The 57359-nt window shown below is 50.9% G+C and carries 50 protein-coding genes and 1 pseudogene; 29 read left to right on the top strand and 22 right to left on the bottom strand.

All coding sequences use genetic code 11. The annotated features are described in order from the left end of the window. Nucleotides 1-85: 85 nt before the first annotated feature. Both AC1S52_RS01590 and AC1S52_RS01585 read right to left on the bottom strand, forming a co-directional pair. Nucleotides 86-649: a hypothetical protein gene (locus tag AC1S52_RS01590; RefSeq protein WP_482027290.1), complete on the bottom strand. Its 564-nt coding sequence runs from the start codon at nucleotides 647-649 to the stop codon at nucleotides 86-88. Between the two features lie 146 nt (nucleotides 650-795). Further along, the gene (locus AC1S52_RS01585; RefSeq protein WP_482027289.1) at nucleotides 796-1023 is read right to left on the bottom strand and encodes a DNA-directed RNA polymerase subunit omega; all 228 of its coding nucleotides are present in this window, start codon (nucleotides 1021-1023) and stop codon (nucleotides 796-798) included. A 178-nt stretch (nucleotides 1024-1201) separates the two neighbouring features. On the opposite strand from AC1S52_RS01585, the gene AC1S52_RS01580 reads away from it, so the two are divergent. Both AC1S52_RS01580 and rdgB read left to right on the top strand, forming a co-directional pair. Continuing rightward, nucleotides 1202-1900 carry a GDSL-type esterase/lipase family protein gene (locus tag AC1S52_RS01580; RefSeq protein ID WP_482027288.1) on the top strand — a complete coding sequence of 233 codons (699 nt, stop codon included), beginning with the start codon at nucleotides 1202-1204 and terminating at the stop codon, nucleotides 1898-1900. A 9-nt stretch (nucleotides 1901-1909) separates the two neighbouring features. After that, nucleotides 1910-2491, top strand: coding sequence for an RdgB/HAM1 family non-canonical purine NTP pyrophosphatase (gene rdgB, locus AC1S52_RS01575; protein ID WP_482027286.1), 582 nt, complete (start codon nucleotides 1910-1912; stop codon nucleotides 2489-2491). 81 nt (nucleotides 2492-2572) lie between these two features. On the opposite strand, the gene AC1S52_RS01570 is transcribed toward rdgB, so the two are convergent. Then, entirely contained in the window at nucleotides 2573-2890 is a 318-nt protein-coding gene (locus tag AC1S52_RS01570) for a DUF3067 family protein (RefSeq protein ID WP_482027285.1), read from the bottom strand. 483 nt (nucleotides 2891-3373) lie between these two features. Between AC1S52_RS01570 and petC the strand changes: the two genes are divergently transcribed. Next, entirely contained in the window at nucleotides 3374-3913 is a 540-nt protein-coding gene (gene petC / locus AC1S52_RS01565) for a cytochrome b6-f complex iron-sulfur subunit (RefSeq protein WP_482027284.1), read from the top strand. Nucleotides 3914-4047: 134 nt separating this feature from the next. Further along, on the top strand, nucleotides 4048-5028 hold the full coding sequence (gene petA, locus AC1S52_RS01560) for a cytochrome f (protein ID WP_482027283.1): 981 nt from the start codon (nucleotides 4048-4050) through the stop codon (nucleotides 5026-5028). A gap of 170 nt (nucleotides 5029-5198) precedes the next feature. On the opposite strand, the gene AC1S52_RS01555 is transcribed toward petA, so the two are convergent. Beyond that, nucleotides 5199-6371, bottom strand: a complete 1173-nt coding sequence (locus tag AC1S52_RS01555) for a GNAT family N-acetyltransferase (RefSeq protein ID WP_482027282.1) — start codon at nucleotides 6369-6371, stop codon at nucleotides 5199-5201. A gap of 353 nt (nucleotides 6372-6724) precedes the next feature. Between AC1S52_RS01555 and AC1S52_RS01550 the strand changes: the two genes are divergently transcribed. After that, nucleotides 6725-9484 carry a hypothetical protein gene (locus tag AC1S52_RS01550; RefSeq protein WP_482027281.1) on the top strand — a complete coding sequence of 920 codons (2760 nt, stop codon included), beginning with the start codon at nucleotides 6725-6727 and terminating at the stop codon, nucleotides 9482-9484. Nucleotides 9485-9790: 306 nt separating this feature from the next. On the opposite strand, the gene AC1S52_RS01545 is transcribed toward AC1S52_RS01550, so the two are convergent. The 3 genes from AC1S52_RS01545 to hetZ form a co-directional block, all read right to left on the bottom strand. After that, nucleotides 9791-12058: a transglutaminase TgpA family protein gene (locus AC1S52_RS01545; protein WP_482027280.1), complete on the bottom strand. Its 2268-nt coding sequence runs from the start codon at nucleotides 12056-12058 to the stop codon at nucleotides 9791-9793. A gap of 74 nt (nucleotides 12059-12132) precedes the next feature. After that, on the bottom strand, nucleotides 12133-13218 hold the full coding sequence (locus tag AC1S52_RS01540) for a hypothetical protein (protein ID WP_482027279.1): 1086 nt from the start codon (nucleotides 13216-13218) through the stop codon (nucleotides 12133-12135). A gap of 53 nt (nucleotides 13219-13271) precedes the next feature. Next, nucleotides 13272-14411: a heterocyst differentiation protein HetZ gene (gene hetZ, locus AC1S52_RS01535; RefSeq protein WP_482027278.1), complete on the bottom strand. Its 1140-nt coding sequence runs from the start codon at nucleotides 14409-14411 to the stop codon at nucleotides 13272-13274. Between the two features lie 225 nt (nucleotides 14412-14636). Between hetZ and AC1S52_RS01530 the strand changes: the two genes are divergently transcribed. From AC1S52_RS01530 to AC1S52_RS01495, 8 genes are all read left to right on the top strand, one after another. Then, nucleotides 14637-15122, top strand: a complete 486-nt coding sequence (locus tag AC1S52_RS01530; protein ID WP_482027277.1) for a hypothetical protein — start codon at nucleotides 14637-14639, stop codon at nucleotides 15120-15122. Between the two features lie 264 nt (nucleotides 15123-15386). Then, on the top strand, nucleotides 15387-15740 hold the full coding sequence (locus tag AC1S52_RS01525; protein WP_482027276.1) for a slr0373 family blue light stress response protein: 354 nt from the start codon (nucleotides 15387-15389) through the stop codon (nucleotides 15738-15740). Between the two features lie 178 nt (nucleotides 15741-15918). After that, nucleotides 15919-17424: a stress-responsive protein Ycf46 gene (gene ycf46 / locus AC1S52_RS01520; RefSeq protein ID WP_482027275.1), complete on the top strand. Its 1506-nt coding sequence runs from the start codon at nucleotides 15919-15921 to the stop codon at nucleotides 17422-17424. Nucleotides 17425-17557: 133 nt separating this feature from the next. Continuing rightward, nucleotides 17558-17911, top strand: coding sequence for a DUF1257 domain-containing protein (locus AC1S52_RS01515; RefSeq protein WP_482027274.1), 354 nt, complete (start codon nucleotides 17558-17560; stop codon nucleotides 17909-17911). A gap of 117 nt (nucleotides 17912-18028) precedes the next feature. Beyond that, complete coding sequence (locus tag AC1S52_RS01510; protein WP_482027273.1) at nucleotides 18029-18904, top strand: 3'(2'),5'-bisphosphate nucleotidase CysQ family protein; 876 nt, start codon at nucleotides 18029-18031, stop codon at nucleotides 18902-18904. A gap of 153 nt (nucleotides 18905-19057) precedes the next feature. Further along, nucleotides 19058-19768, top strand: coding sequence for a Crp/Fnr family transcriptional regulator (locus tag AC1S52_RS01505; protein WP_482027272.1), 711 nt, complete (start codon nucleotides 19058-19060; stop codon nucleotides 19766-19768). 22 nt (nucleotides 19769-19790) lie between these two features. Then, the gene (locus AC1S52_RS01500) at nucleotides 19791-21680 is read left to right on the top strand and encodes a M61 family metallopeptidase (RefSeq protein WP_482027271.1); all 1890 of its coding nucleotides are present in this window, start codon (nucleotides 19791-19793) and stop codon (nucleotides 21678-21680) included. 156 nt (nucleotides 21681-21836) lie between these two features. Next, nucleotides 21837-22433, top strand: coding sequence for a DUF4126 domain-containing protein (locus AC1S52_RS01495; RefSeq protein ID WP_482027270.1), 597 nt, complete (start codon nucleotides 21837-21839; stop codon nucleotides 22431-22433). A 3-nt stretch (nucleotides 22434-22436) separates the two neighbouring features. Here the strand turns inward: AC1S52_RS01495 and AC1S52_RS01490 are convergent, their stop codons facing one another. After that, a complete protein-coding gene (locus tag AC1S52_RS01490; protein WP_482027269.1) occupies nucleotides 22437-22808 on the bottom strand; it encodes a DUF4359 domain-containing protein in 372 nt (123 codons plus the stop codon). 198 nt (nucleotides 22809-23006) lie between these two features. Here AC1S52_RS01490 and bchM point away from each other — a divergent pair, with 198 nt between their 5' ends. The 3 genes from bchM to AC1S52_RS01475 all read left to right on the top strand — a co-directional run bounded on the left by bchM (nucleotide 23007) and on the right by AC1S52_RS01475 (nucleotide 25423). Further along, complete coding sequence (gene bchM / locus AC1S52_RS01485) at nucleotides 23007-23690, top strand: magnesium protoporphyrin IX methyltransferase (RefSeq protein ID WP_482027268.1); 684 nt, start codon at nucleotides 23007-23009, stop codon at nucleotides 23688-23690. Nucleotides 23691-24020: 330 nt separating this feature from the next. Next, nucleotides 24021-24725, top strand: a complete 705-nt coding sequence (locus AC1S52_RS01480; RefSeq protein WP_482027267.1) for a bL12 family ribosomal protein — start codon at nucleotides 24021-24023, stop codon at nucleotides 24723-24725. Nucleotides 24726-24760: 35 nt separating this feature from the next. Then, nucleotides 24761-25423: a ribosomal protein L7/L12 gene (locus AC1S52_RS01475; protein WP_482027266.1), complete on the top strand. Its 663-nt coding sequence runs from the start codon at nucleotides 24761-24763 to the stop codon at nucleotides 25421-25423. 26 nt (nucleotides 25424-25449) lie between these two features. Here the strand turns inward: AC1S52_RS01475 and AC1S52_RS01470 are convergent, their stop codons facing one another. Further along, nucleotides 25450-26691, bottom strand: a complete 1242-nt coding sequence (locus tag AC1S52_RS01470; RefSeq protein ID WP_482027265.1) for an RpoD/SigA family RNA polymerase sigma factor — start codon at nucleotides 26689-26691, stop codon at nucleotides 25450-25452. A gap of 722 nt (nucleotides 26692-27413) precedes the next feature. On the opposite strand from AC1S52_RS01470, the gene priA reads away from it, so the two are divergent. Beyond that, on the top strand, nucleotides 27414-30059 hold the full coding sequence (gene priA, locus AC1S52_RS01465; RefSeq protein WP_482027264.1) for a primosomal protein N': 2646 nt from the start codon (nucleotides 27414-27416) through the stop codon (nucleotides 30057-30059). Between the two features lie 43 nt (nucleotides 30060-30102). Here the strand turns inward: priA and AC1S52_RS01460 are convergent, their stop codons facing one another. From AC1S52_RS01460 to queA, 4 genes are all read right to left on the bottom strand, one after another. Beyond that, nucleotides 30103-30474, bottom strand: a complete 372-nt coding sequence (locus AC1S52_RS01460) for a Uma2 family endonuclease (RefSeq protein WP_482027263.1) — start codon at nucleotides 30472-30474, stop codon at nucleotides 30103-30105. Then, complete coding sequence (locus tag AC1S52_RS01455; protein ID WP_482027262.1) at nucleotides 30428-30679, bottom strand: Uma2 family endonuclease; 252 nt, start codon at nucleotides 30677-30679, stop codon at nucleotides 30428-30430. Before AC1S52_RS01455 ends, AC1S52_RS01460 begins: the two co-directional genes overlap by 47 nt. Before the next feature lie 246 nt (nucleotides 30680-30925). Then, nucleotides 30926-31648, bottom strand: coding sequence for a LexA family protein (locus tag AC1S52_RS01450; protein ID WP_482027261.1), 723 nt, complete (start codon nucleotides 31646-31648; stop codon nucleotides 30926-30928). Nucleotides 31649-32588: 940 nt separating this feature from the next. Beyond that, nucleotides 32589-33671 (bottom strand): tRNA preQ1(34) S-adenosylmethionine ribosyltransferase-isomerase QueA, encoded by a 1083-nt coding sequence (queA, locus tag AC1S52_RS01445; protein ID WP_482027260.1) that lies wholly within the window; start codon nucleotides 33669-33671, stop codon nucleotides 32589-32591. 168 nt (nucleotides 33672-33839) lie between these two features. Here queA and AC1S52_RS01440 point away from each other — a divergent pair, with 168 nt between their 5' ends. Further along, nucleotides 33840-34229, top strand: coding sequence for a hypothetical protein (locus tag AC1S52_RS01440; protein ID WP_482027259.1), 390 nt, complete (start codon nucleotides 33840-33842; stop codon nucleotides 34227-34229). Nucleotides 34230-34457: 228 nt separating this feature from the next. On the opposite strand, the gene AC1S52_RS01435 is transcribed toward AC1S52_RS01440, so the two are convergent. Then, on the bottom strand, nucleotides 34458-34943 hold the full coding sequence (locus AC1S52_RS01435; RefSeq protein ID WP_482027258.1) for a YraN family protein: 486 nt from the start codon (nucleotides 34941-34943) through the stop codon (nucleotides 34458-34460). 345 nt (nucleotides 34944-35288) lie between these two features. Between AC1S52_RS01435 and AC1S52_RS01430 the strand changes: the two genes are divergently transcribed. From AC1S52_RS01430 to AC1S52_RS01420, 3 genes are all read left to right on the top strand, one after another. After that, nucleotides 35289-35837 (top strand): pentapeptide repeat-containing protein, encoded by a 549-nt coding sequence (locus AC1S52_RS01430; RefSeq protein WP_482027257.1) that lies wholly within the window; start codon nucleotides 35289-35291, stop codon nucleotides 35835-35837. A 27-nt stretch (nucleotides 35838-35864) separates the two neighbouring features. After that, a complete protein-coding gene (locus tag AC1S52_RS01425; RefSeq protein WP_482027256.1) occupies nucleotides 35865-36449 on the top strand; it encodes a shikimate kinase in 585 nt (194 codons plus the stop codon). Between the two features lie 175 nt (nucleotides 36450-36624). Beyond that, nucleotides 36625-37515 (top strand): HEAT repeat domain-containing protein, encoded by an 891-nt coding sequence (locus AC1S52_RS01420; protein WP_482027255.1) that lies wholly within the window; start codon nucleotides 36625-36627, stop codon nucleotides 37513-37515. Between the two features lie 9 nt (nucleotides 37516-37524). Here the strand turns inward: AC1S52_RS01420 and tftA are convergent, their stop codons facing one another. Next, nucleotides 37525-38982: a hormogonium tapered terminus morphoprotein TftA gene (tftA, locus tag AC1S52_RS01415; protein ID WP_482027254.1), complete on the bottom strand. Its 1458-nt coding sequence runs from the start codon at nucleotides 38980-38982 to the stop codon at nucleotides 37525-37527. 418 nt (nucleotides 38983-39400) lie between these two features. Here tftA and dnaG point away from each other — a divergent pair, with 418 nt between their 5' ends. Together dnaG and AC1S52_RS01405 are read left to right on the top strand one after the other, a co-directional pair. Beyond that, nucleotides 39401-41497, top strand: coding sequence for a DNA primase (gene dnaG / locus AC1S52_RS01410; RefSeq protein ID WP_482027253.1), 2097 nt, complete (start codon nucleotides 39401-39403; stop codon nucleotides 41495-41497). After that, nucleotides 41494-41937, top strand: coding sequence for an Rrf2 family transcriptional regulator (locus AC1S52_RS01405; protein ID WP_482027252.1), 444 nt, complete (start codon nucleotides 41494-41496; stop codon nucleotides 41935-41937). The genes dnaG and AC1S52_RS01405 overlap by 4 nt, the downstream gene beginning before the upstream one ends. A 10-nt stretch (nucleotides 41938-41947) precedes the next feature. Here the strand turns inward: AC1S52_RS01405 and AC1S52_RS01400 are convergent, their stop codons facing one another. Together AC1S52_RS01400 and AC1S52_RS01395 are read right to left on the bottom strand one after the other, a co-directional pair. Next, on the bottom strand, nucleotides 41948-42976 hold the full coding sequence (locus tag AC1S52_RS01400; protein ID WP_482027251.1) for a cysteine hydrolase family protein: 1029 nt from the start codon (nucleotides 42974-42976) through the stop codon (nucleotides 41948-41950). 200 nt (nucleotides 42977-43176) lie between these two features. Beyond that, nucleotides 43177-46824 (bottom strand): PAS domain-containing protein, encoded by a 3648-nt coding sequence (locus AC1S52_RS01395; protein ID WP_482027250.1) that lies wholly within the window; start codon nucleotides 46822-46824, stop codon nucleotides 43177-43179. A 174-nt stretch (nucleotides 46825-46998) separates the two neighbouring features. Here AC1S52_RS01395 and AC1S52_RS01390 point away from each other — a divergent pair, with 174 nt between their 5' ends. Further along, nucleotides 46999-47319: a SemiSWEET family sugar transporter gene (locus AC1S52_RS01390; RefSeq protein WP_482027249.1), complete on the top strand. Its 321-nt coding sequence runs from the start codon at nucleotides 46999-47001 to the stop codon at nucleotides 47317-47319. Nucleotides 47320-47635: 316 nt separating this feature from the next. Beyond that, nucleotides 47636-48460: a type I methionyl aminopeptidase gene (gene map / locus AC1S52_RS01385; protein WP_482027248.1), complete on the top strand. Its 825-nt coding sequence runs from the start codon at nucleotides 47636-47638 to the stop codon at nucleotides 48458-48460. A gap of 268 nt (nucleotides 48461-48728) precedes the next feature. Here the strand turns inward: map and AC1S52_RS01380 are convergent, their stop codons facing one another. Together AC1S52_RS01380 and AC1S52_RS01375 are read right to left on the bottom strand one after the other, a co-directional pair. Next, nucleotides 48729-48857, bottom strand: a complete 129-nt coding sequence (locus tag AC1S52_RS01380) for a hypothetical protein (protein ID WP_482027247.1) — start codon at nucleotides 48855-48857, stop codon at nucleotides 48729-48731. 130 nt (nucleotides 48858-48987) lie between these two features. Beyond that, nucleotides 48988-49662, bottom strand: a complete 675-nt coding sequence (locus AC1S52_RS01375) for a sugar transferase (protein ID WP_482027246.1) — start codon at nucleotides 49660-49662, stop codon at nucleotides 48988-48990. 502 nt (nucleotides 49663-50164) lie between these two features. Here AC1S52_RS01375 and AC1S52_RS01370 point away from each other — a divergent pair. Next, entirely contained in the window at nucleotides 50165-50467 is a 303-nt protein-coding gene (locus tag AC1S52_RS01370) for a hypothetical protein (protein WP_482027245.1), read from the top strand. Between the two features lie 76 nt (nucleotides 50468-50543). Here the strand turns inward: AC1S52_RS01370 and lysS are convergent, their stop codons facing one another. Further along, the gene (gene lysS / locus AC1S52_RS01365; RefSeq protein WP_482027244.1) at nucleotides 50544-52112 is read right to left on the bottom strand and encodes a lysine--tRNA ligase; all 1569 of its coding nucleotides are present in this window, start codon (nucleotides 52110-52112) and stop codon (nucleotides 50544-50546) included. A gap of 246 nt (nucleotides 52113-52358) precedes the next feature. On the opposite strand from lysS, the gene AC1S52_RS01360 reads away from it, so the two are divergent. From AC1S52_RS01360 to AC1S52_RS01350, 3 genes are all read left to right on the top strand, one after another. After that, nucleotides 52359-53795 (top strand): bifunctional orotidine-5'-phosphate decarboxylase/orotate phosphoribosyltransferase, encoded by a 1437-nt coding sequence (locus tag AC1S52_RS01360; RefSeq protein ID WP_482027243.1) that lies wholly within the window; start codon nucleotides 52359-52361, stop codon nucleotides 53793-53795. 66 nt (nucleotides 53796-53861) lie between these two features. Beyond that, nucleotides 53862-54791 (top strand): SGNH/GDSL hydrolase family protein, encoded by a 930-nt coding sequence (locus AC1S52_RS01355; RefSeq protein ID WP_482027242.1) that lies wholly within the window; start codon nucleotides 53862-53864, stop codon nucleotides 54789-54791. A 296-nt stretch (nucleotides 54792-55087) separates the two neighbouring features. Further along, entirely contained in the window at nucleotides 55088-55624 is a 537-nt protein-coding gene (locus tag AC1S52_RS01350; RefSeq protein WP_482027303.1) for a DUF922 domain-containing Zn-dependent protease, read from the top strand. Nucleotides 55625-55848: 224 nt separating this feature from the next. Here the strand turns inward: AC1S52_RS01350 and psbC are convergent, their stop codons facing one another. Continuing rightward, nucleotides 55849-57234, bottom strand: a complete 1386-nt coding sequence (gene psbC, locus AC1S52_RS01345; protein WP_482027241.1) for a photosystem II reaction center protein CP43 — start codon at nucleotides 57232-57234, stop codon at nucleotides 55849-55851. After that, a pseudogene (locus tag AC1S52_RS01340) lies at nucleotides 57218-57359 on the bottom strand (photosystem II D2 protein (photosystem q(a) protein)); the annotation flags it as partial. The gene psbC and the pseudogene AC1S52_RS01340, both read right to left, overlap by 17 nt.

Raw genomic sequence — 57359 nt, 5'->3', positions numbered from 1 at the left:
GTCAGCCAACCAGTTTTACGAATGACCAATGACCGATGACCAATGACCGATGACCAGTGACCGATTACCACTAACCACCGACCATTTACCGATCCTGACCTTGCCCAGGAATCCGGGGTGCGCTTTGAGCTTGAGGGGTAAAGGCATCCACCAGAGCTTGAATCAGGGCATTGCGCTGTTGCTGGTTCAGACTCCTAATTGCGGCAACATCCCCTTCCATTGGATTCGTGCGCAGGGTGTCTTTGCTGGGATAGTCGGATTCATTGATGACCCCGTTCACACCGAGATAATCAGCCAGCGTAAACCTCCAGTCCAACCGATAAAAGGGTGGACGCCCTTTGACATAAATGTGATAGCGAATTAAGCGACCTACCAGCGTATTATCTGAGGCAACCTGTTTGGTTTCTTTGCTGACGTACTGATTTTCTAGGGGCAAGGAGGGCAGCTTTTCATAAACCACCTGCCAGGCTCCGTCGGGACGAATGCGCTGGGCTTGGGCAGGTTGGTTTCCCACAAAACTGGAAGGTGTAATCGCCCCGATCGCCACAAACAAACCCGCCATTGCTGCAACAGCAGGAAAAGAAGACAGGTTAATTTTTCTACGCCTCACTAACACAGCGATCGCTCCCCAATCAATTGATTCCTGCAACTAAAAGCCTGAAGTAATCCTTTAGAGTAGTGGTCTGAGCAGAAACGTTTGAGCAAAAGTTTAGCTAGGTAGGTGGAATTTCATAGGCTAGAAATCCCACCGGGTGAAGATTTAGCTTTCACCCCACCCGGTTAAAGCTCCAAGAATTACTCGCCAATAATTTCTGGCTGGGTCAATTCATCTGACATTTCAATGATTGCCCGCATCACAGGTTTCATGGTCGGGTCATCCACACTCTCAAAGTCTTCAAACCGACGCCGCTTTGCCCGGTTTGCAACCTGAACTGTGATTCTGTAACGGTTAGAGGCTGCTGAGATAAGTTCATCAGCCCGACGCATCAGTTGAGTGCTATCGAATGCAAGGCGTTTGTGCATATAAACCAGATTGATTAGGACAGTAGCCTCCAGTTTACCAAGAGTTCAAGTTTCCCGACTAATCCGGGCTAATACTGATTCCTTCATCATCCCTTAATGAAAATTTGCAATGGCTTTGGCTGGAGTGTTAAAGTCCTGAATGAATTTGATCGACGTAAAGCTATCTATAGTAGTTTTCATGCAAGCAGTCGCTGACCCTTCTTATTCTTATCTGAAGCCAGTTCCTCAGCCTTTAAAGGTTGTGGCGCTGGGAGATAGCTTAATTTACGGATTTGGTGACCCAATCGGGGGGGGATGGGTAGAACGGTTGCGGCGAAACTGGATGCACCCAGATAGCCCCGATCATGCGCTCTATAACCTGGGCATCCGGGGAGATGGGGTCAAACAGGTTTCTAGCCGTCTTGAGCATGAATATCGTCTGCGGGGAGAACTGCGCAACCGGGTTCCCGACCTTGTTATTCTTTCGGTTGGGGTAAATGACTCAGCTCGATTGTCTCGGCGCGATGGACGTAACTTCACCGATTTCGATGTGTTTTGTGGAGAAATGCTGGGTTTATTGGATCGGGCAAGACGGCTTTGCCCTGTTTTGTTTGTGGGCATGGTGCCCGTTGACGAGTCCAAAATGCCTTTTCTAGACTGCCTTTACTATAATCACGCTGATCAGCACCGCTATAAGGAGGCAACCCGACTAGCCTGTAAGGAGCTTCACATTCCCTACTTAGACATCTTTGACCATTGGCTAGAGCGGGGGGAAGATTGGCATAAGGCACAGATCAGCCCGGATGGCTTGCATCCCAATGTGTCTGGCTATCAGGTATTACTAGAAGATGTGGTTCAGTGGCGACCGTTTAGGGAATTCATGGGAAAGATTGGCTAGAAGTAAGCTATGGCAGTATTGGTAGTTGCGACAGGGAATCCAGGCAAGCTGAAGGAAATGGAGGCATACCTGGTGCGCTTAGGCTGGGAATTGACTTTAAAGCCTGAGTCGTTGGAAGTTGAAGAAACGGGGGATACCTTTGCTGAAAATGCTTGTTTGAAAGCTTCTCAGATTGCAGAGGCAACAGGCGAGTGGGCAATCGCCGACGACTCTGGCTTAGAAGTGGATGCCCTGGATGGTTCCCCTGGAGTGTTTTCTGCTCGCTATGGCAAGACAGATAGTGAGCGAATTGAGCGGTTACTGAATGCGTTGGGGAATGACTTAAACCGGGAAGCCCGTTTTGTTTGTGTGATTGCGATCGCCCGACCAGACGGTGAGATAGCCCTGCAAGCTGAAGGAATTTGCCCTGGCAGAATTCTCCATACTCCACGAGGCACAGGTGGGTTTGGTTATGATCCCATTTTTTATGTCCCAGAACAGAATCAGACTTTTGCTGAAATGCCAGCAACGGTGAAACATCGGATTAGCCACCGAGGCAGAGCCTTTCAAGCCCTGCTTCCCCAGATCCAGTCTTTATCACGGCAAATGTAGGGTGAGGGATAAAGGGGGGAGGGGAACTCTTAATTCTCAACTCTTAACTCTTAACTCCTACCCCATCACTTACCCCTGACCTCAAAAATCTTCCAAAATCCATTCAGAGGCACGATCGCCCAACTCCAGGGGAATTCTAACGGCTTTCCCCAAACGTGGACGCTCCTGGGTTCTTTCAATAAAGGTCTGCACCCGTTGAGTGCTGCCCCAGGCTTGCAGATAGTTAGCGATCGCATCCAGATGTGCCAGATACTCTTCCTCGGTCAGTGGAAAGGACACCTGTTCCAGATACCTCCACATGATCAGAACCAGGATCTTCCCCTGGGTGCGTCTCAGTTGAATATCGTAGGAGTACCCCCACTTGTCTAGCAAAATCTGGCGCAGATCCTCTCCAGTCATTGTGTGATTTTGTCCCCTAAATGGCTACTGCCCTACGGTTCGTTCAGAATGATACAGTTGTTTACAAATCACATTTAATCCTACTGGTGGCAACCATATAGAGCTTAATGCCCAAATTACCGCAGGTCAGAAGATGTCAGACCTCTTAACATTTTGTATAGAACTGTGGTTCCCTTCCTTCGATATGATGCAAGCGTCAAGAAATGTAATAATCTTAATGTTGCCTCAAAATCACTCTCAGTAGCTTCTTGAGGTAGTTCTTTTACCATGCTCATTCACTTACAGCCTTTTCACCTGGCTAGCCACACTCGGCACTCGGTACCTAATACCTTTTACCCAGAGCTGTAGTTGACCCATTTAAAAATTACTGTAGGTGATGCAGGTAGCCGTTTGCTGAGTCAACGAATTTGAACTCAGGTTAGCAGATGAAATGATCTGCGATTCTCTGCCGAAATCCTTCTCTCGTTAAAGTTAAGCGTAATCATGGCACAAATTTCTGGATCCTCAGATGTACCCGATATGGGTCGTCGCCAATTCTTGAACCTGCTGATGGTTAGCGCAGGGGCAACCACTGTGCTAGGGGCACTTTACCCCGTTGTTAAGTATTTTATTCCTCCCTCTAGCGGTGGTGGCAGTGGTGGAGCGACCGCTAAGGACGCGCTCGGTAATGATGTGCTGGTCACCGACTTTCTGGCGAGTCATGCTCCTGGCGATCACGTCCTTGCCCAGGGTCTGAAGGGTGATCCAACCTATATTGTGATTAAAGAAGATAAGTCGATCGCAGACTTTGGCATTAATGCAGTCTGTACTCATCTGGGATGTGTCGTGCCCTGGAACGCGAACGAGAACAAATTTATCTGTCCCTGCCACGGGTCGCAGTATGACAATAACGGTAAGGTTGTGCGCGGTCCTGCTCCCCTGTCGCTGGCATTGACCCATGCCACGGTTGAAGATAATAAGATTGCCTTTACCCCCTGGACTGAGACCGATTTTCGGACCGGGGAAGACCCCTGGTGGGCATAAACCAGGGTTAGAGGTCAGTGGTCAGTAGTCAGTTGTGAGTAATGATTGAGCGCAACGCACGACAGACTAAAAACTACTGGCTGAGATAGCAGGTATTGCGTGTTGTAACTGTTCTTTTTCGACTGACACTACAGATGAAAACCGTTCCTTTAGAGAAATTGATAGTCGGTACTGGCGTGCTGAAACAGGCTGCTTTAGTGATTGCTGCGATCGCTGTTCTCCTCACAGGCAGCTTAATTCAACCCCAAGCAGCCGTAGCTTACCCAATTTTTGCTCAACAGGCTTACAGTAACCCCCGCGAGGCAACTGGACGTATTGTTTGTGCAAACTGTCACCTGGCAGCGAAGCCGACGCAAGTTGAAGTACCGCAGTCGGTTCTGCCTGATACCGTGTTTGAGGCAGTTGTAAAAATCCCTTACGACACCAAGCTACAACAGGTGATCGGCAACGGTGAGAAAGGACCGCTGAATGTCGGTGCTGTGTTGATGCTGCCAGAAGGATTTAAGATTGCGCCCGAAGATCGGATTCCGGAGGAAATGAAAGAAAAGGTTCAAGACCTTTACTTCCAGCCCTACAGCGAAGACAAGGAAAATATTGTCGTCATCGGTCCTTTACCCGGTGAACAGTACCAGGAAATTGTCTTTCCAGTCCTTTCTCCCGATCCAAACTCAGACAAGTCAATTCGCTTTGGCAAGTATGCGGTTCATGTAGGCGGTAACCGTGGTCGCGGTCAAGTTTACCCGAATGGTGAAAAGAGCAATAACGCACTCTACGCTGCCTCTGTGGCTGGTCAAATCACCAAGATCGAAAAGTCTGAAGATGGTGGTTACCAGGTGACCATTCAGGCAGAGGATGGCAGTACCGTCACGGATACAGTTCCTGCTGGTCCCGCTTTGATGGTGTCCGAAGGTGAGGAAGTGAAGTCGGGTGCAGCGTTGACCGAGAACCCAAATGTTGGCGGGTTTGGTCAGGCTGATACTGAGATCGTGTTGCAAAACCCTAGCCGGATCCTGGGTCTGCTGGCATTCCTCGCGATTGTGACGCTATCTCAAATTCTGCTGGTCTTGAAGAAGAAGCAGGTTGAGCGGGTTCAGGCAGCCGAGATGCAGTTTTAGGATGGCAATGGGTGATGGGTAATGGGTATCGGCTTAACCGATAGTCAATGACCTATTTCCACTCATCCCATGATCTGTTCAGAATCCAACCAGCTTTTGTTTTATTTGCATAGAGAGGGATAGGTGATTGCCTATCCCTTTTTATTTAGCTCTCTGACACTGACACCTAACTATTTCTGCTTAAACGGTAGTTGTTGATTAATGTCATCCATCTCTCGCTGCTCCAGTTCATTGACTTCACCAATGTAAGCACGAAAAATCTGGGTCAGGCGTGGGTGATAGAAGCGGTGAACTGAGTGGTTTGGGGTGGCTGGAAAACCACGCCGTTTTTTGTGCCGTCCGCCTGCACCAGGGTCAAACGTCTGGATGTTGTGAGAAATCGCCCATTCAATCGGAGTGTAATAGCAAGCATCAAAGTGGAGACAATCAATATCCTGGGAGGCTCCCCAGTAGCGTCCATAGAGGTTGTCACCTTTCGTCAGGCAGAAGGACATACCAATTGGGTGGTGCAGATCATGCTCCTGGTAAGCGGCGATAAAAACAACCCGATGACTGTAGTGAGAGTGAAGCTGCTCAAAAAATGTTTGGGTGAGGTATTTGCTGCCCCACCAGCCAAATTTGTCGCAGGTGTCGCTGTAGAAAGCGTACATCAACGAAAATAAAGGTTTTGGAATATCTTCACCTGCGAGGGTGCGTAGGATTAACCCAGCTTTTTCGACCGCTTTTCGTTCCCGCTTAATGTTGCGACGCTGATTGGCGTTGAACAGATTCAAATAGTCATCAAAGGTTTGAAATTGCTGGTTTTGCCAGACAAAACTGTGGTGCAGCCAACTGGTGAAGCCGTGACGTTCAATCACAGGTTGCCAGTCTGGATCCACGTAGAGAAAGTTACAGCCAGAGATGCCGTTGCGATCGCAGAAGTGATCGATCGCATTCACCATGAAAGCGGTCAGTTCGTCTTCATCCTCGCCCGGTGCGATCAAAAATCGATAGCCTTCGGCGGGTGTAAAGGGTGACATGCCCAGCAGTTTGGGATAGTAGTCAATTCCCAGCCTTGCTGCCAGGTCTGCCCACTGGTGATCGAAGACAAATTCGCCGTAGCTATGACTTTTGATGTAGAGGGGAGCCACAGCAATCAGAGTGCGATCGCGCCAGACTGTCAAATGATTCGGCAACCAACCAGTCCGGGTGGTTACACTACCGGAGGTCTCCATATTGTGCAGCCACTCCCATTCAAAGAAGGGGGTTTTGAGTGGCATTGCTAAGGCATCCCATTCGGCTTGAGGGATCTCAGCAATTCGATTAATCCAGGCGATCGAATAGCGAGGCTTGAGTTGTTCCATAACCCGCGTTAAACACTTCATATAGCGTAATAGATCCCTACCAGAGCTAGGAGAAGTTGGCTTAAATTCTCTGATTATTTTGGCAGAACAGGATCCAAGGCTTTTAACTCCAGCCAAACAGGAAATAAAAGTGGCTCAAGCATTTGGGGAATCGAGTCTACCCGCCCCATGCTTGTCGCTAAGAGCAGTAAAACTAGAATTTCAGACAAGGTGGATGAGCCAGTCATGCCAAACTGAACGAGAGTGATCTCCCAGCTCTTAACGCTGTAACTTTCAACTTTCAACTCTCAACTTTCAACTTTCAACTTTCAACTCTCAACTCCTCGCCCCCCATCCCGTATCCTGCTCCAACCATGCTTCGATTCGTTTTTACATTACTCCTGACGCTGGTTTGCCTAATTGCCTGTCAGTCTGACCACGCGACCCTAACCGCTGATGTCACGGAAGCACCGGATGCGGATACGGCAACCTTGGTTTCCCGCCAGGTTAAACTTTCTGAGCCGTTTGTCTGGTGGGAGGCGGAAACTCCGGCAGATACTAATTTTCCACCTGCCGATCGCAATCCCTTTGTGCCTGCTAATGCAGCAGAAGCCGCAGTCCTGTCGGGGGGAAAGTGGATTGGGGTGGATGGGGATTATCAGTCTCCCTTGTTTTTGGAGTACAGCGTTACGGTTCCCGCAACGGGTTCTTACTTTTTCTATAGTCGCAAGTTCTGGCAACATGGTCCGTTTCGCTGGCGGTGGGATGACCAGCCCTGGCGGGAAGTGTCCAGCAAACCTTACCTAATGGATGAAGTGACTGTGCGACAGTTTGTGGGAGCGAACTGGGTCAGCTTGGGGCAGGTGGAGCTGGGGAAAGGCACCCACCAACTTCGAGTTGAAATGACCCAGGCAAAGGGAGCGGCAGCGTTTGACTGTTTTGTGCTAACGAAGTCACTGTTTCAACCCCGTGGCAAGTTGAAGCCAGATCAACGCTATGCCGCAAAAGACCTGACGGGTTGGTTTATTTTTGACCCAGAGGTGGATGGCTTTGCTGCCAGTGCTTTAGATTTGCGATCGCTGAACGAGTCGGTTGCGGGAGAAAAAGGACGCATTCTGGTCAAGGGGGAAGACTTTGTTCATGAACAGGACGGACAGCCAATTCGGTTTTGGGCGGTGAATACCGATATGCAGAACATCCAGATGGATCGCTCTCTGATGCGTTATATGGCACGCGCTCTAGCCAAGCGGGGTGTAAATATGGTGCGGCTGCATGGAGAAATCTGGTCAAAGGATTTTCGCCAGATTGACCCGGCGGATCTGGATCGGCTGTTTGCCTTTGTTGCCGCCATGAAACAGGAAGGAATTTACACCTGTCTGTCGGTTTACTTTCCCCTCTGGCTCAAGTTTGACGCAGCCAGTGGGTTTGCCGGATACAACGATCAGCATCCGTTTTCTCTGCTGTTCTTTAACCGGGACTTTCAGAAAATTTACTATGAATGGTGGCGATCGCTGCTTACCCCAGTGAACCCCTATACGGGAACTACCCTGGCAGCCGACCCGGCAGTGGCGATCGTAGAACTGGTGAATGAAGACTCCTACCTGTTCTGGACCTTCGAGCCGTACAAAACCATCCCCGCTCCCCAAATGGAAATTCTGGAGCGGCAGTTTGGCTCCTGGCTGGCAGCAAAGTATGGTGCTTTGGAACTAGCTCTAGAAAACTGGCCAAAGTCTCCCGCAGGCGATCAACCCAATCCAGAGCGAGGCGATCAACCCCAATCGGGTCGGGTTGGTTTCCTGCCCCTCTACGAAGTTTTTACTAATCCCGACTCTCGCCGCGCCCAGGACACAGCGACCTTTCTGACCGAACACCAGAAACAGTTTTTCCAGAAAGCGATTCGTACTCTCAAGCAGGACTTGCAATACCGGGGGCTAATCTACGCTTCCAACTGGAACACCGCCGATCCCCGCATTCTCGGTCCCTTAGACAAGTACAGCAATACTGTGGCAAATGTCATGGATCGGCATGGCTACTTTGGCTCTTTCCATCAGGGTGATCGCGCCTCCTATGCCCTCAGCAAGGGCGATACCTACCAGGATCGGTCTGCCCTGTTATTCATTCCCAGGGAAGGGGAGAAGGAGCCGGATTTTAACCTGCCGATTATGGATACCCGTTACAACGGGATGCCCTCCCTGATTACGGAGGTGAACTGGACCATGCCCAACCGCTTCCGGGCAGATTTCCCCCTGTTAGCGTCTGCCTATGGTTCCCTCCAAGGCTCAGATGGGTTCTTCTACTTTGTGACCGGGTATTCCTGGGCGGCATCCCTGGGCAAATTTGCGATCGCTTCCCCAGTCACATTGGGACAATTTCCGGCAACTGCCCTGATGTACCGCAAAGGGTTGCTGGAGCCAGGAAAGGATGTGGTAGATATTTCCCTTAAGCTGGATGATCTCTATGCCCTGCGCGGTGCGCCAGTCACAGCCCCCCAAAATCTGGATGAGTTTCGGGCCAAGGATGTGCCAGCAGGACAGGTATTAGAGAGCGATCGCGCCAGCAGCATCGACCCTCTGGCGTTTCTGGTCGGTAAGGTCAACCTGCGCTTTACCCAGGACAAGCCTGCATCCACTCAGATTGAGCTATCCAGTTTCAATGACCGCAACGCAAAAACCGTCCGTAGTTCCACTGGGCAGCTTGTTTGGGACTACGATAAAGGACTGGTCACGGTCAACGCACCCCAGGCTCAAGGTGTAACTGGTTTCTTGAAACGAGCCGGTACACTCCAACTGGGTAATGTCACCCTCAGTTCCGATCTGAATTATGGAACTTTCCTGTTGGTTGCGCTGGATGACCAGCCGATCGCCCAGTCTCGCAAAATGCTACTTCAGGTCATGTCTGAGGAACAAAACTTTGGCTGGAAAGCAGCAGGTTCGCCCCAAAAGACGATTGAAAGTGTCGGTAGCCCACCCATCCTCGTGCGCAATCTCTCTGGACAGGTATCCCTCCAGCGTAACGATGCCCAAAAGCTGGACGTGACAGCCCTGGATGCCAATGGCTACCCCGTTGCGACGGTAGGCAATGGGGCAAAATTCGACCTGCGCTCAGATAGTTTTTATTATTTGATTGGGAAGTAATCCGGCATCACTACTTACAGCGGTTATTGCTTGGGTAAGCCACAATTTGGTAGCTTAACCTGCATTATTCATGACGATTTCAAAAAATCTCTGGAAGGCTGGCTGAGAAACTAATCTGACGATTTGCCCAAAAAACAGTCTGCTTTTTGAGGTGTTTCTGCTATCAAGGTTCCAGGGGTTGGTGAATAATCCAGGCTAACTCGTGCGGAGACGCTTCGGGAAAAGTTCACCATTCGTTTTTGACTCTTCGCCTTCCAGGGTTTCCGGGTTAAACGCTGCCACTCCCCAGAATCAGCAATGCCCAGATCAACGCCGCCGTTTAAGCACCTTCAGCCGCTGTTTCAAATACCCCAAATTGGGAGCCTGATTCCCGTAGCGCCAGCGGACATAGGCATCGGAAATTTCTGAGATTACCGTAGCCCGATTTTCAGGTTGGTTTTGCCAGGACTGCTGTACATACTCCAGGGGAGTCTCCGTAGGGCGTTTACGAAATCCCTGGGTTGCCTGCCAGTCCAACATCTGACGATAGAGGCGCTCCATTGGAGCCAGTCTGGCTAACCACCGCTGATAACACCAGCCGCGCCAGCCTTTCCAGGCAAGCCAGCCCAGAAAACTGAGGGCGATCGCTCCAATCAGCCCTGTAAATGCACCCACCCAACCGCGTGTAAATAGTTGGTACAACCAGGTAATGGCACCAATCACAATCCCAAAGATGAACCTGAACACTCGGCTGATGCCACTCGTCAGGGGAGTGGGCAACCAACCAGCCACCCACTGCCAAAACTGCTGTAGTACGCTAAATGTCTGGTCGTCTTCAATCGAAGGTGGGATCAACTCATGACCGGGAATCGGGTCAAAGGCAAACCAGCCGTGTCTAGGGAAAAACACCTCTGTCACAGCATAGGCATCCGTATTGCGAACCACGTACAAGCCAGTGAAGGGATTGAATTCTCCGGGGGCAAATCCGACTGCCATCCGTGCCGGGATACCAATTGAACGCAGCATGAGGGTCAGCGTCGTCGAAAAGTGGTCAGGATAGCCGCCCTTATACTTAAACAGGAATGCCTCAGCCAGATCTTCATCCGGTTCCAGGAAAGGTAACTCTGACTGAAGTGTGTACCGTTGTTTCAATGCTTGTGCCAGGAATAGTGCCTTCTCATAGGTCGATGTGATCGGGCGGGGAGAGGTTGCCAGCAATTCTTCTGTCTGTTTCCGGATCTTCTCTGCAACCTGGGGCGGAACCTCCAGGTAATGCTTACGAATGGTGTTGGAGTATTTGGTTGAAGCCTGCTGCAATCGGGTGCGATCGCGGTAGGGAACCTCCGAAATCACAGTATAGGTCAAGCCCTCCAACAGTCCCAGGGGCGATCGCAAATTACCCTCCGGGTCAATCGCCACCTGCTGCGTCGGAAAAAACAGTTCCTTTGGCTGCATCAATGAAGGGATCAGATTTGGCAGTTCTGACACCACCGTGTAGGTCTGAATCACTTCTCGGCTTCGGTTCAACGTAGGGGGTCTGGGTAAGAAAAACTGGTAAGACCAACTGGGTCGAGTCACTGTCTCCGCGTCTTCATTCCGGGAAATTTCCCACCCCTGTCCTAGGTAACGGTCAAACGCCAGCACCCGCCAAAAGCCCTCAGCCTGAGACCGCACCCGCAGCACGATCTTCGGTTTCATCGCCCCCCGCAGGTTTTGATTGATGCGGTTGTTAAAGCCGTAGTAAAAGGTTTCATCCAATTCACCAGGACCCATTCCCTGGTTGCCCTGGCTTCCCCCTGCGCCATTTCCCTTCGTCGCATCTCCCTGCCGCACATAGCCCGGATTAATAATCTGGGAATTATCCTCAAACATTTCCTGACGGGGAGCGCTGACGGGAAACGTTCTGAGTTGGTAACCGGGGAGCCGGGGCAGACAGGCGAAAATAATCAGCCCCAGCCCCAGTGTCACCACTAAAAACATCCCCAGACGCTTTGGCGAAAGCCCCACCTGCTTAAACGGAGAGCGGTTCAGGTTGCTCAGTAGCCCCAGCCGGGAGCGGTAATCTAAGACCAGGACGGGCAGAGCGATCGCCAGAAACAGAAGTAACAACAGCCCAAAGGTCATTGTCTGACTCAGGGTGCTGGCAACCCCAATCAGGATCAGTCCGATCGCCATCGAGTAGCCCAGATCCTTGCGGCGGGGCAGGTCAAAACTATGTAAGACCTGAAGCTGCACCAGCAGTTCTGCCAGCACCAGGCGCGTATCATTTAACTCTGCCCGCAGCCCCACAAAAAATGCTGCCAGCGCCAGCAGCATTCCAATCGCAATCAAAAATTTTGCCGCAATGTTTTTTTCGTGCCGCCGATACCAGCTCCAGCAAGCACCCGCAATGCTGAGGGGTATCGCCCAGGCACTCATCGACGTAGATGCCGCCACATCGGTTGCCACAATCCCAACCAGCACCATCGCCTGTGCCAGCACCCGCAGCAGTAGCGACTCTTCAGTTAAAGGTGACGGTTGGGCTTCCACTCGCTGCCACCAAGGACCCACAAGCGGCAGCGATCGCATTCGTTCAGCCCTGAATAAACCAGACATTCGGTAGCGCCAGGATAACGGTTTTTCCTATTGCCATACTACCCACAATCCGATCTGGCTAACGGGATCCTGTCCTACTCTTGCTTCATTCGGACGGCAAACAGCACCGGGGTTGGGTCTTTTTCGGTAAGACGCACTTCCAGGATATAAATCTGGTTGGGTTGAATATCATTCAACTCTACGGTTAACAAACCTGTCGTTGAACGTTCAGCAGCGGACTGTAGCCCATTTCCACGCAGCAGTAGACTGCCCCCACAGGGTAGATTGCCTTGAATCCGGATCTGAGTAGTCTTAGCTTGATAGTCAGCTAGCAGAGTTAGCGCCCCTGCTTCAGTCAGCCATTGGCGCTCAATTTGCGGTTGCTGGGAAGAAAGGCTGAGGCTGAGGGAGGTCATAATTTCCCGTGCCGCCAGCAGGGATAAAACCATTTGCTGAGGCGGTACGGCAACCTCGTAGCTAGATGGGAAATTAGCCCCAGCGGTAGGGGTTGTCGCTTTATCAGACCGGGCAGGAGAGGTCATCACCAACCCTGCCAACTGGTTCAATGCCCCAGATTGACCGGGAAATAGCTCTTCAACCGCACGCACCAGCTTTGCACCCTCTAATAGGGAAGACTGCATCACATCCTGACAGCTCTGGAACAGTTGTGCCAGGACTTTTTCTGGCATCGGTACGGGTAGATTCAGGGTCTTGAGCTGGTTGCTCCAGATCCAGACAGGAACTTTCTGGTTTCCAGCAGGGGAAGCCAGTTCGGGTGTATTTTCAAGGGCGCTTTCAGAGGCGATCGCCGCATAGGGAACCGTCTCTGTTTCATAATCATGAATCTCTGTTTCCCAGGGGAACAAAGGTGGATTCTGTTGAATCTCGGTTTGAAGACGATGTTTCAACAGGGAATAAAAACGGTCTTGCACGGCAGGTATTTCTCCAAGATTGAATAGGGATTCCCGGTTAGAGGGAATAGTCTCAGATTCATGATGGTTGGAGGTTTCAGAGGATGCATCCTGCGGAAGATTAGAATCAAAGAAGTCTCGGCTAGGGGAGCCTTTAACTTCATAAAGCTCCTGGCTGATTACCTCTGCATCTGACAAGGATGCATTTGGAATCAGATCTTGCAGGAGCTTTAGTAATTTTCTCTGGAGAACCTCTGAGTCATCATGCATGGTTTATAGACTCCTAATTCGTTGGTAGACGCACTTGCTCCGGACAGTATTCGTTACGAATTTCCATCATTCCGAATTTCCCAGGCTTTCTCCAAAATCTTGAACCACTGTTTGCGAATTTGGCTCACGGTACTGTTTAGAGCCTGGGCGATCGCGGCATCTGCAAGCCCTTGCTGCTTCCGCTCAAGAATTTGGGACTGTTGACTATCTAACTGGGAGGTAAATACCTGCCAGCGCTCTGGTGTCAACCCCAGATTATTGCCGAGGTCAACCTCCAGCCACTGATGCACCAGTTCCCACTGATGGGACAGGGCAAATCGGATCAAGTGATACTTAAACCGCTGCTGCAAATAGTCCCGTTCCCGGGGGGTTAATTCTAAAATTGCCTCAATCTCATTGGCAGGCATGTCTTGCAACCGGAGGACAAAATACTTCACGCAGTCCTGCTGGTTCCGCTCCTCCAGATAGGCAATTAGTTGATCAATCACTGTTTGGCGCAGGTTATCTTCCGTCGGTTCCGGCTCCTGAGCTACCATCTGCTCCCGCACCTGGTGAATCGATGCCGCATTCCATTGATGGTCGTTCTCCCCCGAAGCGCCTTCTGCCGCTCGTTCAATGTCAACTGGAGTCTCGATTGGCTGCTGCTGCGAAAAAGTCTGGGCACGCAAAATAATCAACTGCTGATTGCGGTGCCCTGGCAGTGGGATGCGGCGCTTCCCATACCGTTCGGTAAATGCCATCCACTCCGCCAGTTCTAACAGTGTGGTGGGCTGATAGGTAGAAGTTAACTGCGTCTCCCGTCGAAATGCATTGAGTGCCTCCATATAAAAGTTCTGGAGGAAGTCCTCAATCATCGTTAACCGCGCCTGGTAGCTAGACTGGGTGTGGGGAGGGGTAATGTAGCGATAGACAACAGCACTCAAATTGCTGTGTAGATCGACCCTGCCCCTAACCGAACCTAACTTATAGTAATGAATACAATGATGCAACCGATGTTTTGCCAGTGCTACCCCCCAGGATTCAACCTCGCCAGAGGCTTGAATTCGTTTGCTTTCCGAGCAAATGCGACTGACTTCTTTTGAAATGCGGTTTGCAACGTCCCGGCAGTTCTGCTCAGAAGCGTTGGTTAACAGTCGTAGCTCGTTGAACACCAGTTGAAAAGATGGCTCCACGCTCTGGCAGATATCCCCCACAGCTTTCAAACCTACAATACGACAGGAATTAATAACGATTTCCTCAATTGTGACAACAATATCGAGATAGCGTCCAGATCAATCTAACCCAAATTGGTGGGTTCATTCCGCTTATCTGCTGCCAGAACTAAAACTGGTCTTTCGGCTGTCTCAGGTCAGAAAATTTTGATCGGTTTTCCTTCTCAAGAGAAAGATAAAGTCATAAATATACAAAGATGGATTCTGATGGCAATGGACTTAGACCAACAAATTCAATTGCTGATAAACAGTGCCCCTCAGGATGGAGCCACTCCGGACCTGGTGCAGGCGATCGCTCCCGTCCTCAAACAACTGGCAGGAAGGCTCCGCCACGCCCAGTATTACATTCCCCAAACCGTTGATCAAGAATGGGCAATCACCGTTTTGGAAAACCCAACCCAACCCGCTGAAGAAAAAACAGTGATCTATGCCTATGCCACCCTCAAAGATGTATCCCTCGGTCCTTACCTGATGCAAGACCCATTGATGATGGCGCTGCCAGTTCCAGTCACCCACATCCTATTCCAGATGCTCGCGATGGATACCGTCCATAGCGCCATCTTCTTTGAAACACCCGGCGATCCCAACTTTGGTACCGAAATCCAGCGCCAGGAGCTAACTGACATGGCTCAGGCACACCTATTAAAAAGTCAAGCGATCGGTAAACCCACGCTGCCACCCGATATTGCTTAAGGCTCAGGGTTGAAGGGTGAAGAGGGGCAGGTTGAGAATGGAGTCGAGAAGGGGGGAGGAAGGAAAGAAGTCAATAGTTCTAACTCCAAAACTCAAGACTTTTACCCCTCTGACTCCGATGCCTAAACCCCTGACCTAACTTATCCTCCACCACTTTATAAACATATGTAACAATATTGACGGCAAACCGGCTTAATGTCTTGACAGCAGATGAGACAGTCGATAATCTAACATGCATACCCGGGTACAAAAACTGAGAGTTCTATGCAAGACAAGCAAAAAGTTACATTGTATCTCCCGCCTGACCTGCACCGTCAACTCAAGGTGCGAGCAGCCCTTGACGCTGAGACAATGACGGACATCGCTCAAAGAGCCATTGGGTTTTACCTCTCCCACCCGGAAGTGGTTGCGCATTACGAGGAGGGTCATGGTCAAGCTCATCGGGTCTACAGTTGTCCTGATTGCTCTTCTCCAGTTGTTCTGCGAGATGGTGACATGGTTTCCTTAAGAAAGCAGTCAGGTGTCATGGTTGAAGATGCACTTCCGGTTGGAAGCAGTGCTTCTGTAAATTCAGTCAAAGCTAACCCTCAAGGTGAGGGAGAACTAGTTCCCTGCTAGGTTTCAGTTTCACCCTAGAGTTTTGACTTAAGTAAATTGTTTGTGGTTTTGTTCACGGTCATCTGTTCGCCTTGTTCTGTTCGCTTTGGTTTAGTTCGCTTTGTAAGTGGGGATCGATTCAGCACTTTGGAAACGCTAAGGTCTAAGGCGTCTGCGCTGTCTCTAGTGGGTTGATGTTATGCATGAAGAGCTAGGTATTCTAATACAAGCCCAATATCCCCTGGTCTACCTTGTCACTTCTGAGGAGGAGCGGGCTGAACAGACCATTGCTGCAATTGCTCAGAACAAGCCTCAGCGAAGGGTGTTTGTCTGGACTGTAACTCATGGGATTGTTGAATATGGGCAACCCCGCAATGTGACTCAGCACAATACGGTTTCCCCTGAGGCGGCGATCGAATGGGTCACCCGGCAGCGAGAACCTGGGATGTTTGTGTTCAAAGATCTTCATCCCTTTTATTCGGCTCCGGTAATTCGCTGGTTGAGAGATGCGATCGCCAGTTTCAAGGGTAGCCAGAAGACCATCATTCTCATGTCGCCGGTTCAAGAAATTCCGATTGAGTTGGAAAAGGAAGTTGCTGTCCTTGACTTCCCAATGCCCAGCATGGCTGAGTTGAATCAAGTTCTCTCTACCCAGTTAGAGCAATCTCGTGGGCGTCGGATTACCACAGAAGCAAGGGAAAAGCTGTTGAAGGCGGCTTTGGGTCTAACCCGTGACGAGGCAGAAAAGGTTTATCGCAAAGCGCAGGTAACCGCAGGACGGCTGACGGAAGAAGAGGTTGGAGTCGTCCTTTCTGAGAAAAAGCAACTAATTCGGCGTAACGGAATTCTGGAATACATTGAGGAGGACGAAACGATTGACTCGGTTGGTGGCTTGGAAGAGTTGAAACGCTGGTTAAAGCAACGATCCAATGCCTTTACCGAACGTGCCAGGGAATACGGGTTGCCCCAACCGAAAGGGATGCTCATTCTGGGGGTTCCCGGCTGTGGTAAATCTCTGATAGCCAAAACAACTTCTCGCCTGTGGGGGTTGCCCCTCCTGCGTCTGGATATGGGGCGAGTCTATGACGGCTCAATGGTTGGACGCTCTGAGGCGAACCTGCGGAATGCCCTTAAAACGGCTGAATCCATTTCTCCTGCCATCCTGTTTATTGATGAGTTAGATAAAGCCTTTGCCGGTGGTGCAGGTTCGGCTGACTCGGATGGGGGCACTTCCAGTCGGATCTTTGGTTCTTTCTTAACCTGGATGCAGGAAAAGACTTCTCCAGTATTTGTGATGGCAACGGCAAACCGGGTTGAGCGGTTACCGGGAGAATTCCTCCGCAAGGGGCGCTTCGATGAAATTTTCTTCGTTGACCTGCCCACTGCCGAAGAACGCCAGGAAATTTTTAAGATTCACCTATCTAAGCGGCGGCGAGAGATTGCTCGATTTGATCTGGATCAACTAGCGAATGTCTGCGATGGTTACTCAGGGGCAGAGATTGAACAAGCCCTGGTTGCTGCGATGTATGAGGCATTTGCCCAGGAGCGAGAGTTTACTCAGTTGGACATTATTGCTGCCATCAAATCGACATTGCCGCTTTCTAGAACGATGACCGAGCAGGTAACTGCCCTGAGGGATTGGGCAAGGCAGCGCGCGCGACCTGCGGCATCCTCGGTTGCTGAATACCAGCGACTCGAGTTCTAAAGCTTTCTTCTGCTTCCCAACAGAAGGAAAGGCTAGCGAAAGCTAGCAGTTTACCCCAAGCTAATGGCATCTTGCTATTAGCAATTAGCTAACCAAACGTTGTTCTCAAAGTCTCCACAGGAGGAAACCTAAAATGTCCCACTTTAGCACACTGCGCACCAAGATCACGGAAGCTGAAATTCTGAAGGCTTCTCTCCGTGACCTGGGTATTTCTGTTAAGACGGAAGCTGATGTTCGTGGATACAACGGGCAACGGGTTCGTGCTGACATCGTTGCTGTTCTGGAAGGTGAATATGATCTGGGCTGGTCTCGCAATTCTGATGGTTCCTTTGACCTGATTGCTGACCTCTGGGGTGTTGCCAAAAAGCATAACCAGACCGAACTGATCAATTCTATCAACCAGAAGTATGCTGTGAACAAGACTCTGGCTGAAGTCAAGCGTCCTGGCTTACAGAACGCGAATGTTAAACTCGTTCTTCAAAAGTAGTTTCTCTGCGCGTTCCCAAACTAGCGGGTTAACCCTCCCCGGTTAGCCCGTTTTTTGATGGGATATTGTAGAGACGCGCTCAGGTGCGTCTCTACAGTTTTTTTACCCTTAATCCCTATGCTCCCCATTTCCCCTGAACACGAACGCCAGATTAGACAGATTCTGCGTAGCTGCGGTCAGCAGGCTGAGCAGATGTCAGCCAGTCAGTTTGAGGTTTTTCAGAAAGGTCCCAATGACTATGTCACCAGCATTGATGCTGCCTTAGACCGCAGGCTATCTACCGCTTTCACCGAACTTTTCCCGGGGGATGGTGTCATTACAGAAGAGAATCCGCAGTCCAGACAGAAGTTTGATGCTGGGTATTCACGCCTCTGGTGTATTGATCCCATCGATGGAACAGAAGATTTCATCCACGGTAAGCCCGATTATGCAGTTATGGTGGGGCTGCTGCAAGATTATCAACCGATCGCCGGATGGGTGGGTGCCCCTGCCACTGATCAGGTTTACTATGGTGGACTGGATTGGGGGTTATTTCGAGCTAGCGCGGATCAGCCGCCGGAACCGCTTGTAATCGTTGAGCCAGAACCTCCGACCAAGGGATTCTGTCCGATTGTGATTGGGAAGCGGGATCAGGCAAACTATGGAGCGGCGATCGCCCAGTTCATTCCGGCTGCCCAGTTTTACTCTCTTGGCAGCTTTGGTTTAAAGGTCATGGAAGTGATTTTAGGACACGCTGGGCTTTACCTGTATTTCAATCAGCGCGTCAAAGTATGGGATACAGCCGGTCCGCTAGCGCTGGCAAAAGCAGCAGGTTTGGTTTGCTGTGATATGCAGGGACAGCCCCTCCGTTCAACCCCGGATGTGATTAACCCCGCTACCCTTGCCCACACTCAACCGATTGTGATTGGCTGGTCTCGCTATGTCGAGGTATTGTTGCCAAAGCTTCAGGAGTCCGTTGGGGAAGCTATTGAAAGTTTTTCGTGGTCTCAGTAGACCGTCTATACTAACTGTTATCCACACTCCATATAATCCGTAGATTCTCCCTGAGAGAAGGTTTGCAACCCTGGCATTATGGAAACAGGGAGTTCCTGTATCACAATGCCAGCTTTCCCTTTTCGTTAGTTAGTGTTATTTCTTTAAGTTTTCATGCAGATCGAAGCCTTTAGTGAGCTGTTTCCGCTTTTAACCGCTGCCAATCCAGAAACTCTGGAATGGCTTCTATCCGTTGCTGTTGAGCATGAATATCCTGCCAATCGCGCCGTTTTGATGGAGGATGCGTGGGGCAATGCGGTTTACTTTATTGTGTCTGGTTGGGTCAAGGTGCGCCGTTTATCTGGGGCGGGTTCAGAGGATGTGGTAGCTCTGGCAATCCTGGGGCAGGGGGATTTTTTTGGGGAAATGGCGATTCTGGATGAATCTCCCCGCTCCACCGATGTGATTGCTTTGTCAGCGGTAAAGCTGATCAGTATTTCGGCTCAACGGTTTATCCAAACTCTGTTTAAGGATCCCCAGTTGCATCACCGGATGCTGCAATTAATGGTGCGGCGTTTGCGGCAAACCAATATCCGGTTTCAACTGCGCCACCAACCCCCCGCCGTTAAGCTGGCAAATACGCTGGTTGCCCTGGGAGAGAACTATGGGCAGGAAACTCCCAACGGGGTTGAGATTTTCAATATTCCCTATAAGGATCTGGCGGACGTGACGGATATTGGAGTTGAGGAAACCTCCAAGATTATGGAGAAGCTGGACGGGAAAGGCTGGATCAAAGTTGATCCGGCAAACCAGGCAATTTACCTGCTAAATATGAAGCAACTCATGCATTTGGCGGGCAAAATTTCTCATAAGAGCGCAGGTTGAACAACTGGAGTAGGTATAGGAGATGAACCGGGAAGAGCCAGGGTTTGAACGGGCATCGGAAATAAATGACTTTCAGGAATTGGAAAACCGCCTGAAGCTAGACCATGATGCTGACTCGCCTACCCAGGGTCGCTCTGTCCCTCAAATTCATTATCAAGTGGCAATGCCCCAACCTCAAACCCATTTGTTTGAGGTGACTTTGCAGATCACTGGTTGGCAACCTAATTCGTCACGGCTGGATCTCAAAATGCCCGTCTGGACGCCAGGGTCTTACCTGGTACGGGAGTATTCCAAGCATTTGCAGGACTTTGTTGCCTTTACCGAAGAGAATCCCGATTCCCAGTTACCCTGGCGGAAGCTGGGCAAAAACCACTGGCAGATTGAACTCCAGGGGCAGACTGCTCTCACTATTACCTACCGCATCTTTGCGAATGAGTTGACCGTGCGGACTAATCACCTGAATGGAACGCATGGTTACTTTAATGGAGCCGCTCTATTTTTCTACATTCCAGGATATGAGCAGTGCCCAATTCAGGTCGCGATCTCCCCGCCTGATTCCACCTGGAAGGTGGCAACCGCTCTCCCGCCCGTGGCTGGAATGCCCAACACATTCCGGGCAAGAGACTTTGACACCCTGGTGGATAGCCCCTTTGAGGTGGGAATTCACCGGACCTACGAGTTTGATGCCCAGGGTAAGCCCCATCAGCTAGTCGTTTGGGGCGAGAGCAATTTAGAACCAGAACGGCTGATTGCAGACATGCAAAAGGTGATTCAGGTAGAGGCTGCTTTGTTTGATGGCTTACCCTACGATCGCTACCTGTTTCTGTTGCATCTGGCTGCCCAAGGATTTGGTGGATTAGAACACAAGGATTCCTGCTCTCTGATTTATCAGCGCTTCGGGTTTCGGAATCAGGACAAGTACAACCGCTTCATTCAACTGGTTGCCCATGAGTTTTTTCACCTCTGGAACGTAAAGCGGATTCGCCCCAAAGGACTGGAGACGTTTGATTACGAGCAGGAAAACTATACCCCTTCCCTCTGGTTTAGTGAAGGGACAACCAGCTTTTACGATCTGGTGCTTCCTTACCGAGCCGGAATCTACGACGCACGGGTGTATCTCAACGCCCTGAGTAAGGAAATAACCCGCTACCTGACTACCCCTGGGCGTAAGGTTCAACGTTTAAGTGAGTCGAGCTTTGATGCCTGGATTAAGCTTTACCGGCAGGATGCCAACAGCCCCAACTCCCAAATGTCCTACTACCTGAAAGGCGAAATGGTTTCACTGCTACTGGATCTACTGATCCGGGAGCGGCATGGGAATCGGCGATCGCTGGATGACGTGATGCGTCGAATGTGGGAACAGTTCGGCAAACCAGAGATTGGCTTTACCTCAGATGAGTTACAGCAGGTCATCGAGTCCGTCGCCGAAACAGATTTAAGCGGCTTCTTTGAGAACTATTTGAATGGACTGGATGAGCTGCCCTTTGATGATTATCTGAACCCGTTCGGGCTGTGCCTTCAGGGGGATATTAATGGTGAAGCAGGAACCCCCTACCTGGGTCTTCAGATGAAATCTGAAAGTGGGCGAGAAGTAATTAAGGGTGTTGAGTCAGCCTCTCCTGCGCAAACGGCTGGTCTTGATGCAGGGGATGAACTCCTGGCGCTGAATGGAATTCGAGTCAGCGCCGAGCACCTGAGTGAACGACTGAGAGACTACAAACCGGGAGATACCATCCAGATGACCTTTTTCCATCAGGATGAACTGTGTACGCGAGAGGTAACTCTGGAGCCACCCCGATCAAGCCGCTACCAGATTGTGCCGCTAGAGCAACCAACTACGACCCAGCAGGAGAACCTTACAGGTTGGTTGGGGCGATATGCGGGAGAGGGATTAAATCTCAGGCAATTATGACAGGGCGTTAACGATGGTGTAGCGACAATTTCAAACCATTGGTTTATGCAAAAGTGCCCACAAGCAACCCAACTAGAATTGAAGAAACTGTTTATCTAATCCAAACCACCTCACCTATCCTTGCAGCAATGGGTGCGAATCTAGATAGGTCTTCCTATGATTGAAATTTTGGCTGCACTCTCCGCCTCTGCCGCTGCGGGGATGAGAATTGCTCTGCCTCTGCTGGTCATTGCTCTACTATATGGAAATAGCCTCTGGTCGCGGATACCGTTACTTTCTCGAATCGATCCCCCAATTGTTTTAGGGATTTTGGTGATCTGGTCGCTGGCTGAGGTTGTGCTTTCCAAAGACCGCTTTGGGCGGCGGATCCTTCTGCTCGTCCAATTGGCGTTTAGTCCCCTGGTTGGAGCAATTTTAGGCATGGCAGTTGCCCAGATAACCGGAAATCCAGTCTGGCTTGTATGGCTACTGGGAGGCATCGGCGGTTTACTGGCACTGGTGTTACAGCTTGTCCAGGTTGGTTGGTCTTACCGATTGGGCAACGTTCCCCTCTGGGTGATTTTTGCCCAAGACACACTCTGCGTTTTATTGGTTCTGTTTGCCCTGGATGCTCCCAGCCAGGGAGGGATCATTGCTTTACTCCTACTCTGGCTCGCAATTCGGAGTTCCAAGGAGTGGCACCGCTGGTATCGAGCACAGACAACTCCCGGACAACGAGGCAATCCCAGAAAATATAAGCGAGACCCTGACTAACACCTATCTTTCTTCCCTTGCCTTCAGCACAATAAATCGCCCAAATAACCCAACCGTCTCAAAGTGGTAGGACGGTAGCCAGGTGCTGATGGATAAATCCGTCACGTAAACACTGAAAAGAACATAGTTTTGTCGCTCCGTGCCCCGGGCGATAATACGCTTGATCTCCGTCTGATTTGTTCTTAATAGGGATTCGCACTGCGCCTGACCAATAATAGGCACCTTTGTACACAGATTCTCTCCGGCATAGTCAATCAGTGCGCCTGTCGCAAACACTTCATAGGCTGGTTGCTGAGGGTTGGTCGCTGCCATGATTCCCCCCAGCGCGGCAACGGCAAGCCCTGACGCGATCGCAACAATTTTCCACTTCTTCATATCACTCCTGACATCCACCTGGATTAGAACGATGTCCCCTAAGCTAAAAAGTTCCTCTCAAAGAAACTTCTCCACCCTCCACCCTACACCGTTTGGCTGAGCGCTGATGTCGAAGCCCCACCCCAACAAACCTGAACTTAATGCCCCGGAACGTGGTAGTTAGTAGTTGTTAACAGCAATTCAAAAAACGCCAGATTAATGACAGTAACTGACGATAAAACAATTGTGCGGGAATACTTCAACGCCACCGGGTTCGATCGCTGGCGCAGAATTTATGGCGATGGCGAGGTCAATAAAGTCCAGTTAGATATTCGTACCGGGCACCAGCAAACCGTTGACACATTATTGTCCTGGCTGAGAGCGGATGGCAATCTGGCGGAAATCACCGTCTGCGATGCGGGGTGTGGCGTTGGCAGTCTCAGCATTCCCCTGGCAAAAGAAGGGGCAACCGTCTTTGCCAGCGACATTTCTGAAAAAATGGTAAGCGAAGCAAAAGAGCGGGCAGTTGCCGAACTGAGCGACATCAGTAAGCTCACCTTTGCGGTTCAAGATCTGGAAACTTTAAGTGGACGCTATCATACGGTTGTCTGCCTGGATGTGTTAATCCACTACCCCCAGGAGAAGGCAGCAGAGATGATTACTCACCTCAGCGATCGGGCAGAGTCCCGCCTGATTCTCAGCTTCGCGCCCAAAACCTTGTTCTATGAAACCTTGAAGAAAATTGGCTCCTTTTTCCCCGGTGCCAGTAAAGCAACCCGTGCCTACCTCCATAGCGAAGCGGAGATTGTCCGCATCCTGGAAAGCCAGGGATGGACCATTCAGCGCAGCGCCATGACCAAGACACGGTTTTATTTCTCACGGATGCTGGAGGCGGTGAGGTAGGTGGTAGGTGAATAGTTGTTGGTTGTTGGTTGTTAGCGATTGGAGGGATCCATCTAATACCAATTCTCTTTGAAGCTGCCCAGAAGAACGCCTGGTAGACAAGGGGCTTAAGCCCCTTGTTAAGTGCAAACTCATATTGAACTGGTATACCAAGCAGCAATTACTACCTATTACCCATTACCCGCTCCCTAACTCAAAGCTCAAAATTCTCAATTTTTAACTCTTCACTTTGCCGTCCCTTCCCAATTTCCAAGTGTGACAAATTAGGGACAATCTTTTGGCAGAAGGTTAGGATTGTTGTCAATCTTTTGTCGTGAGCCTTCTGGCACCATGAAACTGGTTAAGAAAATATTTGGGGGACTGCTTCTCTCCTTTGGCTCTGTAGTCCTGTTAGCGATCGCGGTCGGAAGTGTAGCAGAGGAAAATATCAAAGAAAAAACCTCTCTGATTGCAGGTGGATTACTTTTGGGGCTTCCGCCTGCTGTATTAGGAGGCTGGTTACTCCGGAGTTCGCAGTTGCAGCACCAGCAGGAGCAGCGCGATCGCCTCCGTTCTGCCTTTTTTAATTTGTTGAAGCAGGGGAATGGACGGATCACTGCCCTTGGTTTTTCGATGGAGGCTGGGCTGGAGGGCAGTGAAGCAAAGGCATATCTGGATGAGCGTGCCGAAGAGTTTGGCGCTAATTTTGAAGTTAGTGAGACGGGGGATCTTTCCTACCGATTTGACCTGGGTATGACAAAATTACCAGCCAGTTCGGCACCGGCAACCCTGGAAGCGGGTTCACCCGCAGCAATTTCTACAGCGGCTTTTCCTGGAGCAACCTTTGATATCATTTTAGAAACCTTACCCCCAAACCGGAAGATTGAAGCCATCAAGATTGTGCGGCAACTCACCCATCTGGGGCTAAAGGAAGCAAAAGACCTGGTGGAAGCCATCCCTACACCCATCAAAGAGAAGGTATCTGACGCGACTGCCCACGAGTATAAACGCAAACTGGAGGCGATCGGGGCGACGGTGATGATTATCGCCAATTAATCCCATATAGGGTTTCCTTTCTGGGTGAGGTATCGATGAAGTTAGCAACCAAGATTGCAGCCGGAGCGTTGTTGGGGATTGGAGTCCCGATTTGCCTGTTAGCCACTGCCAGACTGCTAGATCCCAAAACAATTCCGCAGGAGCGGTTTGAGCTTGAAGTTGCCCTGATTACTCTGGGGTTACCATCAACGGCTCTGGGTGGGTGGTTTGCTTTGAAGACCACTGATAAAAGGCGGCGGGAAGAGCGCGATCGCCTCCAGTCTGCCTTCTACCGACTCATCCGGCAAACGAAAGGACACCTGACCGTGTTGCAATTTGCGATGGAAACTGGGTTGGATGGAGAAGCTGCCAGGGATTACCTCAACCTGAGGGCAAAAGAATTTAATGCGTCCTATAACGTGACCGAAGAAGGCAGTCTCACCTATCACTTCGATCTGGGTGGATTTGCTGCCGGTACTCTACCGGCGACGACAGAGACTTTTGACGTGGTACTGGAAGAGGTTCCTCTCAATCGAAGGCGGCAGGCAGTTAAAGCCATCCGTGAGTTGACTGGGTTGGAGTGGCAACAGGCTAAAGCCCTGGTCAAACGCTTACCGGAGCCTGTCGTCCTGCAACGGGGGGTACCGAAAGCCGTTGCCGAGGCTTCTAAACGGCGATTGGCAGCCGTTGGTGTAGAAGTCTTGATTGTTCTGAACTGATTTCCCGTTCAACTAACAATCCCTGCTCATCCCAACCAGCTCTTGAGTCGTTCAGCAATTTGAGGACGGCGCAGTTTCCGCATTGCCTTGCTCTGAATCTGACGCACTCGTTCACGGGAAAGGTTGAACAACCCACCCACTTCTTCGAGCGTACAGGGCTTACTGGAGGCGAGTCCATAGCGTAAAGAAATAATATCCTTTTCCCGCTCGGTCAATACATCGCCCAGCACATCCCAGATTTCCTGGCGCAGCATGGTTTCGCTCATTTGCGCCTCTGGGGACTGGGTATCTCCATCTTCCAGCAGATCCATCAATTCGGTGTCTTCTCCTTTGCCAACCCGGTGGTTGAGCGAGAGAGACTTGCGCCGCACCTGTTGCAAATTGCGGAGCTGATCCGCAGGCATCTCTAACGCCTGTGCCAGTTCGACTTCGGTGGGATTGCGGTTTAACTCTTTGCGCAAATCACGGTGCGCCTTTTTCAGCTTGTTCAGCTTTTCAACAATGTGAATCGGCAACCGGATCGTGCGGGCATCGTTAGCGATCGTGCGAGTGATGCCCTGGCGAATCCACCAATAGGCGTAGGTAGAAAACTTGTAGCCCTTGTCAGGGTCAAATTTTTCGGTGGCACGGTTTAAACCCAAAGCGCCTTCCTGAATCAGATCCAGGAACGGAACGCCCCGATTTAGGTAGCGTTTGGCGATCGACACGACCAGCCGTAAATTGGAGCGGATCATCTTCCGCTTGGCGACCCGGCTGCGATGGAATTTATGTTCTAACTGCCGCTCGGTAAGACCCTGGGCGGCAGCTAGTTCTGCCCGACTGGGAGTCCGTCCCAACTCTTGGGTCAACCTTGCCTGAAGGTCTTCCATTTCCACCAGATAGCGGACACAGCGGGCAAGCTCCACCTCTTCGTTGGGCTTCAACAACGGGTAGCGTGCCATTTCCTTAAAAAAGGCTCCCACCGCATCATCGGAGAGAGTTTTACTGTAGCCAGAGGGTCGCGCCGTAGCAATTTGATCCAGGCTACCACTGACTTCAGCCTCTTCTGGAAGATCATCGGGCTGAAGCATATCATGCTGAAGAGAATCGGCATTGATGGAGTCAATCTCGTCGTCAACCGGCTCTTCCAGATCGGGTTCGACGGGTAAATCCCCCGCGATCGCTTTTTTCAGCACATCCATTGCAGCAAACCCAGACATTTCAGGCAATGGATCGAACTCAGCTTGAAAGGAGTCTACGGATTTAGAAGGGTGAATCTTTTGATACATATGAATAAAAGATTTAACAGGGGGGCTTCGTATCGTATTGAATAGGGTAAAGGATTGTTGCAGACAGGCATTTAACTTTGCCCAGGCAGGGAAGGCTGGATTTATAAGGAGGATTCAGCCTTTAGAAATCGGTCATGATGGAATCGGTCATAATCCAGAAGATTAAAGCACCAATCGCAACGGTGCGAGTCGATTTTGGGCTTTCTGAATAAACTACTGGATGTTGATTTTCAGATTGTTCGTTCAACTACAAAAGGTGTTTTCGGTCTTAAGCGTCTCACTGCCAACGTTACAATCTGGCGGTTGTATCCTCACACCTGAGAGTTCACGTTTGAATTTTTTGTTTCTCTACCCTACCCTACTTTTTTCAAGTCTGGGGAAAACCCTGCAACTTTTTCTTTTAATAGAGAGCCAGTCAGGTTGCCCTGGGAATTCCTAAACAGTCAATCCTTTAATTCTTCCTCAAGAACTGCCTTTAATCAGCGACTTAGGCTGGAGAATTGGAGTTGAGTCAACCCTATCATCAGCAAGTCACCGCCTCGACAGACGATCTATTTTTATAGAATTTTGTGGAGGGAATCGGTCTCTGGTGAGGAAAAGAAACATTCGTTTACTTCCATTGCACAGTGATAGACGGCTTTGCTATAAAAGGCTCTCATATCCGTCAGGTGAATGCACTCTATCAATGGACAGAAAGCAAGCCGTAAGGAGTGATTGTAACGATGTCTAATCGGTTTGCTGGAGTATCCTCTCTGGTTATGGCAGAACTGGGAGAGATCTATGAAGCATCCGCCACACAGGTTCTTTGGGTGGAGGCATTGGTCGATTGTCCAGGGGCGCAAGGGCTGTTTACTTACCGGCTGCCCGCCCAGATGACCGTGCAGTCTGGGGATATTTTGAGTGTGCCATTTGGGTCCCAGCAGGTGGGGGCGATCGCCATTCACTGCCGTCATTCTCCCCCCCCCGATCTGGAAGCGACCCAACTGCGGGCTGTCGAAGCCATCATCCACTCTGCCTTCTTTCCCCACCACTACTGGAGCTTGCTTCAGCAGGTGGCAGATTACTACTCCACCCCATTGATGCAGGTTGTGCGGGTTGCCTTGCCGCCAGGGTTGCTGTCACGATCGCAACGGCGGATAAAACTGAAGTCCCCCGCTTCCCCCCCTCCCCCCCTCCCCCCTTCACCCCCCGCTCAGGATCTCCTGCATCTTCTCCAACACAGCAAAACGGGTGATTATAGCTGGCAGCATCTCCAGCGACAGGTCAAGGGAGCCAATCGGGGGCTGCAAGAACTGCTGCGGCTGGGTTGGGTAGAAAGTTACCTGGAGCCGCCCAGCCCACCCCGCCCGAAGCTACAGCAGGCAGTCACTCTGGTTCCCAATTTCACTGCGCCAGACCTGACCCCGCGCCAGCAAGAAATTGTCACCGTACTGCGACGGCAGGGAGGAGAAATGTGGCTGGCAGACCTGTTGCAACTGTGCCGAACCAGTTCAACCACGGTGAGAACCCTGGCGGCAAAAGGATGCCTGATCATTCAGCCCAGGGAAGTGTTGCGTTCAGAGAGCGGCATTGCTCTGGAGGGCGATCGCCCAAAGCCGCTAACCGCTGACCAGGCGGAGGCACTGACTCAGATCCAGGCTATATCTGGGTTTCGCCAGGTGCTATTGCATGGGGTCACAGGTTCGGGGAAGACGGAGGTTTATTTGCAAGCGATCGCGCCCATTGTGCAACGGGGACAATCTGCCCTGGTACTGGTGCCTGAAATTGGGCTTACTCCCCAGTTAACCGATCGGTTCCGGGCACGGTTTGGCGATCGGGTTTACGTCTACCACAGCGCCCTTTCGGAAGGCGAACGCTACGATACCTGGCGACAGATGCTGAACAACGAACCACAGATTGTAATTGGCACCCGCTCTGCAATTTTTGCCCCCTTCCCTAACCTGGGTCTGATTATTCTGGATGAAGAACACGACTCCAGCCTCAAGCAAGACCAGCCTGCCCCCTGCTACCACGCCCGCACCGTTGCCCACTGGCGTGCTGAACTGGAGAATTGCCCCCTGGTCCTGGGGTCAGCCACCCCTTCGCTGGAAAGCTGGACAGCGGTACGAGGTTGGGCGATGGGGGGCAGAGGTGAGGAGGGGCAGGGGAGCAGAGGAGAAAAGGGGCAGGGGAGCAGGGGGGCAGGGCAAGCAAAGGATACACCAAATCCATCACCCCCCACCCCCGCACTCCTCACTCAACCCTGTGGGAATACCAAAGGCGAACACCCCTCCACCCCCCTCTACCTCTCCTTACCCCAACGGGTCCATGCCCGTCCCCTGCCTCCCATTGAGGTGGTGGATATGCGGCAGGAGTTACAGGAGAGAAATCGTTCGATTTTTAGCCGATCGCTGCAATCAGCCTTAAAAACGCTTCAGGAGCGCCAGCAGCAGGGTGTCCTGTTTATTCATCGGCGGGGACACAGTACTTTTGTTTCCTGCCGTAGTTGTGGGTATGTGGTGACCTGTCCCCACTGTGATGTCTCCCTGGCGTACCATCAGGTTCATGCGGAGGCGATCGCCCAGTTGCGCTGTCACTATTGCAACTATGTCCAAGCCCTGCCTAAAACCTGCCCTGCCTGCGAGTCGATTTATTTTAAGCACTTTGGCAGTGGCACCCAGCGAGTGGTGCAGGAACTAGAGCGGCTGTTTCCGACTCTGCGAGTAATACGGTTTGACAGCGATACCACCCGCACCAAGGGTTCCCATCGGGCACTGCTTACCCGCTTTGCCCAGGGAGAAGCCGATGTCCTGGTGGGCACCCAGATGTTGACGAAGGGGATTGACCTGCCCCAGGTCACCCTGGTAGGGATTGTGGCAGCCGATGGGCTACTGCACCTGAGCGACTACCGCGCCAGCGAACGCACCTTTCAAACCCTGACCCAGGTTGCCGGTCGTTGTGGACGGGGAGATGATCCTGGACGGGTTATCCTCCAGACCTACTCACCGGAGCATCCAGTGATTCAAGCCGTGCAGCGACAAGACTACGAAGCATTTGCCCAGGCAGAACTGGTGCAACGGGTTAGTCTGAACTATCCTCCCTGGGGGCGGCTGATCCTATTGCGATTCAGCAGTCCCCATCCGGTTGCCGTGCAAAAGGCAGCCGAACAGGTTGCCGCAGCCCTCAATCCCTTACAGGCAATGGGGGTGGAGCGTCTGGGTCCAGCCCCAGCGACCATTTTGAGGGTCGCTAAACGCTACCGCTGGCAAATCTTGCTGAAGCTACCCGCCAATACTGAAGCCGATCTGCCCGACTTGGCAGAGTTACGTGCCCTCTGTCCCAGTTCGGTAAGTTTGACTGTAGACGTGGATCCGGTGAATTTGGGGTGAGAACGATTAGGGAGTGGGGAGTAGGGAGTGGGGAGTAAGAGCTTTAAGCGTTTTCCTCAAAGGTGACATTTTCATAGACGAGGGCGATCGGGAAGCTGAAACCAATGCTTTCTAGGGTTATGATGTCTCCGCTGATGTAGGGATAATACAGCCATAATCTGCCTTCTCCCCGGCGATAGTATTCCACACTAATTCTTTCCGATTCAACCAAAACGTATTCTTGCAGGGTTGGGCTGGAGCGGTAATGAGCAAATTTCTCTCCCCGATCTTTTGCCTCTGTGCCAGGAGAGAGGACTTCGATAATCAGTTTGGGGTAACGCAGCAATTGACGATCAGTGAGGTCGCGAGGGTCGCAGGTGACGATGACATCAGGGTAATAAGTAGGGGCTGGTGCTGCTGACTTCGACTTTGACATCGGCAACATTAATCCGGCAACCGTTAGATTGAACGTGCGAATAGAGGGCACGGTAGAGGTTGAGGGCAATGTCATTGTGGGGAATGGTGCCCCCGGTCATGGCGATGACGGTGCCGTGGACATATTCGTAGCGGAGTTCTTGCAGAGGTTCCCATTCCAGGTATTCGGCGATCGTCATGCGGGGTGGCTGAGGGGTGGCAATCATGGTGAGGTGCCGATAGGGGACTCTGGCTTGTTTATATTGTGGCGAAGCTGGGAGCGATGCACCAGATGGGAGGGAATCGCACGAACGGGTAGCGGGTTAAAGAAGCCTCTACATTACGGGTAGGGTGGCGTTGGTGACGGCGATGGCGTTGAAGCAGTTGGGGCAGGTGAAGGGAGCCAGGAAGCGATTAGGGCACTGATTATGGGAACTGAGGAATGAGCTGACTATATTTGCCAAATGAGCTGACTATATTTGCCAAGTATGTCGTGGTTGTAAAGAGTGGACAGAATACAAAACTGTTCCAACAATTTGAACATCCATGTCTGGTTTAAGTTCAAGTTCTTGATGCTCTTCATTATCTGACTCAGGACGTAGAAAAGATTTGCCTTTCTTCTTATCAAATCGTTTGACTGTTTGATTACCTTCAACTTGAGCAACAACAATAGTGCCATCCCTTAAATTTGCCCAAGAATCTTTTAATTCTTTAAAAATTAATAAATCTCCGTCGTTTATTCCTGCTCTATTCATAGAATCGCCGACAACAAAGGTAATACGAGTTTCACCTGGGTCTTTGATAAGAACTTGATGAATATCAATTGGCTCACCAGGAATCTCTTGTTCACCTGTCGTTTCTCTACCAACGCCTGCAGAGAGCTTTGATGTATACGCTATAGGCAACTGTTGAGGCTTATTTTCTGGTGTCCTGAATTGAAGTAAATTAGTTTTGATTGTAATTTCCTCACCATCTTTTTCAGATATTGTTTTAATATTCTTTATATCTAGATTTATAAAATCTAATACATTTCTGAGCAAATACGTAAAAACTTCTAATACAGCATCTTCTTTAGTTTCTGGATGTTTATTAACATATAACCAGATTGTCTGAATTAGATTTTCTATATGTTCCTTGATTCTCTTCGGAACACGAATCTGTTCAGATGCTTCTCCGTAAATGCTAGGACGTGGCATTTTTCTTTCCTTCATCTATGGGTTTATTCTGATAGCTAAAAATCATGAGCTAGCAGGGCAGAGGTTATACTTTCCAGCCACCATGCCCTGCTAATAATGCAATTACTGATTCCTTTCCTTGGCTTGATATTGGATGATGTGAATTCCTCCTTGTGGTGAGGAGTGACACATATTTGATCGCTGAATATTCGCGAATGCGTTTCCGCAACCAAACGAGAAAGCAATACTACTCAGCATTGCAATGGTCTTATTTGAAATAGAGAACTTCACGATTTATTTCCTTAAACTAGCAGTACCATCCCGTGTGTGCTTAGCTGGCGATTACACAAGTAGTACTTATGAACTAAGAAAGATAGTAGTACATAAATACTTTGGCAGCAATGTCTGAGACTGTTTTTTCTTCGAGGGTTTCGCTTATTAATGTACAAAATAAATGGCTGAATTGTACAAAACTAGATTTCTGATCTACGGTTAGCTTTGATAAGCTTTATTCGTTCTGATATAGAGCGTATAAGGAAGGATTTTTATTTTGTGCATAACAAGATTGATGAAATAAGCAAAACCCTGTACTATTGGGCTAGTACAGCCATGAGTTTGTTAACAAAACGAAACATAGCCTTGACTAGCAGTGTTAAATCCCGTGTGTGCTTAGCTGGCGATTGCACGGGATTTAGTCTATTTGCAGTGTTGCATCAGCATTAAGAGAGACTTGTTTCAAATAAAGTGCTGATTTAACTTGATTTGTAAATTATTCCAATGAGTTTTATTAGCTAGAGATGGAGATTCATCTCATTGCTGGTTTTTGTTGGGAAACCTGGAGAAAGACCCTTTCAAAAACGTGTGGTTTCACTATGGTGGCTTTGACTCATGCCACGATCTCGGCGGCTGGGACCTCTCTCATCCTGGGCACTATCAACTCAGTCCCATTAGGGCTGGCGAGTTAGTAGTCAGTCCCTCCCCTCTCACAGTCCTTTGCTTCTGGCAAAATTAGCATGGCATCGCCAAAGGAATAGAAGCGATATTCTGCCGCGATCGCGACCTGGTAGAGATCCAGTAAGCGCTGACGACCCATCAGGGCGCTGACAAGCATTAATAGACTGGACTTGGGCAGGTGAAAGTTGGTGATCAGCCCATCGACCACACGCCACTGATAGCCAGGATAGATAAACAGATCGGTTTTACCCCGGAATGGTTGCAGCGTGCCACTCTGGGCAGCGGCTTCCAGCGATCGCACGGCGGTCGTTCCGACGGCAATTACGCGACCACCCCTTGCTTTCGTTTGCTGGATTTGCTCAACGGTCTGGGCTGGAACATCCACCCATTCAGCGTGCATCCGGTGTGCCGTAATCTCCTCCACCTCGACCGGGCGAAAGGTGCCCACGCCCACATGCAGGGTGACAAATGCCTGGGGGATGCCCTGCTCCCGTAACTGCTGGAGTAGCTCTGGGGTGAAATGTAACCCCGCTGTTGGAGCGGCAACAGCCCCGGAGTGTTGAGCATAGACCGTTTGATACTGGTCTGGCTGGGAACTAGCCTGGGTAATATAGGGAGGTAGGGGCATCTGCCCCAGTTGCTCGATCAGTGTCTCCAGGGATGCGATCGGTGGCACCTCAAATTGAAGAATGCGTCCACCTGTGGCTGGATCGATAGCCTGGACAGTAGCACTGAGAACAGATGGTTCCCCAAACAAAATTTGAGCTCCTGGCTTCAGTCGCCGACCGGGTTTAACCAGGGCTAACCAGCAGTGGGTTTCCGGTTGAGGTTCCAGTAGCAAAATTTCGACCTCTCCCCCCCCTGGTTTCTGTCCGTAGAGCCGAGCCGGAATTACACGGGTATTGTTCAAAACCAATAAATCGCCTGGGTTCAGTAGGCTCGGTAAATCCCGAAAAACAGCATGTTTATACTGAGTCTGATCTTTAACCACCAAGAGTCGGGAACTATCCCTGGGTACTACCGGAGTCTGGGCAATTCGTTCAGCAGGCAGTACGTAATCGTAAGCAGAGAGTAACCGCTCCATCTTCATAGGAATTACAGATTTAGATTCTAGATTCTAGATCAGTGCAAATACGTCATCCAGGAAAAGATTTGGGTGAAAACCCTCAGTTAGAACGGGGGCTTTTCCCCTGTTATAGAACTGGAAATTAGTGAAACATTAAAGTGTAAGCCCTCATCGGGGGTTCAAAGGCTCATTATGGATTACCTCTACTATCTCGCAAACGCCAGTCTTAGCTTGAGGGTTGTGGAATACCTGCATACTTCCAGCCAATTGCCGGTTTCATTTGTGACCGTGATTCACCAGATTGAAGGCTGGATTGTGCGTGTGAAAATGAGCCGCTACCTGGAGCCACAGCAGCATGGCGATTTTCGTGCCTATATGAACGAGCTGGGGGTTCCCTTCGAACCAGGCATCCGGGTTCAGATGGCACTATGGGGTCTGGAAACTGGACAGTCGCCAATCGATGTTATGCACCGTTACCAGGTTGCGGTTGTGTCCCACGGGCAGCCCGAACGGGAGGAAATCGAAGAGTTTCGCAAACAATTTGTGCAGGGATTAGGCTACTGTCCCGAAACCCTGGCTTGATGCCGCTCTACCTGCGCTTGAGCGGACTAGTGTTGCAAACACTAAATTTTGGAACATGGGGTTTGGGGGCTTCGCTCCCAAGAAGGGGTTCCCCCCCTTCACCCCTTCAAAACTTTTTGTTTACTGTACTAGTAGAGCTTGGCGTAAATTTGACACCCAACACCTAACACCCAACGCCTGACACCCCTAGAATCATTGCCGAACTTACGCTGTCTCGTACTAGCTTTGCTAGAGCATAAAAGCTGACTGAATGTAGTCTTGCAAAACAAGGTAGTATCCATCTGCAACCAGAGAAGCCCGTTCCTCAGCCTGTGAATCAGGCTGGTCGATCGCCCCTTTCCGCCCGGATGGAGATCGACGGCAGTATACCAGTGCCACATCAAACCGGCAGGGCAGGTCTGCTAGTGTGGGGTGATCTGCCAGGAACAGTTGAGCGGTCTTCCAGAGTTTTGTCTGTTTCTGTGCGGTGATTGCCAGCGCTCCATCGGCATCCCAATTTCCCCGACTCCGAGTTTTCACCTCTACAAAAGCCAGCGAGAGCAACCGCGCCGGAATTTTAGGATCGACCTGTGCAATCACCAGATCCAGTTCTCCCCAACGGCTGTGCCAGCGGCGCTCTAAAACCAGCCAGCCTCGCTCCTGTAGCCAACAAGAAACCAGCTCCTCACCCAGGGCACCGAGATCGGTAGATTTTGGTTTGGGGGAGGGGGGCATGGGAGAGAAGAGGGGTGAAAGGCAAAAAGAAGGATGAAGATCCTATTCTTGTTCCCTCTCCCAACGGGAGAGAGCTAGGGTGAGGGCAGAGTCAGGCAATGCACAGAAGGTTTGTTGAAATGCCACTAACAACCAACAACCAATAACTAACAAATACTTCCTACACTTACTTTTCCCCAACTGTTTCAGTTTGAATCTTTCCGGGAAGAGGGAGAACGGATTCAGGTAGTATCAGGATGGTATCAAGATTTACCGGATAGTCCTGTAGGACGGGGTTACTCATACCTCACTCCGGTGGGTTGTTAAAGTCTACGCTAGTTTATGGATGTGATGAATAGCAGACGAATGGGTGACCTCATCAGCCCCTGGAGCAAGTACCGGGTTGCTTTCCCAAAATTGCTAGGAAAGCTATTAGCGGTTTGTCTTTGCATTTTGATGGGGAGTTTTGCTTTTGGAGTTTCCGGGTTAGCAGGTGTTCGCCCTGCCCTGGCAGATGATTATAATAAGGAGTTTTTGGTCGGTGCAGATTTTTCGGGACGAGTGCTGACCGACTCTAGCTTTACAAAAGCTAATTTACGTGGAAGTAATTTTAGCCATACTGATTTGCGGGGGGTTAGTTTCTTTGGTGCCAATCTGGAAGGGGCAAATCTGGAGGGGGCAAATTTGATGAACGCCACGTTGGACACTGCCCGGCTCTCGTCAGCCAACTTGACTAATGCGGTTTTGGAAGGAGCATTTGCCTTCAACGCCAAGTTTGATGGCGCAGTCATTGATGGCGCAGACTTTACTGATGTAGAAGTCCGACAAGACGCACAGATCTTGCTGTGTAAGACGGCGAAGGGAACAAATCCTGTCACGAAGCGAGAGACTCGCGATACGTTGAGTTGTCGGTAAGGAATAACTACTTAGTGAGTGATTTTGGTGAGTGATTGGTTAAAAGGGGTTAATCTCTACCTCATTGGCATGATGGGGGCAGGCAAGACGACGGTTGGACGGTTGCTGGCAGAACAACTGGATTATCAGTTTTTTGATACGGATGCTGTGATTGAACGAGTTACGGGGCAACCGATCAGCCAGATCTTTGCCGAGTCAGGAGAAGCCACGTTTCGGTCTCTGGAAAGCCAGGTGCTGGCAGAACTGTCAGCCTATGCTCGACTAGCGATCGCAACGGGTGGCGGTATTGTGATGAAACGAGAAAACTGGGGCTATTTGCGTCACGGTATTGTGGTCTGGTTAGATGTTCCGCTTGAGCATCTGCGGGCACGTTTAACAGACGATATGACCCGTCCCCTGCTTCAAGATGCAGACCCTGAAGCTCGACTCCAGACCCTACTGGAACAGCGGCAACCACTCTATTCCCAGGCAGATGTAAGGGTGATCTACCAGCCCGGTGAAACACCGGAACAGATTACGGCAAAGGTCATTGCCCAGACCCGGCAGGTGATTAAGCCAGAACGGCTTCGTAATGGGAATGGTCAACTTGAGAAGGGGAAGGGAGAGGAATAGGTTAAAAGTTAAAAGTTGAAAGTTGAAAGTTGAAAGTTGAAAGTTTTGAAGTTTATTAGGTAATGGGTAATGGGGAATTGGTGTTAGTTGTTGGTTGTGAGATTGTCCCTCTAACCACTAAAAACCAACATTCAACAACTGTTTACCTGACACCTGACCCTTATGGAGATGGGGCATGGAAGCTCTGTATGCGATTCTAGGCTTTCTGTTTGTAACCTTAGGGTTTGCAACGGGATACCGGTTTTGGGAAAGACGATCCCGCCAAACGCTGGATAGGACAGTTTCCTCGCCTGCGATCGAACGGCGGGTAGAAACTCCCTTAATGCAGGTTGAGCCAGCCGTTTTAATGGATGTTCAGCAGGAAGAGCAGATCAGCCATGCTGGTGAAGGAATTTCTGGCGAAGAGATTGCCGCTGAAGTGGTTTCTGCCGAAGAATTTTTTACTGAGGAAACCACGACTGCCCAACCGCCAATTCCTTTAGCGCTCAAGGCAGACATAAAGCCAAACATCCTCCCAGAGTCATCTTTCACACCTCCACCTGAAATCCCAGATCCCTGGCTATCACACTTGGAGCCTGTAGTCACTGAATCGGTGATTGCGCCCCCTGTTCCTGGTTCCAGTACACCGATCGCAGAACCCAGTCTGTCCGCCACGGATGCGGTTGCTTTGAAGGAAAGAATTGCCAGTCTGGGACGTTCTGGACAGTTACACCATGCCGCCTCTCTGATGCGCTATACCAACCATGCCAACAGCAGCGTGAGGGCAGCCGTAGCAATGGCTCTGGGGAACCTGGCAGCCAGACGATCGGGAACCAGTGTTGAAGCTTTGATTCCGGTTCTGGGCAGATTAAGCCAGGACACCAAAACAGAGGTGCGTGTAGCCGCCGTGGAAGCCCTGGGTAAGATTCGATCGCCCAAAGTCCTTCCCTGGCTCCAGCGATCGCAGCAATTTGACCCGCAGGTGAGAAAAGCCGCCACTAGTGCCCTTCAGCGGCTCAAACTGATCTATCAACCCAAATCGGCAAAATTGAAACCGGAGGGGAGGAAAAAAGAGGGGAGAGGGTAGGTAGTAGGCTCACATCAACCCTGATGCCTCATACAGCCGTTTCACCATTGCCATAATCTTGTCACCGTACTGCGGATCGGCTACCCAGCGACCGCTTAACTGCTTCACCAGAGGGGCAATTCCACGGGTGACAAAGCGAAAGCGGGGGTCCACAACTTCCTGCACCAGAGGTTCGGTGTTGGCGTAAGCTTTTAGATGCTGAATTTGTGCCCGTACCCCGATCCGGGCGCTGGGAAAGGAGGCAAATTCGGCGGCACCGCCTGCGGCACCTAACCCAGAGAAGTTGTTTTGTCCCGGTCGGATGGCGCTGCTGAAACGGAGAAAGTTGGTTTCCAGACACATCTGGGAGAAAGCAATGTCGTAGTTAATCCCTTCAATGCTGCCTTCTTCCCGATACAGTCTGGCAATCTCTGGAAATTGGGTCAGCCCTGATTCGTAGTTGGATTTGAGGAACATCATTAACTGCACTTCTGTGGTGTTGCCGTGGGCAGCGATGCGGTCAATCTGACCAGAACAAATAGTTAATGCCGATCGCAAAATTACCGTTCGGCTGCTTCCACCCCAGTTGATAGAAATATAAAAATCACGCAGATCGACTGCCCGCACATACACCACCCCCCGGTAATTCAGTTTACGGATGGTGGGGTTGGTAGCCAGGTCAATGCCCAGCCGGTCAGCCAGATCGATTGGAATATAGGCATTGCCGCTGACAATAATGCCCTGCTCACCGTAATTCTGACCGTTGATATTGATATTGCAGGGTGAATAGACATCCGGGGGAGGAGGGGGAGGGGGGCTTGGAGAGGGAGAGGGACTGGGCGTAGGGCGTGGGGTGGGGGATGGGCTGGGGGTGGGAGATGGTGGTGACGCTGTCTGGCTCCAGGCGATCAACCCATCCGCAAGTCCCAGGGCAATCTCGCGGCGGCGGTTTTGCAGTAGAAAGCGATCGTCCGGGTTGGAGAGAAACCCAATTTCCATCAGCAGGGAGGGAGGCACCACCTGACGGCAAAATGCCAGACTACCAATCCCTGTCGCCGTATCGGGCTTGACTCCCCGGTTGACCAGTTGCGGCATCCGTCGTAGCAACGCCAGCAACAGCAGTTCTGCATTCTGTTTGCGTTGATTATTATTAGCAATGTAAAACACGCTGGTGCCGCGCATAGAGGAATGAGAGAATGCCTCGGCATGAATTTCCAGGGCAATATCTCCCGATCGTGAGCGAGCATTGATCCAGTCAATTGTTTGCCGCTGGCTCAGCTCATCTGGTACAGAGAGTATTTCAAAACCCCGCGATCGCACCTCTGGCACAATCAGGTTTCGGATCTGGATCATCTCCTGAGCTTCGGTTGTGCCTGCGACAACCCCTCCCACATCCATCACCCCATCTTCCTGCCCACCATGCCCCGCTGAAATAAAAATTCGTCCCATTGCCACCGTCCTTTCCCTGGATGCTGCCCATTCACCCATCTGCGTCAGTTGTATACCAAGAAAGGGGGTTGGGAGCAAAAAGTTGGGGGTTGGGGGATGGGAGTTGTTGGTTGTTGGAGGGAAGAGGGGGAGGTTGTTTGAAACTTTTACCTGTTTGGGATTGAATCTGCAAGAATGGATAAACTTCAGAATTAGGGTGCAGGGTATGACGGGGTACAGAAGGGACTAGGTAATCGCTAGGGGTATACGAAATTGAGAGTTGAGAGTTTTCAGTTGAGAATGAGAGCGTGGGGCTACTGATCCTTGACCGTTAACGCCTGACTTCTCCCTCCTCACCGCCTGTCCCTCTCTAACACCCAACCCCTCCCCACCACCTCACACTCTCCTCTCCTCTCACAACCAACAACTAACAACCAACAACTAACCCCCCCTCCCTCCTCACCCCTCACTTCCTTACATGGAAATCCCCCGCCTCCACCCCGATACCATCGAACAGGTCAAGCAGCGCGCAGACATCGTGGATGTGGTGTCTGAGCATGTCGTGTTGCGCAAGCAGGGGAAGGACTTTACGGGGTTGTGTCCGTTTCATGATGACAAGTCGCCCAGCTTTACGGTTAGTCCTAGCAAGCAGTTTTACTACTGCTTTAGCTGTGGGGCAGGGGGGAATGCGATCAAGTTTCTGATGGAATTGGGCAAGCGATCGTTCAGTGAGGTCGTGTTGGATCTGGCACGGCGCTACAACGTTTCGGTACAAACGCTCAAGGCGGAGGAGCGGCAGGAGTTTCAGCGTCAGCTTTCGGTGCGGGAACAACTGTTTGAGATTCTGGCACTCACGGCACGGTTTTTCCAACATGCACTGAACCAACCTCAGGGTCAGGTTGCGTTGGATTATTTGACCGGCAAGCGACGGTTAAGCCAGGAGACCATTCAGCAGTTTCAACTGGGCTATGCGCCAGCCGGGTGGGAGACGTTACATGGCTATCTGGTCGAGCAAAAACACTTTCCAGTTAAGCTGGTGGAGCAGGCAGGGCTGGTGGTACCCCGCAAGGAAGGGGACGGGTACTATGACCGTTTCCGCGATCGCCTGATCATTCCCATCCATGATTTGCAGGGGCGAGTAGTGGGCTTTGGCGGACGCGCTCTGGGTGATGAGCAGCCCAAATACCTGAACTCCCCAGAAACGGAACTGTTTGATAAGGGCAAGATTCTATTTGGGTTGGATCGGGCGCGGGCGGCGATCGCCAAGCAGGACCAGGCAGTGGTGGTCGAAGGTTACTTTGATGTGATGGCGCTGCACGCTGCCGGAGTGACCAACGTGGTGGCATCGATGGGAACGGCACTCAGCCTGCACCAGGTGCGCCAATTGCTCCGCTACACCGAGTCAAAACGGATTGTGCTGAATTTTGATGCCGACGTGGCGGGTGGGAAAGCCGCTGAGCGGGCAATTGGGGAAGTGGAGTCCCTGGCGTATCAGGGCGAAGTGCAGTTGCGAGTACTCAACATTCCAGCGGGCAAGGACCCGGATGAGTACTTGCAGACCCATGCTGCAACTGATTACCAGAAATTGCTGGATGCAGCCCCCCTCTGGCTGGATTGGCAGATTCAGCAGGCGATCGCGGGCAAAGACCTGAACCAGTCAGACCAGTTTCAACAAAGCGTACAAACCACCGTCAAACTACTGGGCAACCTGCCCAATGCAACCTTACGCACCCACTACATCCACCACTGCGCCGAACTCTTGAGCCGGGGTGAGTCTCGCATGGCGCTGCGGCTAGAGGAAGACCTGCGCACCCAGGTGCGGGGAGAACGCTGGCATGGGCGATCGCAGAAGTGGCAGACTGTGGGCGATCGCACCCTGCTGGAAGAATCAGAGGCACAACTGCTGCGTCTTTACCTGCACGCCCCTCAGTATCGCCAGGAAATTCGAGATGCCCTGGAGGAGCGAGATCTGGAATTCAGCTTTTCTCACCATCGGTTTCTGTGGCGACAGATTCGAGAGGTGGAAGGAGTAGGAACAGTGGAGGCAGCAGCAGGACAGGGGCACGGAGAAGCAGAGGATGGGGTTCAACCTGCCAGCACTAGTCTGGAAACTCCCATGCTTGCACCTGACTCGGTTTCTCAGAGCCTCTCTCCAGGAACTCTTCCCGCCGCTGACCTGCTTGCCCATCTGCAAGACCGCTGTACCGACTTTCCCAGGGAAATGGGGCAGGTCTATGCCCTATTCCATCTGAATGAGAAAACAAAGCGGGATATTCTGCGGGCGGCTCTGACGATCCGGGCAGCCACCGCTTGCATGGAGCGGGTGATGTGCGAAAAGCGCTGTCGTCATTTTCTGGATTTGTGGGAAAAGATGGGAACTTCTGTCAACCCCGATGTCGAGCAATTGCTGGAGCAAACGATTGACACTGAGCAGGAACGAATTACCCGTCTGGCGGAGCAGGAGCGGATTGCCAAATCCATTTATATCGAGAAACAGCGAATTGCCGAGCTAGATCGGCAGCGCCAGGTTACCTTTACCGACCTGGTGCAAACGCCCTGGGTTGGAGATGTATGAAACTGACTACACGCGGTCATTACAGCGTTAAAGCCCTGCTTGATCTAAGCCTGCAACCGGGGTATGGTCCAGCATCGGTGAAGGCGATCGCCCAGCGGCAAGACTTACCCGCGCCTTACCTGGAAAAGCTGTTGATCGAAATGCGGCGGGCAGGTTTAGTCCAGTCCATGCGAGGAGTCCAGGGTGGTTACCAGCTTGCCCGCTCCCCCGCCAAAATTTCCCTGGGACAAATTTTGGAAGCCGTCGGTGAAAGCGTAGAACCCCTGCCGGACCACACTTCGACCGGAGCACAGGCAGAGGATTGGGTGACACTCAGCCTCTGGAAACGGCTGCACCAGAAACTAAACGAGGCACTCTACAGTATTTCCCTGGAAGACCTGTACTACGATGCCCGTAGCTGGCAGGCAGCGCAGGGCGAGGAGACGAACTTTATTGTGTAGAAAAAATTGTTTAGAACAATTCGTCTGTGGACTTCACTACCTGCATACCAGCGTCAGCAAACCGTTGAAATGCCCCATTCGCCTGTTCCGTGAAATCGACAACGCCCGGAACGACAACCGGCGATGTACAATCTTCCAGGAGATAGACCTTCCTGGCTAATCCAGGATCGATCGCCTGAATTTCGGTCAACAAATCATCAATGGTCCAGGCGACGCAGTGGCTTTTTGCTTGACCTGCGATCAGCACTTTGTCAAAGTCCAGCAATTTTTGGATCAGGGTTGTATTTTTCTGGGCGATCGCTTCTCCCCTGTCTCCCTTGGTGACTTCGGGGCGCAACACTGAATAGTTCTCGGTCAGGGGGTTACTACCCTTCACTTCAAACTGGGTCTGGCTATGACGGGCAATGCAGTGGAAAAAGATTGCCTCCTCAACGGCGGAAACCAGGGCATGACCGATCCCACCTAGCATGGAGTGGTAGGGCCAGATGGTTAAGGGATATTTGCCCGCTGCGGTTAAGTGCTGGGTGTAATGCAAAGCATGGCGTTGGAGAGCTTCGTAGTCGTTGTTTGTGAGGCTATGGGCGATCGCTGGGTTTACCTGCCATCGCCCCTGCTGCACATCCTCCAGGGTGATTGTAGTCGCAGCAGGCGCAGGATGTTCTCCCGCCGCGTTGATCCAGAAGATGGGATGGAAGATCTGGATAGCGGTGTGGGTGTCCAGGGTGGGGAAAATGGCAGTAATCTGCCCCAGATGGCGGTAGATGAACTGGCATAGGCGTGTGTTGTCCTCTACCGCCCCCATCCCCGAACGACCAGCGACAAACAACTCAAAGTCAGGAATACAAAACGTATTTTGGACATCAATTGCCAGCAAACAGACACGCACTTGATCTTCTGAGGCGGACAGAATTTTATGTTGCGTTGCCCAGGCTTCGGCGGCGGTTGCCAACGATTGATAAGGGACTCGCCATACCTGACTCACCTTCATGGGGTTAAAGTGAGACGGGATCGGGAGTTGTCGGATTGTGGATGAACTCATCAGGCACCTCCGCCCATCAAGGATGGAACAAGGATAGAGGGTTTATTGAATCAGAGCATAGCCTGGAAACTATGTGCAGGACAATGAAACTATGATCTTGAGTCATGCCTACGATTGCCAACTCGTCACTAATTTGGGGCTTCTGCCAATCGTGGTTGTCGCTACCAATGGGCTGAGTTCGTTTTGGCAGGGATTGAGATTTAGTTTGTTAGCAGGTGAGCGATCGCTGCTATCAGTTCCAGGGGATCCGCCGGTTTCGCCAGATGCATTTGAAACCCACTGGTCAGTGCCTGCTGGCGGTCGTATTCTCCAGCGTAAGCGGTGAGGGCGATCGCGGGAATCGTGCTTCCCTGGTCTGGCAGAAGGGAGCGAATCTGGCGCATCAGTGTATAGCCATCCACCTGGGGCATACCAATATCGGCAATCAAAAGGTCAGGCTTTGACTGGCTCAGCTTTTGCAGGGCATCCTTTGCTGAAGAGGCGGCTGTAACCGTGGCTCCTGCTTTCTCCAGAATAAATTGCAACATCTCTAGATTATCGACATCATCATCCACAATCAGAATCTGTCGTTCAGCAAGAGGCAGGGATTCGGAATGGATGGGTGAAGGTGCTGGCTGCTCTCTGTGGGCGGGTTCAGTTTTGAGATAGCGGGGAAGGGTAATAGTGAAACGACATCCTCGATCTTCTCCTGCACTTTCAGCAATCACAGTTCCCCCATGCAGTTCAACCAGGTAACGGACAATTGCCAGTCCCAGCCCCAACCCACCAAAGGAACGAGTCACACTACTATCCGCTTGACGAAAGGTCTCAAAGACATAGGGGAGAAATTCAGACTTAATTCCTTTACCGTTATCCTTCACTTGAATTTGAACTTGCAAATTAGAAGTTTCCAGACAAACTTCGACCTGACCACCCTCTGGCGTAAATTTGACGGCATTGGAAAGTAAATTCCAGATGACCTGTTGTAAGCGGGCTGAATCGCCTAGCACGAAGCTTGTATTGGAGGCGAACCTGGTTTGGATTTGAAGCGCTTTTGCTTCGGCTGCCAAACCAATGGTCCTAATTGCTTCCTGAATAATGACTACCAGGTCAACAGGGCAGAAAGCTAAGTTGAGCTTGCCGCTGAGAATGCGAGAAACATCCAGCAGATCTTCAATCAGTTGAACCTGTAACCTGGCATTTCGTTCAATCGTTTCCAGGGCGATCGCCGCCCTCCTGGCATCTAGCCTGCCATCCCGCAACAATTGGGTCCATCCCAAAATCGGGTTCATCGGTGTCCGCAACTCATGGGACAAAACCGCCAGGAATTCATCTTTCATCCGGTTGGCGGCTTCGGCTTCGGCTCTAGCCTGTTGTTCAGCTTCGTACAGTTGTGCCCGGGCGATCGCCTGGGCACACTGTTGTGCCAGCACCAGCATAAATGCCCGTTCATCTTTACTGAGGTAGGTCTCCTCCGTAAAACTGAGTGACATGCCGCCGACGGCTCGTCCTTCAATGATCAACGGCAGGCAAATCCAGGCTGAGTAGTTGAACTGGGTATAGAATTCTGCTGGATGGGGGTACCGGGCAGTTTGGGACTGGGCGGACTCTTCCCAAATTAATGTTTCTGTGCGAACGGCTTCTGCCAGAGCAGTTGGAGCGGTAACCGGGAACCGTTGGCATTCTGGGGGTAAGTCTTGGGAATACCCCATCGAGTGAACAATTTCCAGTTCACCACGCTTCTCGTTCAAAACGGCTACCGTCGCGGCGGCGGCATTCAACACCGCCTTGCTCTGCTCTACGATGACTTCTGCAACCTGAGCAGGGGTGAGTGATTCTGAGAGGGCAGCCGTGACCAACTGAAGCCGTGCATTGCGGTCGGCGGTTTGTTCTGCCTGCTGGCGTGCCTGAGTCGCCTGTTGATACAGACGGGCATTGGCGATCGCCATGGCTGCCCGGTCGGCCAAATCCTGGAACAGGGCTAACTCCTGATGATTGTGTGGTTCAGCGGGATGACGGCGAGTCAGACTTAAAGCACCAATGATCGTGCCCCTCACTTTTAACGGCACAATCAAAATGCTAGAAACCCTGAAATGTTCTAAATAAGCACGGTAGGCAGGTCTCATCACCGCACTCAATTCTTCCTGGGAGGTCACAGTCATCAGGAGCGGTTCTCCCGTCTGAATAACCCGTTTTCCAACCCCTTCATCTGCGGTCCGGGGATGGCTTTCCAGCAACTGACCCACCAATTCACTTATCGCAGGGTCCTGATGGTAGAAAGAGGCATAATTGAGCCGTTGTTTATCCTCAGACAACAGACTCACCACGCATAAATCACCCGTATATTCATTGACCAGCCGAGTAATTTTGTCCAAAATCGGTTGCAATTCTAAGTTGGCGGCTGCAAAAGTCTGGGATGCCTGGGCAAGAAATCGCTGGGTTTGTTCAACCTGTTTATAGTCAGTCACATCGCGGGTAATTGCCAGCAGCGATTCAACCAAACCATCAGCGCTGAATTCCGGCACCATGCGGGTCTGATAGTAGCGGGTGCCACTGGGGGTTGAAAAATCAAAATCAAACCGGCACCCGACTCCCGTGGCAAAACATGCTTGCATTTGTCGTTGCCAGAGCCGACAAATTTTTTCTGGCACCCCCAGTTCTGCATGGGTTTTTCCCGTATACGCCGCAGCCGGTAAACCGCTAGCTGCCTCAATCGCTGGACTGACGTAAACATGGCGCAGACCTTGATCGAAGCGGGCAATAATATCAGGGGCATTTTCAGTCAGCGTCTTGAATTGCTGCTCTCTTCGGTAGAGTTCTGCTTCCAGTTGCTTGCGATCGCTAACATCCTGGAAAACAACAACGGCTGCCATAATCTGCTGATCGGTATTCAGAATCGGGGCAGAATTGACGTTTAAAAAAGTTCGACGACCATCGTGCCAGTGCAATTCCATTTCTTCATTGGTAATGATTTCTCCTGTCTGGAGCGATCGCGCCAATGGGTATTCATCAGGGGCATAGGGTTGCCCATTAGTCCGGCGGGCAGTAAACGGGATCACTGACTCATATTCCTCAATTCCCAGGGATGGCTCATAGTCATACCCAACCAATTCTTTCGCCTGATCATTGGTTAGAACCAGCTTACTAGAACCCGCTTCTGCAATCATGACCCCCGCAGGCATCTGCCGCAACACAGCTTCAAACCGAGCACGTTCCATTTTCAGCTCTTGCAGTAATCGTTCCCGTTCAGCTTCCGCTTGTTTGCGCTCCGTAATATCGCGAAAATAAACGGCTACGCCGTCAGCAAAAGGATAGGCATTAACTTCTAACCATCGCTGAACAGGTTGCCCAAATTCTTCCCACGAAACAGGCACCTGTTCTGCAACCGAGCGATGCAGTTCTTGATGAGCCACTCCCCCCGCTTCACTGGAAAACACTTCTTGCCAAACGTTTTTCCCAATCAGATCTGGGGGAGATTTACCTAAAATTTGAGCCGCTGCCCGATTGACGTAGGTATAACGCCAGTCGCGATCAAACGCAACAAATGCATCGCTGATACTTTCAAGGATATGGGCAACGTTCTGTTTAGCCTCTCGCATGACTGCTTCTGAGCAGGATGGCTCGGCTAAAACTACCCCACTAGAGGCAAACCCATTGCCCCTGGAGATCGGAGGACTATCCTCTTCTCCAAAATCCTCTCCTTCAAACTTGCGGGCAAGACGCTCAATCACCTCAGACCGAGAAATTCCTTGCTGGCTGGCTTCCTCATGCAGTAACTGCCATGCTGTACTGGTCAGCGATAGGCTAAATCGCTGCTTTGTTTCTGCATCCCAGTTACTAACAAATTTACCGGCGGTGTCGCGCTTCATGAAAAGGGTTCCGTATGCGTAAACGGTTACTCTTCATTGAATCTGAGTTTTCGTTTTCTGAAAATCTCTCTCAGGATGGACGGGGTTTGGTCAGAGGTGGGAAGGGGCGAGGAGTGAGGAGTAAGGAAGAGAGGTGAAAATCGGTATCAACTGCTGCAAATTCCTATCTCTGGGATGAAAGTTTGGCTGGAAAAGGTGAAGTATGATACCGGCAAATGCTGGCAGGTGAATCGAATGGAATTTGACTATGTGACCACATTAGGACTAACCGCAGGGGCACTCTCGACGCTGGGCTGGCTTCCTCAAGTAATCAAAACCTGGAAAACACGATCAGCCGAGGATCTTTCCTGGAGTATGCTGGTCACGCTCTGTGTTGGAATTACAATGTGGTTGCTTTACGGAATTGTGATTCATGATTTTCCGATTATCATTGCCAATGTTGTGACCTTTTCTTTAGCGTCTATCATTCTGGTTCTCAAGCTGCAATATAAGTAGATTTACAGCGGTTTTCAGACGAGTGCCACCCCTCGATCGCGCTCAATCATCTTCTGGATCGGCGTTGCTGATTTTGGGTATGAATTGAGAGTTGTATGAATTGAAACCTCGTTCCAATTCGTGGTGCTGAATAGCACAACCTCTGAATCTGGTTACGGCTGTTCATAGGCGACTGTTCTTCTTATAGCCCAGCCAGAATCTCTCCAGGTTCACGTACTCAAATTAACAGTCGAGTGAGAACTGCTATAAGTTCAAGGGAATTCTAAGTTAATCTAAAAGAAGTGCTTTTTTATTTTTTTCATCTCCCAGAACTCGCATGAACCTCCTCAGCCAGTTGCTTACTCCATCCGCTTTGCCATCGCTCAGACGGAGTCGCCGGGGGTCTGAAGTAAAAACCCCTCAGGAAATTGAAATTATGCGCCAGTCCGCCAAAATTGTGGCAACGGTGCTGAAGGAGATTTCTGAACTGGTTGAACCAGGGATGACCACCGCCGACCTGGATGCCCATGCCGAAAAGCGAATTCGGGAAATGGGTGCCACTCCCAGTTTCAAAGGCTATCACGGCTTTCCGGGTTCGATTTGTGCTTCCATCAATCAGGAAGTGGTTCATGGCATTCCGAACCGTAAAAAGGTCATTCACAAAGGCGACGTGTTAAAGGTAGACACCGGAGCTTACTTTGAAGGATTTCACGGGGACTCCTGTGTCACGATCTCCGTTGGCAAGGTCACCCCGACGGCTGAAAAGTTGATTCGCGTGGCTGAAGAGGCGCTTTACAAAGGCATTGCCCAGGTGAAGGCGGGTGCCTACCTGCTTGACCTGGCGGGAGCGATTGAGGATCACGTCAAAGCGAATGGTTTTAGTGTGGTTGAAGACTATACCGGGCACGGGGTTGGACGTAATCTGCATGAGGAACCGTCCGTGTTTAACTTCCGTACTCATTCAATGCCCAATGTCAAACTGCGGTCAGGGATGACGCTGGCGATCGAACCCATTGTGAATGCAGGCTCCAAGGTGACCCGTACCCTACACGATCGCTGGACAGTTGTTACCGTTGACAATGCTCTTTCCGCCCAGTTTGAACACACCGTCCTGGTGACTGGTGATGGCTACGAAATTCTGACTGATCGAACGAAAGTGTAATTTCATCTACTGGAATCGTTAGTCAGGTGCCATCCCAAACGACAATCGCTTCGTAATCGTCGAAAACGCGCTTGCGGCTGTCTCCAAGAATTGCCCGTCCTCGTCTTTTCCATTTTCAGGTTCAACTTAGCAATCAACTCAGGAGGCAGGGAAAGCCAATCATTGAATCCTGTGTCTACAATCCCATCTTACGTAAAGATTTTGCCATCAGCGTGACGAATTGAGAGCGGAATAATCGGTTCAAACTCGACGTTAACAAATCCAGTGATCATGCAGGTCTGCGGGTGCGTCCGCTAAACCGACGAACGTGACGGGAACCAATGCGGACAATCCAAATTTGAGCATCGGGGCGATATGCTTCAAGGCTATCGCAGATAGCAATTTCGCTCTTGTCCACTTCAAGATCTCCGGTTTCGATGTCGATCGCGAGGCATTGCTGATTTTGGGTATGAATTGAGCATTGTATAAATTGAAACTTCGTTCCAATTCATCCGGCTATTCAGCACCACCCAACTAAAGGAAATGCCTCAGTACGCTCCTACTTTGGCAAAAATGATATAAACCGTCCGAAAGATTAGCACTAAGTCATACAGAGGATGCCACTGAGCCTGGTATTGCAAATCGAGTCTGACGATATCTTCAAAATCCTTGACCTGCGATCGCCCATTTACCTGCCACTCTCCAGTTAAACCGGGCTTGACTCGAAGACGCTGCCAATGGTGCCCTTCGTAATGAGAGACTTCATCGGCGGTTGGAGGGCGTGTTCCCACCAGGCTCATTTCGCCTAGCAGAACATTCCAGAACTGGGGAAACTCATCCAGACTGGTGCGACGCAGAAATTTACCAACGCGAGTGATCCGCGGATCATCCGCGTTTTTGAAGATGAGTCCTTTTGCCTCATTTTCGATTTGCGCCTTTAACAGGTCTGCATTTTCCACCATTGAACGAAATTTATAGATGCGGAATGGTTGTCCCATTAAGCCATAGCGCTCCTGGCAGTATAGGACTGGACCAGGGCTATCTAGCTTGATGGCGATCGCGATTGGTACAAATAAGATCGCAAACATTGCTAGCCCCAGCAGGCTACCCACCATATCCAACACTCGCTTATAAAACGATGAAGCTGAAGGATGAGGAGCATCCAGATTGGGTGAACTAGGAGCAGGAAATTCAACGACTGTCATTGGTAGAGCAGACTGCATGGTTTCTCCGGAGACTAAGGTTAGAACCGTATAAATACTTAACCTCTCCTTGAATAACTATAGTCCCAACCCCCTAGAGAGGAATAGTCTCCGTTGGAACACTGATCCAACTCTTTTCAGGAAATTCACAATTTACTCTGTTTATAAAGATTGAGTGAAGTCATGGTTAAAGTCGATCCAAAAAGCCTTAATTGCCAAAGCCCAACATTAGACTCAGGAAGTTTTCGGAGCGGCTTTGATTTGTGACGAAGTGTGTTTCAGGTGATAGAATCTTTCAAGCCTTCCTAATCAAGGGGTTCGGAGGGTTTTCAACTAAACCAAATCCACCTTGAGAACCGTAGTTCTAAGCCCTCCCCCAGCCCCTCTCCCAGAGGGCGAGGGGAGCCGGAAAAACCATTCAAAGTCCTTTCCAATCGGGAGAAAGATTTAGGGTGAGGGCTAACCTGGCAAACTCCAGGTTTCAAGTTGGGCGGGGTTTATACAGATCTGGGTGATTAAATCGATGAGACAGTGGCAACGCTGGCAGCAAAATTTGGCTTTAGTCTCTCGCCAGAACCCTCCCCAACTGGTTGAGAGCGTGATGCTGCTGCTAGGTTTGATCCTGTGCCCAGTCTGGATGGTTTTACAAAGCTGGCAGTACCTGGTTTTGTGCCTGAGCTACATCGTGGGAGCGATCGCCTCGATTCTGGTCCGCGAATGGCTAGCCCCCTCACCCTTTACCCACCAGATTCGCTTCACAGCCCTGTTTTCTTTAGGATTGCTGGTATCAGGTGTCAGTTTTTACCTGGTTAGAACGGGGCACTGAACCGATCTGTGAGAGTTTGAGGTGATCTGCCGCTACACAGATTCACCTACACCTGACACTAAACTCCTACCACCGACTAAATTTCCTCCGCCTTCTCTGGCTTGAGTAATGGGAACGCGATCACATCCCGGATGCTGGGGCTATCGGTGAGTAGCATGACCAGGCGATCGATGCCAATTCCTAATCCGCCTGTGGGGGGCATCCCATGTTCCAGGGCAGTCAGGAAGTCTTCATCAACGCCCTGCGCCTCCACATCACCTGCTGCTTTGCGGGCAGCCTGGGCTTCCAACCGTTGCCGCTGATCGATGGGGTCAGTCAGCTCGGAAAAACTGTTTGCCGTTTCCCGTCCCACGATAAATAGTTCAAATCGTTCGACCAGTCCCGGTTTGGAGCGGTGCGGTTTTGCCAGGGGCGAAATTTCCACCGGGTAGTCGATCACAAAGGTTGGTTGCATCAGGGTATGCTCAACCTTCTGCTCGAATGCCTCATTCAACAGCTTGCCAATTGACTCGCACCCCTCAATATCGGTGAGTCCAGCGGCGATCCCTGCCTTTTTAGCCTCTTCTAAAGATTGAAACTGGGTGAAGTCCAACCCGGTTTTTTCCTGTACCAGGTCGTGCATGGTGACTCTGCGCCAGGGTGGGGTCAGGTCAATGGTTTCCCCTTGATAGGGCACCTTCAATGTTTTCAAGACATCTTGCGCGGCGGTGCTAATGATTGCCTCGGTCAACCGCATCATATCGTCATAGTCGGCATAAGCCTGATAAAGCTCAATCATGGTGAACTCAGGATTATGCCGGGTTGAAACCCCTTCGTTGCGGAAAATTCTGCCCAGTTCAAACACCTTCTCAAACCCACCTACAATCAACCGCTTCAGGTGCAACTCCAGGGCAATTCGCAGATACAGATCCATCTCCAGCGTATTGTGGTGGGTGATGAAGGGACGAGCATCTGCCCCGCCTGCTTCTGACTGAAGAACAGGGGTTTCGATTTCGATAAAACCCTGTTGATCCAGGTAACGGCGAATAGACGCGGTAATTAAGGCGCGACGGCGAAAGGTTTCCCGCACATCTGGATTCACGATCAGGTCTACATAGCGCTGGCGGTAGCGCTTGGCAACATCGGTCAGCCCGTGCCATTTGTCGGGTAGGGGGAGGAGGGCTTTGGTCAACATGGCGTAATGGAAAACTTTGACCGAAAGTTCACCCCTGGGGGTGCGTCGGATCGTACCCTTAACGCCAAGAATGTCCCCAGCATCGGTCAGTTTGACCAGATGATCAAACGCATCGGGAACCTCTGCCATGCCCTGTTCAATTTGGGAGCGTTCGATGAAAAGCTGAATTTTTCCTGTTTCATCCTGGAGGTCAAAAAAGGCAAGCTTTTTTCCACTCAGCCGCTTGGTACGGATACGCCCAGCAATGGAAACTTCAGTGGAATCTTCAGCTTCGTTGGGCAGATCAGCAAATTTTTCTTGAAGTTCTGCCGCATGGTGGGTTATTTCCCAACGATAGGCATAGGGGGTTTGTCCTACCTGTTTAAGTTGCTCAACTTTTGCCAGCCGGGTGGCACGAATTTCTTCCAGGGTCGAAGCGCTTTGAGGTTCTTGGGGGGTGCGATCGGATGACATAGTAGGTTGGTCTGGCATTAGAGCAGAGATTCTTTCTAGCCTGAGGCTTAACACAGAACGTCTGTGGACCCATGAGGCTAGTTAAGCGTACATGCAGTCAGTCATTTGGTTTGACTGCAAACTCATATTATAAGGAGCACCTGTCCCAACAGGGATAAAGCCGTCTCTTACATTTGTTCTGCATCAACACTTCACTTGACTCATCGGTAAATTGCTATATGTTTGGTGCAGGGCAGTGAGTACCCCTCTTGGAAAAGCTTCAAAATGAACTTCTTTGACAAACTGGCAGCGGCAGTCGCTACGAATCAGAGTTGCCTATTTGTGGGACTCGATCCTAGTTTAGAAATGCTACCCAATCGTTATCAGAGGGGACCAGATAGGGATTTATCTGGTTTACGAGACTGGCTGCTTTGGGTGATTGCTGAAACGTCCCCCTTTGTGTGTGCTTACAAGCCAACCCTGGGGTTTTATCAGATGTTTGGGGCGGCGGGGCTGCAACTGCTGGCACAAGTGCTGCAAGCGGTTCCCTCCCATATTCCGATCATTCTGGATGCTAAACACAGTGACCTGAATACCAGTACCCAGGTTGCCCGTAACTGGTTTAAGGATTGGGGAGTTGATGCCGTTACGCTGGTGGCTTACTCTGGGCAAGATCTGGCTGCCCCATTTCTGGTTTATCCCGATAAAGGGGTGTTCATCCTTTGTTGTACGTCAAATCCAGCGGCGATCGCCCTACAATCCCATCCCGACTCCGCCGCGCCTCTGTATTTACGGATGGTAGAAGAAGCAAAAATCTGGGGTATCCCAGAGCAGGTCGGTTTAGAGGTGGGAACGACCACGCCAGAGGTGCTGTCTCGCGTGCGGGCGATCGCGCCAGAACGGTTGATCCTGGCTCGAAGTATCTGGCAAGAGGGCACCGATCTCAACCAAATTTTGGCAGCGGGTTTAGATAATAAAGGATCTGGGCTATTGATTCCGGTACCCCAGGACTGGCTTAGCCATGACCAGGTTGCTGAACGAGTGCAGGATCTACGGCAACAAATTAATCAGGTAACAGAACAGATCACGCAGGAGCCTTCTACCTGTGAGGTCTGGACCTCTAATCTTTGCACTCTAAATCAGCACCCCCATTTAGATCTAATTTTGCAACTCTACGACGTGGGTTGTATTTTGTTTGGCGAGTTTGTCCAGGCATCGGGGGCGGTTTTCCCTTACTACATTGACCTCCGCAAAATCATCTCTAACCCTCAACTTTTCCATCAAGTCCTGTCTGCCTATGCCGGAATTCTGCAAGGCTTAAGGTTCGAGCGCATTGCTGGCATTCCCTATGGTTCGCTACCAACGGCGACCGGGCTTGCCCTGCGGCTAAATGTCCCCATGATTTTTCCCCGCAAGGAAGTCAAGGCTCATGGGACTCGGCGGTTGGTTGAAGGCAATTTTCGAGCGGGTGAAAAGGTCGTGGTGGTCGATGACATTCTGATCAGTGGCAATAGCGCTATGGAAGGGGCTGCCAAGCTTGAATCAGTAGGATTGCACGTTGAGGACATTGTTGTGTTCTTAGATCATGAGCAGGGGGTGAAAGACCGATTACGCGCTAACGGCTACCAGGGTCATTCCGTGCTGACAATTTCTGAAGTAACAGAAACGTTGTATCAGGCTGGGCGCATTACGGCAAAGCAATTCCAGGCAATAGCAGAATGAGTTCAATAGTGGGTAATTGACTTTTGAACTTGCTAGGGTGGAAGAAGTTACAAAGTATGATTGCCCGTGAAAAAAGGAATTTTAGCGACAGGGTTGGCTCTGCTAACGTTGGTTGTGGTGCTTCTGATTCATTCACCGCTTCATTCGCCTCGCACCGCTCCCATCATTAACGGACTTACCGCTCCCGCCATTAATGGACTTTATGTATTTGGTGACAGCCTTTCCGATACAGGCACGGTGTTCCAGTCAACGGGGGGAGTATACCCGCCTAATCCGCCCTACTTTAAGGGACGTTACTCCAACGGGAGAGTTTGGGTTGAGTATCTTGCCGATCGCCTTCGTCTTTCGCCTGACCAAGCCAACAGTTTTGCCTGGGGAGGTGCCAGGACAGGAGGCGCAGGCTCTAGTTCCACGAATCAACTGGCTATTAACAGTTTTGTCCCCAGTTTGTTGACCCAGACCCAGTTGTTTATTGAGGCACATCCCCAGCTCAATCCCGACACGTTATATGTCTTATGGGCAGGGGCAAACGACTACTTGCAGGGAGAAACCAACCCAGCGATTCCCCTTGCCAACACAACAAAGGCATTGACTGCGCTAATCAATGCCGGTGCAACAAAATTTTTAGTCGCAAATTTGCCCGATCTGGGACTGTTACCGCTGACTCGCCTGAGGGTTGACTCTGAAGAGCTTAGTGCTTTGACCCAATCCCACAATCAGGGCTTACAGCGATCGCTAAACCAGTTGAGCCAACAACATCCCGACCTTCAAATTGCCACCTTAGAAGTGAATCAGCTTTATCAAGCGGCAATCACAAATCCTCCCAGTTTTGGGTTTACCACAGTGACTCGCGCCTGTTTGTCCAGTACCAGCGTGTGTGACAACCCTGATAACTTTTTGTTCTGGGACAGTATTCATCCAACCACTGCCGCTCACCAGTCCTTAGGAGAAGCCGCCTTTCTAAAGCTTCAGCAAAGAGGCATCTTTGTTAGCTGAAACGTAAATCTACTTCATCTATCCCCAGATACATAGTTAAAAAAATAGGGGCACCCTATCTAAGTACCCACTTAGAAGGACGCACCCGTGAGGCATGGCAAGTTTTTACTATTGTTCTTTTTTACACTGGTGGCAGGTTGTTCCGCCAAAGCTCATCCTACTCATGTATCCATTACTACATCTAAACCGACTCCCCAAGCCAACGAAAGTTCTGCGCCTCAACCAGCGACTCCCCTTGAACCATCCCTTACGGGTGCCCCTCAGAAGCTAAAGCAATTTAATTTCCAGTCCAAAGGATCGCCCCCGTCGTCAAAATTCAACACCGCTACTATCCCATCACCGGAAACAGTGCATCAGAACTGCGGGCACAAATGAACCAACAGGGACCCTTTGACCAGCGCGAAGGACGGCGCTATGACGCGAGAGCTGACTGGTTCGTGAAATGGTCCTATCGTCATGTCAAAACCAGCAACCAGTGCATGATCGGTTCACTCAAAACCAGTGTGGATGTAACCCTCACCTATCCCCAATGGACTCCGCCACCTCAAGGGTCGCGATCGCTGATGACAGAATGGCAACGATACCTGTCAGCCTTGCAAATCCACGAAAAGGGACATGAGAGTAACGGCATTGCCGCAGGCAAAGAAATTTTGCAAGTTTTGAGCCAATTACCTGCCTATTCGTCCTGCCAACAGTTAGACGAGATCGTGAACTCAACTGCCCAAAAGGTGATTAAGCGCTATAACCAGAAAGATTTGGACTACGACCATGCGACGAAACACGGATACACTCAAGGCGCTGTTTTTCCTGCTAGTGCGATCGTTGCACGATGAGCAGATGAATTGATAGGTGGTGCCAGGTGTTGGGTGTTGGGTATTACGGAGGGAAAGGGCAATGGGTCTAGATTGTACGACTGTTCGGTATCCTAACCTTTGTATGTAACGCCATATCAGAGTTAGACACAATTAGGAAGCGCAATATTTACAAAAAAGAAGCTCCCATTGATTTGGGAGCTTCTTTAAATGATGGGTTCTAAAACAGAAACCAATCGGTAGCCTTAGTCCAAATTAGGCATGGACAACACTGGCTCATTCTCACGGTCAATTCCCTTCTCAAAGCCAGCCGCTGCCGCACGGGCGCGACCCGCATGCCAGAGGTGCCCAATCAAGAAGAAGAACGCTAGCACAAAGTGAGAAGTGGATAGCCAGGAGCGAGGAGATACGTAGTTAAACGAGTTGATCTCCGTTGCCACACCACCCACAGAGTTCAGAGAACCTAGAGGAGCGTGGGTCATGTACTCGGCTGCACGGCGAGCCTGCCAGGGCTGAATATCGTACTTGATCTTGTTCAGGTCAAGCCCGTTCGGTCCACGCAGAGGCTCCAACCAGGGACCTTTAAAGTCCCAGAAGCGCATGGTCTCACCACCAAAGATGATTTCACCTGTAGGAGAGCGCATCAAGTACTTACCCAGACCCGTAGGACCTTGAGCAGAAGCGACGTTTGCACCCAACCGCTGGTCACGTACCAGGAAGGTTAGAGCCTGCGCTTGAGACGCTTCCGGACCCGTAGGACCAAAGAACTCGCTGGGATAAGCGGTGTTGTTAAACCAGACAAAGCAAGCAGCAATGAAGCCCATCAGAGACAGAGCGCCAAGGCTGTAGGAAAGATAAGCTTCACCAGACCAGATGAAAGCTCGGCGTGCCCAACCAAAAGGCTTGGTCAGGATGTGGTAGATACCACCACCGATGCAGATCAAGCCGATCCAGATATGACCACCAACAATATCTTCCAAATTATCAACACTGACAATCCAACCATCCCCACCAAAGGGAGACTTCAGCAGATAGCCAAAGATAACAGCGGGATTCAAGGTTGGGTTAGTCACTACCCGCACATCACCCCCGCCCGGTGCCCAGGTGTCATACAACCCACCAAACGCCATTGCCTTCGCAACCAGCAACAGAGCACCAACACCGAGAAGGATCAGGTGATAACCAATGATATTGGTCATCTGGTTCTTATCGCGCCAGTCATAGCCAAAGAAGCTGGAATATTCTTCCAGTGTCTCAGGACCACGAACCGCGTGATAAAGACCGCCCAGACCCAGAACGGCAGAGGAAATCAAGTGAAGGACACCCACCACAAAGTAGGGGAAGGTATCAATCACTTCGCCACCAGGACCGACACCCCAACCCAGGGCAGCCAGGTGAGGAAGCAGGATCAAACCTTGCTCATACATTGGCTTTTCTGGGATAAAGTGGGCAACCTCAAACAAGGTCATTGCCCCAGCCCAGAACACAATCAGACCTGCATGAGCGACGTGAGCGCCCAACAGCTTACCAGAGAGATTAATCAGACGGGCATTACCAGCCCACCAGGCAAAACCAGACGACTGAAGGTCGCGGTTGCCAGCAACAAATGAACTACTAGAGAGCGTTACCACGAGGTAGAACCTCCTCAGGGAAGACAAAGTTTTCATGGGGCTGATCCTGAGGTGCCATCCAGGCTCGGATGCCCTCGTTCAGCAGAATGTTCTTGGTGTAGAACGTTTCAAATTCAGGGTCTTCG

The organism is Kovacikia sp. CALU 1929 (assembly GCF_056784235.1).
Note: the sequence above shows the minus strand (reverse complement) of the source record. Positions and strands in the feature narration are given on the sequence as shown.

What these genes read in the sequence shown, in the direction of transcription:
- AC1S52_RS01440 (WP_482027259.1), top strand. Translation starts at nt 33,840, where the DNA reads ATGGATTACCTCTACTATCTCGCAAACGCCAGTCTTAGCTTGAGGGTT.
- AC1S52_RS01395 (WP_482027250.1), bottom strand. Translation starts at nt 46,824, where the DNA reads ATGAAGCGCGACACCGCCGGTAAATTTGTTAGTAACTGGGATGCAGAA.
- AC1S52_RS01500 (WP_482027271.1), top strand. Translation starts at nt 19,791, where the DNA reads ATGAACCGGGAAGAGCCAGGGTTTGAACGGGCATCGGAAATAAATGAC.
- queA (WP_482027260.1), bottom strand. Translation starts at nt 33,671, where the DNA reads ATGAAGATGGAGCGGTTACTCTCTGCTTACGATTACGTACTGCCTGCT.
- AC1S52_RS01370 (WP_482027245.1), top strand. Translation starts at nt 50,165, where the DNA reads ATGAGACAGTGGCAACGCTGGCAGCAAAATTTGGCTTTAGTCTCTCGC.
- AC1S52_RS01530 (WP_482027277.1), top strand. Translation starts at nt 14,637, where the DNA reads ATGGCAATGGACTTAGACCAACAAATTCAATTGCTGATAAACAGTGCC.
- AC1S52_RS01585 (WP_482027289.1), bottom strand. Translation starts at nt 1,023, where the DNA reads ATGCACAAACGCCTTGCATTCGATAGCACTCAACTGATGCGTCGGGCT.
- AC1S52_RS01545 (WP_482027280.1), bottom strand. Translation starts at nt 12,058, where the DNA reads ATGTCTGGTTTATTCAGGGCTGAACGAATGCGATCGCTGCCGCTTGTG.
- rdgB (WP_482027286.1), top strand. Translation starts at nt 1,910, where the DNA reads ATGGCAGTATTGGTAGTTGCGACAGGGAATCCAGGCAAGCTGAAGGAA.
- AC1S52_RS01525 (WP_482027276.1), top strand. Translation starts at nt 15,387, where the DNA reads ATGCAAGACAAGCAAAAAGTTACATTGTATCTCCCGCCTGACCTGCAC.
- AC1S52_RS01480 (WP_482027267.1), top strand. Translation starts at nt 24,021, where the DNA reads ATGAAACTGGTTAAGAAAATATTTGGGGGACTGCTTCTCTCCTTTGGC.
- AC1S52_RS01490 (WP_482027269.1), bottom strand. Translation starts at nt 22,808, where the DNA reads ATGAAGAAGTGGAAAATTGTTGCGATCGCGTCAGGGCTTGCCGTTGCC.
- tftA (WP_482027254.1), bottom strand. Translation starts at nt 38,982, where the DNA reads ATGGGTGAATGGGCAGCATCCAGGGAAAGGACGGTGGCAATGGGACGA.
- AC1S52_RS01580 (WP_482027288.1), top strand. Translation starts at nt 1,202, where the DNA reads ATGCAAGCAGTCGCTGACCCTTCTTATTCTTATCTGAAGCCAGTTCCT.
- AC1S52_RS01455 (WP_482027262.1), bottom strand. Translation starts at nt 30,679, where the DNA reads ATGATTGCCACCCCTCAGCCACCCCGCATGACGATCGCCGAATACCTG.
- AC1S52_RS01515 (WP_482027274.1), top strand. Translation starts at nt 17,558, where the DNA reads ATGTCCCACTTTAGCACACTGCGCACCAAGATCACGGAAGCTGAAATT.
- AC1S52_RS01420 (WP_482027255.1), top strand. Translation starts at nt 36,625, where the DNA reads ATGGAAGCTCTGTATGCGATTCTAGGCTTTCTGTTTGTAACCTTAGGG.
- AC1S52_RS01555 (WP_482027282.1), bottom strand. Translation starts at nt 6,371, where the DNA reads ATGGAACAACTCAAGCCTCGCTATTCGATCGCCTGGATTAATCGAATT.
- AC1S52_RS01450 (WP_482027261.1), bottom strand. Translation starts at nt 31,648, where the DNA reads ATGCCACGTCCTAGCATTTACGGAGAAGCATCTGAACAGATTCGTGTT.
- AC1S52_RS01390 (WP_482027249.1), top strand. Translation starts at nt 46,999, where the DNA reads ATGAAAGTTTGGCTGGAAAAGGTGAAGTATGATACCGGCAAATGCTGG.
- AC1S52_RS01430 (WP_482027257.1), top strand. Translation starts at nt 35,289, where the DNA reads ATGGGTGACCTCATCAGCCCCTGGAGCAAGTACCGGGTTGCTTTCCCA.
- petC (WP_482027284.1), top strand. Translation starts at nt 3,374, where the DNA reads ATGGCACAAATTTCTGGATCCTCAGATGTACCCGATATGGGTCGTCGC.
- AC1S52_RS01495 (WP_482027270.1), top strand. Translation starts at nt 21,837, where the DNA reads ATGATTGAAATTTTGGCTGCACTCTCCGCCTCTGCCGCTGCGGGGATG.
- AC1S52_RS01505 (WP_482027272.1), top strand. Translation starts at nt 19,058, where the DNA reads ATGCAGATCGAAGCCTTTAGTGAGCTGTTTCCGCTTTTAACCGCTGCC.
- dnaG (WP_482027253.1), top strand. Translation starts at nt 39,401, where the DNA reads ATGGAAATCCCCCGCCTCCACCCCGATACCATCGAACAGGTCAAGCAG.
- AC1S52_RS01360 (WP_482027243.1), top strand. Translation starts at nt 52,359, where the DNA reads ATGAACTTCTTTGACAAACTGGCAGCGGCAGTCGCTACGAATCAGAGT.
- priA (WP_482027264.1), top strand. Translation starts at nt 27,414, where the DNA reads ATGTCTAATCGGTTTGCTGGAGTATCCTCTCTGGTTATGGCAGAACTG.
- ycf46 (WP_482027275.1), top strand. Translation starts at nt 15,919, where the DNA reads ATGCATGAAGAGCTAGGTATTCTAATACAAGCCCAATATCCCCTGGTC.
- petA (WP_482027283.1), top strand. Translation starts at nt 4,048, where the DNA reads ATGAAAACCGTTCCTTTAGAGAAATTGATAGTCGGTACTGGCGTGCTG.
- AC1S52_RS01405 (WP_482027252.1), top strand. Translation starts at nt 41,494, where the DNA reads ATGAAACTGACTACACGCGGTCATTACAGCGTTAAAGCCCTGCTTGAT.
- AC1S52_RS01550 (WP_482027281.1), top strand. Translation starts at nt 6,725, where the DNA reads ATGCTTCGATTCGTTTTTACATTACTCCTGACGCTGGTTTGCCTAATT.
- AC1S52_RS01435 (WP_482027258.1), bottom strand. Translation starts at nt 34,943, where the DNA reads ATGCCCCCCTCCCCCAAACCAAAATCTACCGATCTCGGTGCCCTGGGT.
- AC1S52_RS01400 (WP_482027251.1), bottom strand. Translation starts at nt 42,976, where the DNA reads ATGAGTTCATCCACAATCCGACAACTCCCGATCCCGTCTCACTTTAAC.
- AC1S52_RS01540 (WP_482027279.1), bottom strand. Translation starts at nt 13,218, where the DNA reads ATGCATGATGACTCAGAGGTTCTCCAGAGAAAATTACTAAAGCTCCTG.
- AC1S52_RS01375 (WP_482027246.1), bottom strand. Translation starts at nt 49,662, where the DNA reads ATGCAGTCTGCTCTACCAATGACAGTCGTTGAATTTCCTGCTCCTAGT.
- AC1S52_RS01475 (WP_482027266.1), top strand. Translation starts at nt 24,761, where the DNA reads ATGAAGTTAGCAACCAAGATTGCAGCCGGAGCGTTGTTGGGGATTGGA.
- AC1S52_RS01570 (WP_482027285.1), bottom strand. Translation starts at nt 2,890, where the DNA reads ATGACTGGAGAGGATCTGCGCCAGATTTTGCTAGACAAGTGGGGGTAC.
- map (WP_482027248.1), top strand. Translation starts at nt 47,636, where the DNA reads ATGAACCTCCTCAGCCAGTTGCTTACTCCATCCGCTTTGCCATCGCTC.
- AC1S52_RS01470 (WP_482027265.1), bottom strand. Translation starts at nt 26,691, where the DNA reads ATGTATCAAAAGATTCACCCTTCTAAATCCGTAGACTCCTTTCAAGCT.
- AC1S52_RS01510 (WP_482027273.1), top strand. Translation starts at nt 18,029, where the DNA reads ATGCTCCCCATTTCCCCTGAACACGAACGCCAGATTAGACAGATTCTG.
- AC1S52_RS01460 (WP_482027263.1), bottom strand. Translation starts at nt 30,474, where the DNA reads ATGTCAAAGTCGAAGTCAGCAGCACCAGCCCCTACTTATTACCCTGAT.
- lysS (WP_482027244.1), bottom strand. Translation starts at nt 52,112, where the DNA reads ATGCCAGACCAACCTACTATGTCATCCGATCGCACCCCCCAAGAACCT.
- bchM (WP_482027268.1), top strand. Translation starts at nt 23,007, where the DNA reads ATGACAGTAACTGACGATAAAACAATTGTGCGGGAATACTTCAACGCC.